This is a genomic window from Streptomyces sp. HNM0575, from assembly GCF_012726265.1.
GTDB lineage: Bacteria > Actinomycetota > Actinomycetes > Streptomycetales > Streptomycetaceae > Streptomyces.
Genome location: NZ_JAASAG010000007.1, coordinates 1 through 57,671, shown reverse-complemented (window position 1 = coordinate 57,671; position 57,671 = coordinate 1). Strand labels below are relative to the sequence as shown.

At 72.8% G+C, this 57,671-nt stretch carries 45 protein-coding genes, 1 pseudogene and 2 riboswitches (1 of these 48 running past the window's edge); of the genes and pseudogenes, 37 read left to right on the top strand and 9 right to left on the bottom strand.

Features of this window, described 5'->3' with window-relative positions:
- Positions 1-540, top strand: partial view of a DUF3043 domain-containing protein gene (locus HCC61_RS17730; RefSeq protein ID WP_169136470.1) — the 3' portion only. 60 nt of this gene lie to the left of the window's left edge; 540 of the gene's 600 nt are visible here — the last part of the coding sequence; its start codon lies off the left edge, out of view; the stop codon is at positions 538-540.
- Between the two features lie 124 nt (positions 541-664).
- Positions 665-1,390, top strand: coding sequence for a methyltransferase domain-containing protein (locus HCC61_RS17725; protein WP_346777257.1), 726 nt, complete (start codon positions 665-667; stop codon positions 1,388-1,390).
- Positions 1,391-1,459: 69 nt separating this feature from the next.
- Here the strand turns inward: HCC61_RS17725 and HCC61_RS17720 are convergent, their stop codons facing one another.
- Complete coding sequence (locus HCC61_RS17720; protein ID WP_169136469.1) at positions 1,460-1,687, bottom strand: hypothetical protein; 228 nt, start codon at positions 1,685-1,687, stop codon at positions 1,460-1,462.
- 93 nt (positions 1,688-1,780) lie between these two features.
- On the opposite strand from HCC61_RS17720, the gene HCC61_RS17715 reads away from it, so the two are divergent.
- From HCC61_RS17715 to HCC61_RS17660, 11 genes are all read left to right on the top strand, one after another.
- On the top strand, positions 1,781-3,148 hold the full coding sequence (locus HCC61_RS17715; protein ID WP_346777256.1) for a bifunctional adenosylcobinamide kinase/adenosylcobinamide-phosphate guanylyltransferase: 1,368 nt from the start codon (positions 1,781-1,783) through the stop codon (positions 3,146-3,148).
- A 107-nt stretch (positions 3,149-3,255) separates the two neighbouring features.
- Positions 3,256-4,398, top strand: a complete 1,143-nt coding sequence (locus HCC61_RS17710) for a nicotinate-nucleotide--dimethylbenzimidazole phosphoribosyltransferase (protein WP_169136468.1) — start codon at positions 3,256-3,258, stop codon at positions 4,396-4,398.
- A gap of 592 nt (positions 4,399-4,990) precedes the next feature.
- On the top strand, positions 4,991-5,761 hold the full coding sequence (locus HCC61_RS17705) for an adenosylcobinamide-GDP ribazoletransferase (RefSeq protein WP_346777278.1): 771 nt from the start codon (positions 4,991-4,993) through the stop codon (positions 5,759-5,761).
- 254 nt (positions 5,762-6,015) lie between these two features.
- Positions 6,016-7,608 (top strand): leucyl aminopeptidase, encoded by a 1,593-nt coding sequence (locus HCC61_RS17700; RefSeq protein ID WP_169136466.1) that lies wholly within the window; start codon positions 6,016-6,018, stop codon positions 7,606-7,608.
- Between the two features lie 472 nt (positions 7,609-8,080).
- Positions 8,081-9,469, top strand: coding sequence for a dihydrolipoyl dehydrogenase (gene lpdA / locus HCC61_RS17695; RefSeq protein WP_169136465.1), 1,389 nt, complete (start codon positions 8,081-8,083; stop codon positions 9,467-9,469).
- Positions 9,470-9,583: 114 nt separating this feature from the next.
- The gene (gene sucB, locus HCC61_RS17690; RefSeq protein WP_169136464.1) at positions 9,584-11,374 is read left to right on the top strand and encodes a 2-oxoglutarate dehydrogenase, E2 component, dihydrolipoamide succinyltransferase; all 1,791 of its coding nucleotides are present in this window, start codon (positions 9,584-9,586) and stop codon (positions 11,372-11,374) included.
- A gap of 160 nt (positions 11,375-11,534) precedes the next feature.
- On the top strand, positions 11,535-12,587 hold the full coding sequence (locus tag HCC61_RS17685) for an ArsR family transcriptional regulator (protein ID WP_169136463.1): 1,053 nt from the start codon (positions 11,535-11,537) through the stop codon (positions 12,585-12,587).
- A gap of 628 nt (positions 12,588-13,215) precedes the next feature.
- On the top strand, positions 13,216-13,842 hold the full coding sequence (locus HCC61_RS17675; protein WP_169136462.1) for a DUF6461 domain-containing protein: 627 nt from the start codon (positions 13,216-13,218) through the stop codon (positions 13,840-13,842).
- A 109-nt stretch (positions 13,843-13,951) separates the two neighbouring features.
- Positions 13,952-14,485 (top strand): AAA family ATPase, encoded by a 534-nt coding sequence (locus HCC61_RS17670; protein ID WP_169136461.1) that lies wholly within the window; start codon positions 13,952-13,954, stop codon positions 14,483-14,485.
- A 107-nt stretch (positions 14,486-14,592) separates the two neighbouring features.
- Positions 14,593-15,282 carry a GntR family transcriptional regulator gene (locus tag HCC61_RS17665; protein WP_169136460.1) on the top strand — a complete coding sequence of 230 codons (690 nt, stop codon included), beginning with the start codon at positions 14,593-14,595 and terminating at the stop codon, positions 15,280-15,282.
- A gap of 325 nt (positions 15,283-15,607) precedes the next feature.
- Complete coding sequence (locus HCC61_RS17660; RefSeq protein ID WP_169136459.1) at positions 15,608-16,729, top strand: NAD(P)/FAD-dependent oxidoreductase; 1,122 nt, start codon at positions 15,608-15,610, stop codon at positions 16,727-16,729.
- 72 nt (positions 16,730-16,801) lie between these two features.
- Here HCC61_RS17660 and HCC61_RS17655 read toward each other — a convergent pair whose 3' ends face one another.
- Positions 16,802-17,653 carry a PaaX family transcriptional regulator C-terminal domain-containing protein gene (locus tag HCC61_RS17655; protein WP_346777255.1) on the bottom strand — a complete coding sequence of 284 codons (852 nt, stop codon included), beginning with the start codon at positions 17,651-17,653 and terminating at the stop codon, positions 16,802-16,804.
- Between the two features lie 251 nt (positions 17,654-17,904).
- Between HCC61_RS17655 and HCC61_RS17650 the strand changes: the two genes are divergently transcribed.
- Entirely contained in the window at positions 17,905-18,795 is an 891-nt protein-coding gene (locus HCC61_RS17650; protein ID WP_169136954.1) for an amidohydrolase family protein, read from the top strand.
- 38 nt (positions 18,796-18,833) lie between these two features.
- On the opposite strand, the gene HCC61_RS31525 is transcribed toward HCC61_RS17650, so the two are convergent.
- The gene (locus HCC61_RS31525) at positions 18,834-19,337 is read right to left on the bottom strand and encodes a hypothetical protein (RefSeq protein WP_206322732.1); all 504 of its coding nucleotides are present in this window, start codon (positions 19,335-19,337) and stop codon (positions 18,834-18,836) included.
- Between HCC61_RS31525 and HCC61_RS17645 the strand changes: the two genes are divergently transcribed.
- From HCC61_RS17645 to HCC61_RS17625, 5 genes are all read left to right on the top strand, one after another.
- Positions 19,252-20,301 carry an MFS transporter gene (locus HCC61_RS17645; protein WP_206322643.1) on the top strand — a complete coding sequence of 350 codons (1,050 nt, stop codon included), beginning with the start codon at positions 19,252-19,254 and terminating at the stop codon, positions 20,299-20,301. The genes HCC61_RS31525 and HCC61_RS17645 overlap by 86 nt on opposite strands.
- 2 nt (positions 20,302-20,303) lie before the next feature.
- Entirely contained in the window at positions 20,304-21,809 is a 1,506-nt protein-coding gene (locus HCC61_RS17640) for a long-chain fatty acid--CoA ligase (RefSeq protein WP_206322642.1), read from the top strand.
- A gap of 9 nt (positions 21,810-21,818) precedes the next feature.
- The gene (locus tag HCC61_RS17635; protein WP_169136458.1) at positions 21,819-22,685 is read left to right on the top strand and encodes an amidohydrolase family protein; all 867 of its coding nucleotides are present in this window, start codon (positions 21,819-21,821) and stop codon (positions 22,683-22,685) included.
- 453 nt (positions 22,686-23,138) lie between these two features.
- Positions 23,139-25,943 (top strand): pyruvate dehydrogenase (acetyl-transferring), homodimeric type, encoded by a 2,805-nt coding sequence (gene aceE / locus HCC61_RS17630; RefSeq protein ID WP_169136457.1) that lies wholly within the window; start codon positions 23,139-23,141, stop codon positions 25,941-25,943.
- A gap of 250 nt (positions 25,944-26,193) precedes the next feature.
- Positions 26,194-27,402 carry a WYL domain-containing protein gene (locus tag HCC61_RS17625; protein ID WP_169136456.1) on the top strand — a complete coding sequence of 403 codons (1,209 nt, stop codon included), beginning with the start codon at positions 26,194-26,196 and terminating at the stop codon, positions 27,400-27,402.
- Between the two features lie 34 nt (positions 27,403-27,436).
- On the opposite strand, the gene HCC61_RS17620 is transcribed toward HCC61_RS17625, so the two are convergent.
- Positions 27,437-28,390 carry an SDR family oxidoreductase gene (locus HCC61_RS17620; RefSeq protein WP_169136455.1) on the bottom strand — a complete coding sequence of 318 codons (954 nt, stop codon included), beginning with the start codon at positions 28,388-28,390 and terminating at the stop codon, positions 27,437-27,439.
- A gap of 231 nt (positions 28,391-28,621) precedes the next feature.
- Between HCC61_RS17620 and HCC61_RS17615 the strand changes: the two genes are divergently transcribed.
- The 3 genes from HCC61_RS17615 to HCC61_RS17605 all read left to right on the top strand — a co-directional run bounded on the left by HCC61_RS17615 (position 28,622) and on the right by HCC61_RS17605 (position 32,119).
- Positions 28,622-29,140, top strand: a complete 519-nt coding sequence (locus tag HCC61_RS17615; protein WP_169136950.1) for a DUF4240 domain-containing protein — start codon at positions 28,622-28,624, stop codon at positions 29,138-29,140.
- A gap of 167 nt (positions 29,141-29,307) precedes the next feature.
- Positions 29,308-30,249: a TIGR01777 family oxidoreductase gene (locus HCC61_RS17610; protein WP_169136454.1), complete on the top strand. Its 942-nt coding sequence runs from the start codon at positions 29,308-29,310 to the stop codon at positions 30,247-30,249.
- 325 nt (positions 30,250-30,574) lie between these two features.
- Complete coding sequence (locus HCC61_RS17605) at positions 30,575-32,119, top strand: FAD-dependent oxidoreductase (RefSeq protein ID WP_346777254.1); 1,545 nt, start codon at positions 30,575-30,577, stop codon at positions 32,117-32,119.
- Here the strand turns inward: HCC61_RS17605 and HCC61_RS17600 are convergent, their stop codons facing one another.
- The gene (locus tag HCC61_RS17600; RefSeq protein WP_169136948.1) at positions 32,120-33,193 is read right to left on the bottom strand and encodes a pirin family protein; all 1,074 of its coding nucleotides are present in this window, start codon (positions 33,191-33,193) and stop codon (positions 32,120-32,122) included.
- Positions 33,194-33,311: 118 nt separating this feature from the next.
- Positions 33,312-33,641 (bottom strand): GNAT family N-acetyltransferase, encoded by a 330-nt coding sequence (locus HCC61_RS17595; protein WP_346777253.1) that lies wholly within the window; start codon positions 33,639-33,641, stop codon positions 33,312-33,314.
- Positions 33,642-34,111: 470 nt separating this feature from the next.
- On the opposite strand from HCC61_RS17595, the gene HCC61_RS17590 reads away from it, so the two are divergent.
- On the top strand, positions 34,112-34,405 hold the full coding sequence (locus HCC61_RS17590) for a hypothetical protein (protein ID WP_169136451.1): 294 nt from the start codon (positions 34,112-34,114) through the stop codon (positions 34,403-34,405).
- A 120-nt stretch (positions 34,406-34,525) separates the two neighbouring features.
- Here the strand turns inward: HCC61_RS17590 and HCC61_RS17585 are convergent, their stop codons facing one another.
- Positions 34,526-34,972 carry a DUF1992 domain-containing protein gene (locus tag HCC61_RS17585; protein WP_169136450.1) on the bottom strand — a complete coding sequence of 149 codons (447 nt, stop codon included), beginning with the start codon at positions 34,970-34,972 and terminating at the stop codon, positions 34,526-34,528.
- A gap of 298 nt (positions 34,973-35,270) precedes the next feature.
- On the opposite strand from HCC61_RS17585, the gene HCC61_RS17580 reads away from it, so the two are divergent.
- The 8 genes and pseudogenes from HCC61_RS17580 (at position 35,271) to HCC61_RS17540 (ending at position 46,509) form a co-directional block, all read left to right on the top strand.
- Complete coding sequence (locus HCC61_RS17580) at positions 35,271-36,254, top strand: Lrp/AsnC family transcriptional regulator (protein WP_169136947.1); 984 nt, start codon at positions 35,271-35,273, stop codon at positions 36,252-36,254.
- 262 nt (positions 36,255-36,516) lie between these two features.
- Positions 36,517-37,476 (top strand): polysaccharide deacetylase, encoded by a 960-nt coding sequence (locus HCC61_RS17575; protein WP_346777277.1) that lies wholly within the window; start codon positions 36,517-36,519, stop codon positions 37,474-37,476.
- The gene (locus tag HCC61_RS17570) at positions 37,476-38,864 is read left to right on the top strand and encodes an MFS transporter (protein ID WP_169136448.1); all 1,389 of its coding nucleotides are present in this window, start codon (positions 37,476-37,478) and stop codon (positions 38,862-38,864) included. Before HCC61_RS17575 ends, HCC61_RS17570 begins: the two co-directional genes overlap by 1 nt.
- A gap of 242 nt (positions 38,865-39,106) precedes the next feature.
- Positions 39,107-39,946 (top strand): annotated as a pseudogene (locus HCC61_RS31520) (SDR family oxidoreductase); the annotation flags it as partial.
- A gap of 224 nt (positions 39,947-40,170) precedes the next feature.
- Positions 40,171-43,176: a M20/M25/M40 family metallo-hydrolase gene (locus HCC61_RS30790; protein WP_240969087.1), complete on the top strand. Its 3,006-nt coding sequence runs from the start codon at positions 40,171-40,173 to the stop codon at positions 43,174-43,176.
- A gap of 208 nt (positions 43,177-43,384) precedes the next feature.
- Positions 43,385-43,915 carry a TerD family protein gene (locus tag HCC61_RS17550; protein ID WP_169136447.1) on the top strand — a complete coding sequence of 177 codons (531 nt, stop codon included), beginning with the start codon at positions 43,385-43,387 and terminating at the stop codon, positions 43,913-43,915.
- Positions 43,916-44,004: 89 nt separating this feature from the next.
- Positions 44,005-45,900 carry a Na+/H+ antiporter NhaA gene (nhaA, locus tag HCC61_RS17545; protein ID WP_169136446.1) on the top strand — a complete coding sequence of 632 codons (1,896 nt, stop codon included), beginning with the start codon at positions 44,005-44,007 and terminating at the stop codon, positions 45,898-45,900.
- Between the two features lie 156 nt (positions 45,901-46,056).
- A complete protein-coding gene (locus HCC61_RS17540) occupies positions 46,057-46,509 on the top strand; it encodes a VOC family protein (protein ID WP_169136445.1) in 453 nt (150 codons plus the stop codon).
- Here the strand turns inward: HCC61_RS17540 and HCC61_RS17535 are convergent.
- The gene (locus tag HCC61_RS17535; RefSeq protein WP_169136444.1) at positions 46,506-47,180 is read right to left on the bottom strand and encodes a histidine phosphatase family protein; all 675 of its coding nucleotides are present in this window, start codon (positions 47,178-47,180) and stop codon (positions 46,506-46,508) included. The two genes, HCC61_RS17540 and HCC61_RS17535, sit on opposite strands and share 4 nt — an antisense overlap.
- Before the next feature lie 114 nt (positions 47,181-47,294).
- Positions 47,295-47,454: riboswitch (cobalamin riboswitch) on the top strand.
- A gap of 37 nt (positions 47,455-47,491) precedes the next feature.
- On the opposite strand from HCC61_RS17535, the gene HCC61_RS17530 reads away from it, so the two are divergent.
- Both HCC61_RS17530 and HCC61_RS17525 read left to right on the top strand, forming a co-directional pair.
- Entirely contained in the window at positions 47,492-47,725 is a 234-nt protein-coding gene (locus HCC61_RS17530; RefSeq protein ID WP_169136443.1) for a CbtB-domain containing protein, read from the top strand.
- A gap of 14 nt (positions 47,726-47,739) precedes the next feature.
- A complete protein-coding gene (locus HCC61_RS17525) occupies positions 47,740-48,534 on the top strand; it encodes a CbtA family protein (protein WP_169136442.1) in 795 nt (264 codons plus the stop codon).
- 239 nt (positions 48,535-48,773) lie between these two features.
- Here HCC61_RS17525 and metE read toward each other — a convergent pair whose 3' ends face one another.
- Positions 48,774-51,185 (bottom strand): 5-methyltetrahydropteroyltriglutamate--homocysteine S-methyltransferase, encoded by a 2,412-nt coding sequence (gene metE, locus HCC61_RS17520; RefSeq protein ID WP_169136441.1) that lies wholly within the window; start codon positions 51,183-51,185, stop codon positions 48,774-48,776.
- Positions 51,186-51,392: 207 nt separating this feature from the next.
- Positions 51,393-51,546, bottom strand: a riboswitch (cobalamin riboswitch).
- Positions 51,547-52,045: 499 nt separating this feature from the next.
- On the opposite strand from metE, the gene HCC61_RS17515 reads away from it, so the two are divergent.
- The 4 genes from HCC61_RS17515 to HCC61_RS17500 all read left to right on the top strand — a co-directional run.
- Positions 52,046-53,494 (top strand): cytochrome P450, encoded by a 1,449-nt coding sequence (locus HCC61_RS17515; protein WP_169136440.1) that lies wholly within the window; start codon positions 52,046-52,048, stop codon positions 53,492-53,494.
- Between the two features lie 231 nt (positions 53,495-53,725).
- Positions 53,726-54,013 (top strand): DUF1360 domain-containing protein, encoded by a 288-nt coding sequence (locus tag HCC61_RS17510; RefSeq protein WP_169136439.1) that lies wholly within the window; start codon positions 53,726-53,728, stop codon positions 54,011-54,013.
- Between the two features lie 309 nt (positions 54,014-54,322).
- The gene (locus tag HCC61_RS17505; protein ID WP_169136438.1) at positions 54,323-54,484 is read left to right on the top strand and encodes a hypothetical protein; all 162 of its coding nucleotides are present in this window, start codon (positions 54,323-54,325) and stop codon (positions 54,482-54,484) included.
- Positions 54,485-55,423: 939 nt separating this feature from the next.
- Positions 55,424-57,671: Ig-like domain repeat protein (locus HCC61_RS17500; protein WP_169136437.1), on the top strand; the 2,248-nt coding region annotated here is incomplete at its 3' end.

Here is a 57,671-nt window from a genome sequence, read left to right as displayed (position 1 = left end):
GAGCCCCAGCAGACCCGTGATCCGCAGGCCCCGAAGGGCAGGCCCACGCCCAAGCGCAGCGAGGCGCAGTCGCAGCGCCGCACGCTCGCCAAGGCGCCGGCCAACCGCAAGGAGGCCGCCAAGCGGCAGCGCGAGGCGCGCCGCAGCGACATGGCGCGGCAGCGTCAGGCGCTGGCCAGTGGGGACGAGCGTTATCTGCCCGCGCGCGACAAGGGCCCCGTGCGGCGCTTCACCCGCGACTACGTCGACTCGCGCTGGTCCGTCGCGGAGTTCTTCCTGCCCGCGGCGGTGATCATCCTGGTGCTGAGCATGATGCCGTCGGTCCAGCTGAAGAACATCTCGCTGCTGCTCTGGCTCCTCGTGATCGTGATGATCGTGCTGGACTCCATCGGCCTGGGCTTCCGGCTCCGCAGGGACCTCCAGTCGCGCTTCCCCGACGAGAACAGGCGAGGCGCTCTCGCCTACGGACTGATGCGTACGCTCCAGCTGCGCAGGATGCGCCTGCCCAAGCCGCAGGTCGCGCGCGGCGAGAGGCCCTGAACGGGCCGGGGGCGGGGTCCGCGGGAAGCTCGCAGCCGGCCCGGACTCCGGGCCGTGCGACCGTGCCCGGACCGGCCGGGCCGGGACTGCCCGCACATTCCGTGGATTCGCCGTGGATCCGCCCGTGGACCTGAGTGACCCCGGGCGGCTCGGGCAGCGGCTGCTCGCCCGTCAGCTCGACGAACAGACATCGGCCTGCTTCGAGGAGGGGCGGCGGCTCCGCGTGCTCGACGCGGGGCTCGGGCGCGGCGTGCAGGCCCTGCGGCTGGCACGCGCGGGCCACCGCGTCACCGGGCTGCACTCCGATCCCGACCTGCGCGCGCTCTTCGAGAAGGACCTCGCAGAGGAACCCGAGGAGATACGCGGACGCATACATGTCGTCTCCGGCGGCAGCGAGGACACGGGCGCCCACTTCCTGCCCGGCACCTTCGACGTCGTGCTCTGCCACAGCGGGCTCACCCGGGCCCGCGACCCCGGCACCGTACTGCCGGGTCTCGCCCGCGTACTGGACCGCGGCGGGCTGCTCTCACTGCTGATACGGAACGACGCGGCACTGGCGATGCACCCCGGCCGCAGCGGCGACTGGGACGCCGCCATGGCCGCGCTGGACTTCTCCGTACGCACGGGAAGCGCGGGCGGCTCGCTGCGGCTGGAGACGCTGACCAGGAGCTTCGCGGGCATCGGCACACCGCTGCGGCAGTGGTACGGGGTCGGGATATTCGGCGGCGAGGATCTCCCCGCGGAGGAGGAGAAGGCGGAGCGGATGCTCGCCGCGGAGGAGCGGGCGGGGCGGGAGGAGCCGTACCGGTCGGTGGGGGCGATGCTGCACGTCTGCGGCGTACGGGCCTGACGGTCCGCCGCTGCGGGGGCGCGGACCGGACCTCCCCGCCCGCGCGACCCCGCGGGACCCGGGCGCCGCCTAGACGTTCTCCCCCTCATAGCTCTCGGGTGCGTGCAGGCTCATCGGCCCGTACACCTTGCTGCCGTCGTCCAGCAGCGTCACCTGGTCGGTGCCGCCGTCCAGCAGCTCCTTCCAGACCTCGCCGATCCAGGACTCGGCGTCGCCCTGCGTGGGGAACTCCTCGGGCGCCACGGCAGGTTCGGTCTCCGAGCCGTCGGCCTTCTCGAACCGCCACGTCCACGCCATGTATGCCTCCAGAGATCGACAGTTGCTGCCCGCAGACTAATCCCGGGTGATCCTGAGTGGGCGGGCGCCGACCGCTCACGAGACGATCGGGGTGTGGAACTCACACTCCTCGGCACAGGCGCCCCCACCGGACTCCCCCGTCCCGACTGCCCCTGTGCCGTGTGCGCCGCCTGTGTCACGGGCCGTACGAACGCGCGCGCCGCCACCGCCGTCCTCGTCGACAGCACCGTGCTGCTGGATCTCACTCCCGGTCCCGCGTTCGCCGCCGCCCGCGCGGGGCGTTCGCTGCACGGCGTACGGCAGGTGCTGCTCTCGCACCCGCACGACGGGCCCGCCATGGAGCTTCCAGCGGGGCTGCCGGCACCGCTCCGGGTCTCCGAGCGGCAGGATCTCGCGCTGATCAGCGGTCACCGCATACGCGCCGTCGCCCTCGACTCACCGGGCACCGGCTATCAAGTGACCGGGCCGGGCGGCGAGCGGCTTCTCTACCTGCCGCCCGGGGCCGCGCCCGCGGGCCTGGAAGAGGTGCGGGATACGCCCTCCGCTTCCGGCTCCGGGCCGGGATCCGGTCCTGGATCCGGTCCGGGATCCGTATCCGGGACCGGATCCGGTGCGGGGCCCGGTTCTGGTTCCGTATCCGGTGCGGGATCCGGTTCCGTGTCCGGGCCGGTCTCCGGCGACTACGGGGCGAACGGGCCGTACGACATGGTGCTCCTCGACGTGCTCGGCCGCCCCGAGGCGCTCGCCCGCCTCCGTGCCGCCGGAGCGGTCGGCCCCGCGACCGACGTCGTCGCCGTACACATCGACCACGACGTGCCGCCCGGCCCCGAGCTGCACCGGCGGCTCGCCGCGGCGGGAGCGCACACGGAGCCCGACGGTACGACCCTCGCCGTCGGCGACTATCCGGACGTCCCGGAGATCCCCCGGCGCACTCTCGTGCTCGGCGGAGCGCGTTCCGGCAAGTCGGCGGAGGCGGAGCAGCGGCTGGCGACCTTCCCGGGCGTCGTCTACGTGGCCACGAGCGGAAGCCGCGAGGGCGACCCGGAGTGGGCGGCGCGCGTCGGCGCGCACAAGGAGCGGCGCCCGGCGTCGTGGCGTACGGAAGAGACCTGCGACCTGGTCCCGCTGCTGGAGGCGCCGGGCCCGCCGCTGCTCATCGACTGCCTCGCGCTGTGGCTGACGGACGCGATGGACTCCGTCGGGGCCTGGGACGGCTCACGATGGGCCTCGGTCGGCGCGCGGATGCTGCGGGAGCGGGTCTCGGCGCTGGTGGACGCGCTGCGCCGTACCCGGCGCACCGTGGTGGCGGTGAGCAACGAGGTCGGCTCGGGCATCGTCCCGGAGACCGCGTCGGGCCGCCGCTTCCGCGACGAACTGGGCCGTCTGAACGCGGAGTTCGCGGCCGAGTGCGAGCACGTGCTGCTGGTCACGGCCGGTGTCGCGCAGCCGCTGCGGGGGTGACGCGGAGCGTCCGTCGCGGCGGCCGGAGCCGTAGGGCGCCGCAGCGCGCGGGACCTCGCAGCAGGGCCCGCCGTATGCCGCGTACTCGTCCCGTACGCTTCGCCAACATGACTGACCGCACCCTGGACCTGGACGACTTCTCCGACCTCATCGAGCGCCCGCACGGCGGTCTGCGCCGGGACGCCGAGGAGCGGAGGGCGCGGACCGGCCTGCCGCCGGAAGCGCTGGGCAGGCTCGACGAGTTGGGCGAGTGGCTGACGGCGGCTCAGGGGCGGCTGCCCGTCGCACCGGTACGGCAGCCCCGGCTCGTCGTCTTCGCGGGCGACCACGGGGTGGCCTCGCTGGAGGTCTCCGCCCGCCCGGCGGGCACCGCGCACACGCTCGTACGGGAGACGCTGGAGGGCACCACACCTGCGGCGATCCTCGCGCGCCGTCTCCAAGTCCCGGTCAGGGTCGTGGACATGGGGCTCGACTGCGATCCGTCGGAGTTCCCGGACGAGTTGACGCGGCACCGCGTGCGGCGCTCCTCGGGCCGCCTCGACAGGGAGGACTCGCTGACGGCGGAGGAGGCGGAAGCGGCGTTCCGCGCGGGCATGGCCGTCGCGGACGAGGAGGCCGACGCAGGCACCGACCTCGTCGTACTGGGCGATCTGTCCGTCGGCGGCACCACCGCGGCGGGCACGCTGATCGCCGCGCTGTGCGGCACCGACGCCTCGGTGGTCACCGGCAGGGGCGGCGGCGAGATCGACGACCTGACGTGGATGCGCAAGTGCGCGGCGATCAGGGACGGGCTGCGCCGCGCCCGTGCCGCGCTGGGCGATCAGCTGGAGCTGCTGGCGGCGGTGGGGGGCGCGGACCTCACGGCGGCGACCGGGTTCCTGCTCCAGTCCGCGGTGCGGCGTACGCCCGTGATCCTCGACGGCGTCGTCTCGGCGGCGTGCGCGCTCGTCGCGCAGCGGGTCGCCTTCCGTGCGCCCGACTGGTGGGTGGCCGGGCACGCGGGCAGCGAGCCCGCGCAGGCCAAGGCGCTCGACCGCATGTCGCTCGACCCGCTGCTGGAGCAGCGCGTCGAGGTCGGCGGCGGTACGGGAGCACTGCTCGCCCTGCCGCTGGTGCAGGCGGCGGCGGAGCTCGCGGCGGAGCTGCCCGTACGGGAGGACGAGGCGGCGGACGGCGAGAGCGGCGAGGACGAGGACGGTTCCGGCGGCGAGGACGGGGCGGCCAACTCGCCCGCGCTTGACGCGACTTGATACCCGGCCATGCGGGTGCGGGTGCCGGTGCCCGGGGCGGGATCGCCGCCACCGCCGGTCCGCCCGTTTCCGTGTTTCCGTGCCTCGCTGTTTCCGTGCCTCGCTTTCACCGCGCGGCCAGGCAGTTCGCAGCGGGCGGCGCACGGCCGGTGCCGGTGCGGAGCGTGAAGCGCTAGCCTGCGCCCCGATGAACTCCACTCCACCGGAAGGGCCCCGACAGCCCGACGGCCCCGACGAGTCCGGCCGGGCCGCGGGGCCGGCGCGTTCGCACCGCGAGACCGAGGGCACGCGGGACGCGGCGCCGCGCGGGTCGCGCGGTCCGCGTGGGTCGGGCGAGTTGGGCGACTCCAGTGGCTCGGGCGAGGAGCCCGGGCCCAAGGAGTTCGGAGCATCCACGTCCGGCCCGTCCGCCAAGGCCGACACCGACGAATCCGGCGAGCCGTCCGGCACCGCCGAGCCCGCCGACACGGCCGAGTCCTCCGAGTCTGCCAAGTCCTCCGAGTCCTCCGAGTCCTCGAAGTCCTCGAAGTCCTCGAAGTCTTCGAAAACCCCCAACTCCCCCGGGTCCAACGGCTCTTCGGCCGAGGACGGCATCCGGTTCGCGCTCGGCACGCTCACCGTCCTCCCCGTCGACGTCCCGCGCTGGGACCGCGAGTCCGCCCGCCGCGGCATGGAGTGGGCCCCCCTGGCGGGCCTGCTCGTCGGGCTGGCGGCCGCCGCCGCGGGCCTGCTGGCGCTGCTGCTCGGCACGTCCGCGCTGCTCGCCGCGGTCGTCTCGGTGGCCGTGCCCGCCGTGCTGACGCGGGCGCTGCACCTGGACGGTCTCGCCGACGTCGCCGACGGTCTGGGCAGCGCCAAGCCGGCCGGCGAGGCCCTGCGGATCATGAAGCGGTCGGACATCGGCCCGTTCGGCGTGCTCACGCTCGTACTGACGCTCCTGGCGCAGGTCGCCGTCGTCAACGAGCTGTACAGCGAAGGGGGTTGGCCGCACGGCGCGCTCGCCGTCGTCGTCGCCGCCGTCACCGCGCGTACGGCGATCACGCTCGCGGCGCGCTCGGACGTCGCGGCCGCCCGCACCGAGGGGCTGGGCGCCCTGGTCGCGGGCACGGTTCCCGTACGTACGGCGGCGATCGTCGCCGCCGGTGTCGCCGTGGTGAGCGCGCTCGCCGGGGCGCTCGTCAACTGGTGGAACCCGGTCTTCGGCGCCGTCTCGTACCTCTTCGCCGTGGTGCTCGGACTCGCCGCCGCCGAACTGCTGTCGCAGCACTGCCGCCGCCGCTTCGGCGGCGTCACCGGTGACGTCTTCGGCGCGCTCGCGGAGTGCGCGGCGACCGCGGCCCTGGTGGTGCTGGCCTTCGGCTGAGGCCAAGTCCGCTACGGGACCCCTCCGCGCGGGCCGCTCCCCCGCCGCGTCCACGCCCCGCGGCACCCCGTCGCGCGCCGTCCCGCCGCGTCATCGCCCGTGCCCCGGCCCGGCGTTGGGGGGCGGCGGTGAGCGTATGGTCTCCGCATACCACGTTCTGCGCGGGCATACGATGCCCGATGTGCCGGAAGCCGCTCACCCGAATCCGGCGGTCCGCGTTCCGGTGTCCGAATAGGAAGAAGGTCCCTCTCACCGTGTCTGCTCTGACTCTCAGCACCTCGTCCGCCACGGCCCAGCGCGCGGACGTCGTCGTGATCGGCGTCGCCAAGGGCGCCAAGGGCCCCGTGGTCGCTCCCGGCGGCGAAGCCGTGGACAAGGCGTACGGCGGGAAGCTGGCCGCGACCCTTGACGCGCTCGGCGCGGGCGGCAGCGAGGGCGAGACCACGAAGATCCCGGCGCCGTCCGCCGGGATCAAGGCGCCGGTGGTGCTGGTCGTGGGCCTGGGCGAGGCACCCGGGAAGCACGAGTCCTACGACACGGAGACGCTGCGCCGCGCCGCGGGCACCGCCGCCCGCGCGCTGGCCGGCACGAAGAAGGCCGCGTTCGCGCTGCCGGTCGACGACGCGACGGCGGTGGCGGCCGTGACGGAGGGGGCGCTGCTCGGCGCGTACTCCTTCACCTCGTACCGCAGTTCCGAGGAGGACGGCGTCGGCACCGGCGGCGGCAGGAAGACCGCTAAGCGCGGCGGCAAGGACGCGGACAAGTCCAAGGCGAAGGACGGCTCGCGGGCGCCGCTCGCCGAGGTCACGGTCGTCGGCGCGAAGCCGCGGGACAAGGAGCACAAGGCCGCGGCGGACCGTGCCGAGGTCCTCGCCGCCGAGGTCGCACGCGCCCGCGACCTGATCAACACCCCTTCCAACGACCTGACTCCGGCCGTCTTCGCCGACCGCGCGCGCGACGCCGCGAAGCAGCACAGCCTGGACATCGAGGTCTTGGACGAGGCTGCGCTCGCCAAGGGCGGCTACGGCGGCATCCTCGGCGTCGGCCAGGGCTCGGAGAACCCGCCCCGGCTGGTGCGGATCGCGCACACTCACCCCAAGGCGAAGAAGACCGTCGCGCTCGTCGGCAAGGGCATCACGTACGACTCGGGCGGCATCTCGCTGAAGCCCGTGGGCCACAACGAGACGATGAAGTGCGACATGAGCGGTGCCGCCGCCGTGCTGGCCGCGGTCGTCTCGGCCGGCCGTCTCGGTCTGCGGGTCAACGTGACGGGCTGGCTGGCCCTCGCGGAGAACATGCCCTCCGGGAAGGCCACACGTCCGGGTGACGTGCTCAGCATGTACAGCGGCAAGACCGTCGAGGTCCTCAACACCGACGCCGAGGGGCGGCTGGTGCTCGCGGACGCCCTGACCCGCGCGGGCGAGGAGTCCCCCGACGCGATCGTCGACGTGGCCACCCTCACCGGCGCGATGGTGCTGGCGCTCGGGAACCGCACCTTCGGAGTCCTCAGCAACGACGACGACTTCCGTACGACCGTGCACGAACTGGCCGAGGAGGCGGGCGAGGCGTCCTGGCCGATGCCCATGCCGACGCATCTGCGCAAGGGCATGGATTCGCCCGTCGCCGACATCTCCAACATCGGCGAGCGGCCGGGCGGCGGGCTCGTGGCGGGCCTGTTCCTCAAGGAGTTCGTCGACGATGACGTTCTCTGGGCGCATCTCGACATCGCGGGACCGGCGTTCAACGAGTCGGGTCCCTTCGGCTACACCCCCAAGGGCGGCACCGGCTCCGGGGTGCGCACCCTGGTGCGTCTCGCGGAGCGCGCGGCGGCGGGCGAGCTTCCCTGAGCACTCAGCGTTCCTGAGCACTCAGCGTTCCTGATCCGCCCGCTTCCCTGACCGATCCGCATTCCTGAGCCGCCCGCGACCCCGGGCCCCCGCGTCCGGGCGGCTCGGGAGCTCCGGGCCCGGGCGCTCCGGGCGCTCCGCGCGGGCCCGGCCGGGCCCGCGCACGCGTCGTCGCACCGCACGGCGCCGCCCCGTGAGCAGCGTCACACTTTCCGTCCCTCATGAGAGGTACGTCAGCCAGTCTCCCGACGGTACGGCCGAGTTCACCGAAAGCGATCGTGGCCGTACCGCCGGGTACTCGGCCCCGCGTCCCGCTGTCCGCCGACAAGTGCGAAGATGGGTCCCCGGCAGGACAGGGCCCCAGCACGGCTTCACCGAGCCGAGTCCAGGGCCAGCAGAACAGCGGCCGCAACACAGCCGCCCGGTCTTACAGCAGACCGGCACCGGCGTACCCATGCATGGAGGACGTGACGTGGCGAACGACGCCAGCACCGTTTTCGACCTAGTGATCCTCGGCGGCGGTAGCGGCGGGTATGCCGCTGCCCTGCGCGGGGCGCAGCTGGGTCTGGACGTCGCCCTGATCGAGAAGGACAAGCTGGGCGGCACCTGTCTGCACCGGGGCTGCATCCCCACCAAGGCTCTGCTGCACGCCGGCGAGCTGGCCGACCAGGCCCGCGAGGGCGAGAAGTTCGGCGTGAAGAGCACCTTCGAGGGCATCGACATGGCCGGGGTGCACAAGTACAAGGACGGCGTGGTCTCGGGGCTGTACAAGGGGCTTCAGGGTCTCGTCGCCTCGCGCAAGATCACGTACGTCGAGGGCGAGGGCCGGCTGTCCTCCCCCACCTCCGTCGACGTCAACGGCCAGCGCTACGAGGGCCGGCACATCCTGCTCGCCACGGGCTCGGTGCCCAAGACGCTGCCCGGCCTGGAGATCGACGGGAACCGCATCATCTCCTCCGACCACGGTCTCGTCCTGGACCGGGTCCCGAAGTCCGCCATCATCCTGGGCGGCGGCGTCATCGGCGTCGAATTCGCCTCCGCCTGGAAGTCGTTCGGCACGGACGTCACCATCGTCGAGGGCCTTCCGCACCTCGTCCCTGCCGAGGACGAGAACAGCTCGAAGCTGCTGGAGCGCGCCTTCCGCAAGCGCGGCATCGGCTTCTCGTTGGGCTCCTTCTTCGAGAAGGCCGAGTACACCAACGACAGCGTCAAGGTCACCCTCGCCAACGGCAAGGAGTACGAGGCGGAGGTGCTGCTCGTCGCCATCGGCCGCGGCCCCGTCTCCCAGGGCCTCGGTTACGAGGAGGCCGGCGTCGCCATGGACCGCGGCTTCGTCCTCGCCGACGAGTACTGCCGTACGAACGTGCCGACGATCTCCGCGGTCGGCGACCTCATCCCCACGCTCCAGCTCGCACACGTCGGCTTCGCCGAGGGCATCCTCGTCGCGGAGCGGCTCGCCGGGCTGAACCCGGTCCCGGTGGACTACGACGGCGTGCCGCGCGTGACGTACTGCCACCCGGAGGTCGCCTCCGTCGGCGTCACCGAGGAGCAGGCCAAGGAGGTCTACGGGGCCGACAAGGTCGTCACCCTCAAGTACAACCTGGCCGGCAACGGCAGGAGCAAGATCCTCAACACCACGGGCGAGATCAAGCTGGTCCAGGTCCGCGATGGTGCCGTGGTCGGCGTCCACATGGTCGGTGACCGGATGGGCGAGCAGGTGGGCGAGGCTCAGCTCATCTACAACTGGGAAGCGCTGCCGGCCGAGGTCGCGCAGCTCATCCACGCACACCCGACGCAGAGCGAGGCGCTCGGCGAGGCCCACTTGGCCCTCGCGGGCAAGCCGCTGCATTCCCACGACTGACCTTGGGGCCTCCCCGCGACGGCGCCGCAGCCGGGGTCACCACCCGCGGCGCCCCAGGGGAAGAGTCCGGGCGCTACCCGCATCCGCACCATTCCGTTAGGAGCAACCGAAACCATGGCGGTTTCCGTAACCCTGCCGGCGCTCGGCGAGAGCGTCACCGAGGGCACCGTCACCCGCTGGCTGAAAGCCGAGGGTGAGCAAGTGGAGGCCGACGAGCCGCTGCTCGAGGTCTCCACAGACAAGGTCGACACCGAGATCCCGGCCCCCGCCGCCGGCACGCTCTCCTCCATCAAGGTCGCCGAGGACGAGACCGTCGAGGTCGGCGCCGAGCTGGCCGTCATCGACGACGGGGGCGCACCGGCCGCGGCCGCCGAGGCACCGGCCGCACAGCCCCAGCCGGCAGCGGAGCCCGAGCCCGCGCAGGCGCAGCCACAACCGCAGCCGGAGCCCGCGGCGGCCGCGGCTCCCGCGGGCGGCGGTGGCGGCGGCTCGGCGGAGGGCACGGACGTCGTCCTTCCCGCGCTGGGCGAGTCCGTCACCGAGGGCACCGTGACGCGCTGGCTGAAGCAGGTCGGCGAGGAGGTCCAGGCGGACGAGCCGCTCCTCGAGGTCTCCACGGACAAGGTCGACACCGAGATTCCGGCCCCCGCCGCGGGCACCCTGCTGGAGATCGTGGTCAACGAGGACGAGACGGCCGAGGTCGGTTCGAAGCTGGCCGTGATCGGTGCGGCAGGTGCCGCCCCCGCGGCTGCTCCCACGCCGGCGCCCGCACAGCCCGAGCCCCAGCAGGCTCCCGCGCCGCAGCCTCAGCCCACGCCGCAGCCCGCCCCACAGCCGGCGCCGGCGGCCAAGCCCGCCGAGCCCGCCCCGGCTCCGCAGGCGGCACCGGCCCCCGCACCGGCGGCTCCCGCACCGTCCGCCCCCGCGGCTCCGGCTGCCCCGGCGGCTGCCGCGGTGAGCGAGTCCGACGGCGCATACGTCACCCCGCTCGTACGCAAGCTCGCCACCGAGCAGGGCGTGGACCTGAGCACCGTGAAGGGCACCGGCGTCGGCGGCCGTATCCGCAAGCAGGACGTCACCGCCGCGGCCGAGGCTGCCAGGTCCGCCGCACAGGCCGCCCCTGCCGCCGCGGCCGGCGCCCCCGCCGCGACGGGCCCCAAGTCGCCGAAGCTGGAGCCCTCTCCGCTGCGCGGCCAGACCGTCAAGATGCCGCGCATCCGCAAGGTCATCGCCGAGAACATGATGAAGGCGCTGCACAACCAGGCGCAGTTGTCGACGGTGGTCGAGGTCGACGTCACGCGCGTGATGCGGCTGCGGGCCCGCGCGAAGGACTCCTTCGCGGCGCGCGAGGGCGTCAAGCTCTCCCCCATGCCGTTCTTCGTGCAGGCCGCGGCGGAGGCGCTCAAGGCGCACCCGTCCGTCAACGCGCGGCTCAACGACGACGGCACGATCACCTACCACGACGTCGAGAACATCGGCATCGCGGTGGACTCCGAGAAGGGCCTGATGGTCCCGGTCATCAAGGAGGCCGGGAACCTCAACCTCGCGGGGCTCGCCCGTAAGACGGCCGAGCTGGCGAAGAAGGTGCGCGAGGGCGGTCTGGGCCCGGACGACATGTCCGGCGGCACGTTCACGATCAGCAACACCGGTTCGCGCGGTGCGCTGTTCGACACGGTGATCGTGAACTACCCGCAGGTCGCGGAGCTGGGCATCGGCGCCACCGTGCGCCGTCCGATGGTCATCGAGCACCCGGAGCTGGGCCAGACCATCGCCATCCGCGACATGGTGTATCTGACGCTCTCCTACGACCACCAGCTGGTCGACGGCGCGGACGCCGCCCGCTACCTCAGCGACGTCAAGGCCCGCCTGGAAGCAGGGGAGTTCGAGGGCGAACTGGGTCTCTGACCCGCCCGGCGAAGGCCTCGGCGAAGGTCTCACAGCGGCCCCGCACGGACAGCCACGGCTGCTCCGCGCGGGGCCGCCGCCGTATGCGGGGACCGTGCGACGCGGGCCGCCGGGCCGCGCGTACGATCGGAGCCCCGGCACAGCCCCCGGAGAGCACCGCATGCTGCGCATCCACTTCACCGGCACGGATCTCGCGCGTACACAGGTAGCGGAGAACCCCGATCCGCTGTGGGAGACGGTCTTCAGCCTGCACATGCTGCGCGCACGGTACGGGCGGCTCCCCTTCGCCGAGTGGCGGCGGCGCGTACGGGGCGAACTGCGCCGCCACGCCCGCACGGACGAGGTGCGGCAACTGCTGCCGCTCGTGCCCGACGCCAGCTACTTCCCCGACTTCCTCACGCCGCCCGAGGGTCTGCTGGGCCTGGAGGAGGGCATCGAGGCCGTCGTCGCCACACCGCGCGAGCGCATCTCCCACGAACTGGGCATCCTGCACGAGCGGGTGGGCGCCCCGGGGTGGGCGCAGGACCTCACCGACCGTTCTCCGCACGCGCGCAGACGGCTCGGGGAGATGATCTCCGGCTATCACGAGCGGGCGCTGACGCCGTACTGGCCGGCGATACGGCGGCGGGCCGCGGCCGACCGCGCGGTGCGCACACGGGCGCTGCACACGGGCGGAGTGGGCGGTGCGCAGGGCCTGTTGGCGAGCTTCCGTCCCGCGATGCGCTGGAGACCGCCCGTACTGGAGATTCCCTCGCACCCCGTGGACCGGGATCTGCACCTGCGCGGGCGTGGCCTTCTGCTGGTGCCGTCGCAGTTCCTGTGGAACCGCCCTGTGCCGCTGGCGGATCCCGAACTGCCGCCCACGGTGCTCTATCCGCTGGACCACGACCCGCACTGGATGTCCGCGGGCGCGGGAATGTCCGCGGGCGCGGGCGGCGCAGAGGAGGCGTCCCCCTCGGCGGACGCGCTCGACCGGCTGCTGGGCGCGACGCGCGCGGCGGTGCTGCGGGCGGCGGCGAACATCCCCAACACCAGCGAACTCGCCCGCCGCGTCGGCATCTCGCCCTCCGCGGCGAGCCAGCACACCGCCGTGCTCCGCGACGCGGGCCTCATCGTCAGCCACCGGCACGCCAACAGCGTCTTCCACCAACTCAGCCCGGCGGGCGGGGCGTTGCTGCGGCAGCAGCGGGCGGAGGACGCGGAGCGCGGGTGAGCGGGGGCCCTTGGGGGCGAGGGCCGCGGGGCACGGGAGCCGCGGGCGCGAGGGCCGCAGGCGCGAGGGCCGCGGGCGCGAGGTGCGCGGTTGCGGGAGCCACGGGCACAGGCGCGGGAGCCGCGTACGTCCCTGGCGCGAACTCCCGTCCGTACGTTCAGCAAGGCCCCCGCCTGCGGTTGCGGGCAGGCGGGGGCACTGTTCGGCGGCCGCACCGGTGTTAGCTGCCGTTCCCGGTCTGCGGCCGTCCGCGCAGAGGCAGGCGCGGAACGCGTCCGCACCCTCCTTGCTGTCCCCCGGTGCCCGGACGGAGGTGCGCCCGGCACGCCAAGGACTGTGACCCAGAAAACCGGCCGCTGCCACGGTGTTGAAGGCAGACGCTCAACATGCAGGTCACAGCGGCGAGTTCGGGCCGGGCCGCCCGGCTCGCGCGGTCATGGCCGCGATCTTGTCAGTGCCTCCTGCAAGCATGCGAGTGCATGGGACGAGTCGAGATGAGACGAGACGGGTCGAGACGCGTCGAGACGCGTCGCATCGCATCGGCAGGAGATGCGCCCGTCGCGTCGCGTCGTGTCGGTACGAGCGACTCGCGTCGGGAGACGAGAAGTACGAGGAGGGCTGAGAAGGCATGGTGAGCGATCCCCTGGAAGACCTCCGCTGGCTGGACGCCGCTGAAGGGCGCTGCCCGCTGGGCGGGATCTTCAGCGTCTCCTTCTTCCACGGCCTCGGCCCCGCCGAGGTGCTGCGCCGCTTCGGCGCCGCCCCCTCCGGCGAACCCGACGGCGGCCACGGGCCTCACGGCCGCCCGCCGACCCTCGGGACGCTCTGCGAACGGGCGGGCGACGGCGGCGGGTTCGTCGGTGCGATGCGGACAGGCGAGTGGACCGCGGCCGTGGAGCTGTGCGGCTGGGAGGCCACGCTCCCGGACGTCGCCGAACGGCTCTCCGCGGACTGCGAGATGGTCGCCGTCACGCGCCACGACTACGCGGAGCACTGCTTCGTGTACGCGGTGGGCGGCAGCGTCGTCACATGCTTCGACTCGCACGTTCCCGGCTACCGGCAGGGCAGCGCGCCTGACGGGCTGAACGCCGTGATGCGCGAGACCGGCCTCGACCCCGGCAGCGAGGAGATGTGCCTCGACGACCCCGTCGCGACGTCGTTCGCACTGGCCGCGGCGATAACCGGGGTGGTGTTCACCCGTGACGTGCTCGAACGGCCACTGCTCACGGGAGCGGTCCGCCAGCCACTGGTCTAGGACCCGGGCGCAGGCCCGTGCTGCGGAACGCGCCCGCACGGGGCCCGGCTGCTCTTCGAAGGTGACGGCGGCCTCGCGGCGCTTCCGCGTCCAGAGGCATGCTGCTGTCGTGGAGAACGCTGAGGCACTGCTCATCGGAGGCCGTTCCGGCGTCGGCAAGTCGACCGTGGCGCTGGAGGTTTCGGCGCGGCTCCGTGCCGCCGGGGTCCGGCACGCCCTCATCGAAGGGGACCTGATGGGGCACGTGCATCCCGCCCCGGCCGGGGACCCGCACCGTACGGGGATCGTCGAGCGCAACCTCACAGCCGTGTGGGCCAACTACGCGGAGCTCGGCTGCACTCGCCTGATCTACACCAACACCCTCAGCGTCATGCCGGAGACCGGACCCGTCTTCCAGCGCGCGATGGGCGCCGGCGTACGCATCGTCCGCGTGTTACTTACGGCGTCCGCGGGCACGGCCCGCGCCCGGCTGATGGAGCGCGAACGCGGATCGGAGCTGGCGGACGGGCTGCGGAGCAGCCTCCGCAAGGGGCCGCTCCTGGACGAGCGCGCACCCGCGGGCACCGTGCGGGTCGTGACCGACGGGCGCTCCGTCGTCGATGTCGCGCATGACGTCGTGGCCGCCGTCGGCTGGGCTCCGTGAGGAACCCCTCACGGATCGTGGCTCCCCGCGGAGGCGTCCGTAACCTGCGGGGCCGTATCGTTCGAGGCACCGGCCCCGCGAACGTGCCAAGGAAGGAAGCCGCGCCCGTGACCTCGACCCCGTCCCCGTCCCGGCCGCTCGCCGCCCACTCGCTGCGTGAGCAGATCCGCGAGCACATCGTGGACGGCATCGTCAACGGCCGGTGGAAGCCCGGCGAGCGGATCGTGGAGCGGCGGATCGCCGTGGAGCTGGAGGTCAGCCAGACGCCCGTGAGGGAGGCGCTGCGGGAGCTGGAGACGCTGCGCCTGATCGAGTCGGCCACCAACAAGGGCGTAAGGGTGCGGGAGTTGTCGGCGGCCGATCTGGAGGAGATCTATCCGGTGCGTGCCGGGCTGGAGCAGATCGCCGCCGAGCTGTCCGCTCCGCGCCTCGCGGGCGACGCGTCCGCGCTGCGTCCGCATGTGGCGGCGCTGTACGAGGCGGACCGCACCGGAGACGGCGAGGCGCAGGTGCGGCACACGGTCGCCTTCCACCGGGAGCTGGTGCGGGCCTCGGGCAACAGCGTGCTGCTGCACACCTGGGAGTCACTGGGCATCGAGGTGTGGACGGCGCTGTCGATCCGCTGGCTGGGGACCGTGCAGCAGTCGTACGCGGAGGAGCACGAGGCGGTCATGGAGGCCTTCGGCCGGCGCGACCCGCGCATCGCGGAGCTGGTCAAGGCGCATGTGCTGGGCTGCGCGCCGGCACCGCGGGCGGACGGCGCCGCGGACCGCCCGGCGGGCTCCGGCGCGGCCTAGCCCCCGGCTCCCGGCCCCCGCCGGCTGCGGCGCCTGAGCTGCTCGGGCGTTCAGCACCCAGCGCTCAGCGCATCTTTCCGACAGCACCGCCGAGCCGGTCGAGACCGAGGTCGAGGCCGAGGCCGAGGCGGATGTCGAGGCGGATGCCTCGCTATAGTCACGAGGTCGCGAAAAACGATGTCCGCGGGTCCGCCCGCCGGACATCGCTCGTACATCGATGCAGATGGTTCTGGTCGGTGAGCGTCTCCTTGCCGAGACCGGGCATCCCGTCCGCTTTCGGCGCTGACCATCGCCGGCGCGTGCCGGCGCGACAGAGGAGCGCAGCATGCGGAAGACCATCGCCGTCGTCGGAGCGGGACTGGGCGGGCTGACGCTCGCGCGGGTGCTTCAGGCCCACGGCGTCGCCGCGACGATCTACGAGGCCGAGGCTTCGGCGACGACCCGTGCGCAAGGCGGCCTGCTCGACATTCACGTGGAAACCGGGCAGGTCGCGCTGCGCGCAGCCGGTCTGTACGACGAGTTCCTCACTCTGGTCCGGCCTGGCGAGGACGCCAAGCGCGTGGTCGACCGCCACGGCACGATCCTGTTCGACATGCCCGCGGACCCCGGTTCGGCCCGTCCGGAGGTGGATCGTGGCGAACTGCGGCGCCTGCTCATCGACTCGCTGGCGCCCGGGACGATCAGGTGGGGTCACAGGCTCGCCTCGGTCCGGCACCGCGTGGAGGGCGGCTACGACCTCACGTTCGCGGAAGGTTCCGCCGCGCACGCCGACATCGTCATCGGCGCGGACGGTGCCTGGTCGAAGGTGCGTCCGCTGCTCACCCCCGCCGAGCCTGTCTACAGCGGGACCTGCTTCATCGAGATCGCCCTCGGCTCGGGCGCCCAGGACCATCGGGCGAGCGTGACCGCGATCGGCAGCGGCACGCTGATGGCGGTCGCGCCGGGCAAAGGGATCATCGCCCATCGCTACGCCGACGGGCACGTGCGCGGATACGTGGCGCTGAACAAGCCCGAGGAGTGGGTGAGTTCGATCGACTTCGGCGATCCGTCCGCGGGCCTGCGTCGACTTGCCGAGGAGTTCGACGGCTGGTCGCCGCTGCTCACCGCCTTCGTGACACAGAGCGACGCGGAGCCGTGGCTTCGGCCCGTCTACGCCCTTCCCGCCGGGCTCAGTTGGGACAGGACACCCGGTGTGACGCTCGTCGGCGACGCCGCGCATCTGATGTCGCCCTTCGCCGGCGAGGGTGCGAACCTCGCCATGTACGACGGCGCGGACCTGGCGGGCGAGCTGGTCGAGCGACCCGATATCGAGGTCGCGCTCAGCGCCTACGAGGAGCGGCTGTTCCCGCGCGGTGGCGACGCCGCCGCCCGCTCGGCGCGGAACCTCGGGATCTTCTTCGGCCGGGAAGCACCGCAGAGCGTGGTCACTCTTTTCGATCGCTCCTGATACCTCGGCCTCAGTCCGGCGGGACCAGGGGACCAGGGAATCAGCCAGGTCAGGTCGGGCACCTGTGGCCGCTCAGGTCAGCGGCAGGACGTCCAGCGCCTCGTCCGCGAGGCGGGCCGCGGCCGGTTCGTAACCGCGGGCCAGGGTGCGGAAGCAGGTCTCCGCGCGGATCGCGGGCCAGTCTCTCGGCAGGTGTTCGGCCGGCAGGTGCGGGTCCTGCCGTACGAGGCGGAGCCAGTCGGTGTGGAGCGTCAGCTGCCGCGTCAGGTCGTCGGGCGCGGACGGAAGCGGGGCGCCGGGCGCGGTGTCCCAGCGGTGGAGGAAGGCGCGGTAGCCCTCGGCGATCGACGCGGTGTCGAAGGCCTTGCGCACGAGGTCGGCGGCTTCGGTGGGCTTGAGCGCCTGCGCCTTCAGCACGGTGACGTGCTCGTCCAGGCCGAGCGGCGCGACGACGGCCGCCGCGTCCTTCTCGCCCGGCGCGATCCACAGCCCGCTCTGCAACCGGCCGAAGCCTTCCCAGACCAGGCGGGAGCGGAGGTCGTGGCGTTCGCGGCGGCGGCTGTCGGGCAGGGAGAAGCCGACGAGGGTCCAGGTGCCGTCGCGGTCGCGGTTGACGGCGCCGGTCTCCCAGATACGGCGGTGCCCGTCCTGGAGCACGTCCTCGGCGTGCCGAGTGAGCCCGAAGTACACCTTGCGGCCCTGCCGCCGGCGTACGAGCAGCTTCCGCTTGGCCATGCGGGCGAGGGTCGAGCGCACGGTCTCCTCGCCGACGCCGGCGCGGGCGAGGACGTCGATGATGCTGCCGGAGTAGACGCCCGTGCCGCGGCCCAGCACGTGGATGCCGAAGAAGCTGAACATGAGCGACTGCGGGCGCACCGCGGGTCCGGGTGCGCGCTCCCCTGGGCCGTCGCTGCTGGGCGTCACGCGGACGAGCGTAGCCCCGACGACCGATGTTGTGCACATTGTTGACGGGCGTCTCGGAACGGCCGTACTTTCCTGGCGTACGGACGCAGCGGCCGAGAGAGGTACGTGCTCATGGACCTGTCCGTAACGGCATCCCCCGTCCCCGGCTCCGTCACCGACTCCGTCACCGGTTCCGTCCACGGCGGCGGACGGCCGGGGACGAAGCGCATGGAGCATCCGTGACCGGCGCTGCGGGACCCCGCGAACTCTCCATCGACGTCGACGCGTTGACGGCGATCGACGTGCACACCCACGCCGAGGTCTCCGCCGACGGGCACGGCTCGCTGAGCCCGGAACTCCTCGGCGCCTCCGCCGAGTTCTTCAAGTCGCACACCGAACGGCAGCCCACCATCGGGCAGATGGCGGCCCACTACCGCGAACGGCACATGGCCGCAGTCGTCTTCACCGTCGACGCTGAGCACGCCACCGGGCACCCCCGCATCTCCAACGAGGAGATCGCCGAGACCTGCGCACTCCACGCGGACGTGCTGATCCCCTTCGCGAGCGTCGACCCGTGGAAGGGAAGGGCGGGGGTGCGCGAGGCGCGCCGGCTCGTACGCGAACACGGCGTGCGGGGCTTCAAGTTCCACCCGAGCATCCAGGCCTTCTCCCCGGACGACCGCATGGCGTATCCGCTCTACGAGGCGATCGAGGAGCTGGGGGTGCCAGCCGTCTTCCACACGGGCCAGACCGGCATCGGCGCCGGCGTGCCGGGCGGCGGCGGGATACGGCTGAAGTACAGCAATCCGATGCTCGTCGACGAAGTGGCCGTGGACTTCCCCGAGTTGCGCATCATCCTCGCCCACCCGTCCTTCCCGTGGCAGGACGAGGCGCTGGCCGTCGCGACGCACAAGCCGTACGTGCACATCGACCTCTCCGGCTGGTCCCCGAAGTACTTCCCGCCCCAGCTGGTGAAGTACGCCAACAGCCTGCTCAAGGACAAGGTCCTCTTCGGCTCGGACTACCCGGTCATCACTCCCGACCGCTGGCTCTCCGACTTCGAAGGGCTCGACATCAAGCCCGAGGTGCGTCCGAGGATCCTCAAGGAGAACGCGGCGCGGCTGCTCGGCCTCACGAAGCCGGCGCCCCCCGGCACCCCGTAACCCACCTTCATGGGAGGCCAGTCATGGCCGGCACCGCATCAGCGCGCAGCGAGGGCGAACTCCCCGGCGGCGGTGCCCAGTTGCGCCGCGCGGTGACCGCGGGCTTCGTCGGCAGCGTCATCGAGTACTACGACTTCCTCCTCTACGCCACCGCCTCCGCCCTCGTCTTCGGCAAGGTCTTCTTCACCGGCCTCGATCCTCTCGCCGGTACCGTCGCCAGCTTCGGCACGTTCGCCGCGGGCTATCTGGCACGTCCCCTCGGCGGCGTGGTCTTCGGGCACTTCGGCGACCGGCTCGGCCGCAAGCGGATGCTGGTGACGACGATGACGCTGATGGGCACGGTCAGCTTCCTCATCGGCGTGCTCCCGACGTACGCGCAGATCGGCAGCTGGGCGGCGGTCATGCTGGTGCTGCTGCGCCTTCGCGGTCGGCGGCGAGTGGGGCGGCGCGGTGCTGATGTCCGCCGAGCACGCGAGGTCGCGGCGCGGGCTGTGGGCGAGCTTCACCAACGCGGGGGCGCCCTTCGGCATGGTGCTGTCCACCGCGGCACTGACCGGGACGGGCGCGGCGGTCGGCGAGGAGGCGTTCCTGGCGTGGGGCTGGCGCGTCCCGTTCCTGCTGAGCGTGGTGCTGCTGGCGGTGGGCCTGTTCGTACGGCTGCGGGTCCAGGAGACGCCGGTCTTCGCGGCGGCCCGCGCGGGGAGCGGCGCCGGGCGCGGCACGGAAGGCGGTGAGGGCGCCGAGGCCGGTAAGGCCGCCGAGGCCGGTGAGGGCAGGGAAGCCGGTGAGATCCGTGCGGACGGTGCGGACGGTGCGGACGGTGCCAGGCTCCCCCTGCTCGACGTGCTGCGGCACCACCCGCGCAGTCTGCTGCTCGCCGTCGCGGTCGGCCTCGCGGCCTTCGTGGCGCAGGGCACGCTGACGACGTACCTCATCGCGCACGGCGTGCAGGCCGGTCACCCGCGGCAGACCGTGCTGAACGCCCTGACGCTCTCCTCAGCGCTCGCCGTGCCCGGGATCATCGGCTTCTCCGCGCTGTCGGACCGGCTCGGCCGGCGGCCCGTCGTGCTCGCCGGCGCGGTCGCCATGGGCGTCTTCGCCTTCGCGCTCTTCCCGATGACCGACGCCGGGAGCCCGCTGCTGCTGACCGTGGCGCTGGTGCTCGGCCAGTCCGTCTTCCACCCGATGATGTACGGGCCGCTCGCGGCGCTCTACGCCGAGCTGTTCAGCACCCGCAGCCGCTACACCGGCGCCTCACTGGGCTACCAGCTCGCCGGGCTGGGCGCGGGGCTGGCCCCGCTGCTCTTCGCGGAGATCCAGCGCGCGTCCGGCGGCGGCGCCACGCTCTCCGTGTCGTCCGTGGTGGCGGGGTTCTGCGCGCTGACCGTGGTGAGCGTCCTGCTGCTCGGCGAGACCCGTGACACGGACCTCTACGGAGCGCAGCCGTCCCCGCGGCCGGGGAGATTGGCCGCCGGCTCCGACTCCCCTCCCCTGGCGAGGAGTTGAGGATGATCCAGAACGAGGGCATCGGCTCGTGGCCGCTGCGCCGGGCCCAACTCTCGCCCGGTGCTACGGCGTTCGTGTACGAGGGTGCCGAGCTGACGTACTCGCAGGTCCACGAGCGCAGCACCCGGCTGGCGTCCCGGCTGCGGGAGGCGGGCGTGGGGCACGGCGACCGCGTGGCGTATCTCGGCCCGAATCACCCGGCGTTCGCGGAGACGATGTTCGCCACGCACATGCTCGGCGGAGTCTTCGTACCGCTCAACTTCCGGCTGACCGCGTCCGAACTCGACTACGTACTCGGCCACTCGGGAGCGTCGGTGCTCGTGTACGGCGCGGAGTGCGCCGCAGTGGCCGGCGAACTCACCACGAGGCCGCCCGCGATCGTCCCGCCGGAGGAGTACGAACCCCTGCTCACGGCCGGCGACCCCACTCCCCTCGACACCCCTGTCGCCCGCGACGCCCCGGCCTTCATCCTCTACACCTCGGGTACCACGGGCCGGCCCAAGGGCGCGGTGCTCACCCACGCCAACATCGTCTGGAACACGCTCAATCTGATGGTCGGCCTCGACATCGCCTCGGACGAGGTGACGCTGATCAGCGCCCCGCTCTTCCATGTCGCCGCCCTGAACCAGACCCTCCTGCCGACGTTCCTCAAGGGCGGCCGCAGCGTGATCATGCCGTCATGGGACGTGGACGCCTGCTACGACCTGATAGCCGAGCACCGCGTCACGTGGATGTTCGGGGTGACGACGATGTTCGCCGCGTTCGCCCGCTCCCCGCGCTGGGCCGGCGCCGACCTGTCGTCGCTGCGCAATCTGATGTCCGGGGGCGCGCCGATCCCGGAGGCGCTGATCCGTACGTACCAGGAGCGCGGACTGGTCTTCTGCCAGGGCTACGGGCTGACGGAGACCGCGCCGGGTGCGACGTTCCTGGAGGCCGCTGAGAGCGTTGAGCGGGCGGGCTCCGCGGGCCTGCCGGTCTTCTTCGCCGACGTACGCCTCGCGGGGGCCGACGGTGCGGACGCCGCCCCGGGCGAGCGCGGCGAGGTCCTCGTCAAAGGCCCGAACGTCACCCCCGGATACTGGAACGATCCGCAGGCGACGGAGGCGGCCTTCACGGAGGACGGGTGGTTCCGCTCCGGCGACGTCGCGACCCGCGACGAGGACGGCTACTTCACCATCGTCGACAGGGTCAAGGACATGTACATCTCGGGCGGGGAGAACGTCTATCCGGCCGAGATCGAGGCCGTTCTCTTCGAACATCCGGCGATCGCGGGCTGCGCGGTCGTGGGAGTGCCGCACGAGGAGTGGGGGCAGGTGGGGCGGGCCTTCTACACGCCGCGCCCGGGCGAGCGGGTCTCCCCCGGCGACCTGCGCTCCTTCCTCGCCGGGCGCCTCGCCAAGTACAAGGTCCCCCTCCACTACGACGAGTTGGACGCGCTGCCGCGCACGGGCTCCGGCAAGGTGCAGAAGCAGAAGCTGCGCGGAATGCCGCTCCGCTCCGGCGGTTAGCCTGTGCATATGCCGGACGAGGTCGGGGAGTTCCGCCGCTCACTGGGGCTGGACTCGCTCATCGACGTACACACGCACTTCATGCCGCAACGCGTACTGGCGAAGGTGTGGGCCTACTTCGACGCGGGCGGGCCGCTGGTCGGACAGCCCTGGCCGATCGCGTACCGGCACGAGGAGGAGCAACGCCTGCGGCTGCTGCGGGAGTTCGGGGTGAAGGCCTTCACGTCGATGCTCTACCCGCACAAGCCGGGCATGGCCCGCTGGCTCAACGACTGGGCCGCCGACTTCGCCGCACGCACACCGGACTGCCTGCACACGGCGACGTTCTTCGCGGAGCCGAGCGCCGCCGACGACGTGCGGCGCGCGCTGGACCAGGGCGCGCGCGTCTTCAAGAGCCACCTCCAGGTCGGCGCGTACGACCCCAACGACCCGACGCTGAAGGAAGTCTGGGCGCTGCTGTCCGACGCGGACGTCCCGGTGGTGACGCACTGCGGGTCGGGCCCCGCGCCGGGCCCCTTCACCGGCCCCGGACCGATCGCCACGCTCCTCGACCGGCACCCCCGACTGCCCCTGGTCGTCGCGCACTTGGGCATGCCGGAGTACGAGGACTTCCTCGCCCTGGCGGAACGGTACGAGCGGGTCATGCTCGACACGACCATGGCGTTCACGTCCTTCGTCGAGGCGGCGGCGCCCTTCCCGCGCCGCGCCCTTCCACGCCTGGCGGACCTCGGCGACCGCGTGCTGCTCGGCACGGACTTCCCGAACATCCCGTACACGTACGGGGAGGCGCTGCGGGCACTGGAGTCCACGGGCCTGGGCCCGGAATGGCTCCGCGCGGTCTGCCACGACAACGCGGCGAGAATCTTCGCCCTCTGACGCGGGGCTCCGGCGCCGCCAGGCTCTGACGCGGGGCTCCGGCGCCGCCGGGCTCTGACGTGGGGCTCCGGCGTCGGGCATTGCCATCGGGCTCCGCACGGCCAGGGCGCGAGCCGCAGTCGCGCGCGGCCGGCGCCGCCCCGCGCCGCCCGGGGCCGCGCCGCCGGGCCTCGCGCCGCCGGGTGGCGCACCCCTCGGAGCAGTACGGGTGGGTGGGTGGGCTCGGCACCGCGTGCCGACTTTCGCGGCACGGAATGCCAATTCCACCAAACCCTTTGATCGATCATCGATCGCAGGCGTACAGTCCGAAACCGCTGGGCCGAACCCTGTCCTGCCAACCAGGGAAAGACCCGCGGAGCCCCCGCTCCCGGCCCGGGAGACCCCCGGCCCGTCACCGCCCCGTCACCCCGTGCGCGCCCCCGCGCGCTCCGTCCCGTCCGGAAGGTGGCCACCATGCCCCGCCCCGTACGCAACCGTCCGAGCGAGCTCGACCAGCTCCTGGACCGCGACCCGCAGGAGACCGCCGAGTGGCGGGAGTCGCTGGACGCCGTCGTCGCGCACGCCGGTCCCGAGCGCGCCGCGTACCTGATGCGCCGCGTGCTGGAGCACGCCACGCACGCCTCGCAGACCTCGCACGACACGCACACCTCGCACACCTCGCACGGCGGGACGCAGCCGATCAGGCCGCTGGAGACGGACTACGTCAACACCGTCCCGACCGCCGCCGAGCCGGACTTCCCCGGTGATCTGGAGCTGGAGTCCCGCATCACCGCCTGGAACCGCTGGAACGCGGCGGCGATGGTCACCCGCGGCAGCCGCTTCGGGCTCGGCGGGCACATCGCGACGTTCGCGAGCGCCGCCTGGCTGTACGAGACCGGCTTCCAGCACTTCTTCCGCGGCAAGGAAGGCGCCCCGGGCTCACCCGCCGCGGGCTCGGGCGACCAGCTCTACATCCAGGGCCACGCCTCCCCCGGCATATACGCCCGCGCCTTCCTCGACGGGCGTCTCACCGAGGCCGATCTGGACCGCTTCCGCCAGGAGACCGCCTCGCCCGGGGAGGGCCGCGGCCTGCCCTCGTACCCGCATCCCCGCCGGCTGCCCTGGCTGTGGGAGTTCCCCACCGTCTCCATGGGCATCGGCCCGATCAACGCCGTGTACCAGGCGCGCTTCAACCGCTATCTCACGCACCGCGGCATCAAGGACACCTCGGCCTCCCATGTGTGGGCCTTCCTCGGCGACGGCGAGATGGACGAGCCGGAGTCGACGGCCGCCCTCGCGCTGGCGGGACGTGAACGGCTGGACAATCTCACCTTCGTCGTCAACTGCAACCTCCAGCGCCTCGACGGGCCCGTACGCGCCAACTTCAAGATCGTGCAGGAGCTGGAGGCCCAGTTCCGCGCGGCGGGCTGGAACGTCGTGAAGTCGCTGTGGGGCACCGACTGGGACGAGCTGTTCCAGCTCGACACCACCGGCGCCCTGGTGCGGCGGCTGCGGGAGGTGCCGGACGCCCAGTTCCAGACGTACGCCACCCGCGACGCCGCGTACATCCGCGAGCACTTCTTCGGCGCCGACCCGCAACTCGCCGAGATGGCACGGCTGTTGAGCGACGAGAAGATCGGCGCCTGTTTCCGCACCTCGCGTGCGGGCCATGAGCCGCGCAAGGTCTACGCCGCGTACAGGGCGGCCGTCGAGCACGAGGGCGCGCCGACCGTGATCCTCGCGCAGACCGTGAAGGGCTGGACGCTGGGACCGGGCTTCGAGTCCCGCAACGCCAACCACCAGATGAAGAAGCTGACGGGCAAGGAGTTCCGCGCGATGCGCGACCTGCTCGAACTCCCCATCCCCGACAGCCGGTTGAACGACGAGCTGGTGCCGTACGCGCACCCGGGCGAGGACTCCCCCGAGGTGCGCTACCTCCAGGAGCGCCGGGCCGCGCTCGGCGGGCCCGCTCCCGCGCGCAAGGTGCACCCGGTGGCCCTGCCCGAGCCGTCGGCGAAGCCGTTCGAGACCCTGAAGAAGGGCTCCGGAAGCCAGGAGATCGCCACGACCATGGCGTTCGTACGGCTGGTGAAGGACCTGATGAAGGAGAAGGAGACCGGCAGGCGCTGGGTGCCGGTGGTGCCGGACGAGGCACGCACCTTCGGCATGGAGTCCCTCTTCCCGTCAGCCGGCATCTACTCGCCGCTGGGCCAGAACTACGACCCGGTCGACCGCGACCAACTCCTCTACTACAAGGAGTCGTCGGACGGCCAGATCCTCAACGAGGGCATCACGGAGGCGGGTTCGCTTGCGGACTTCACCGCGGCCGCGACCTCTTACGCGACGCACGGCGAGCCGATGATCCCCTTCTACATCTTCTACTCGATGTTCGGCTTCCAGCGCACGGGCGACCAGTTCTGGTCGCTGGCCGACCAGTTGGGCCGGGGCTTCGTCATCGGCGCGACCGCCGGCCGTACGACGATGACGGGGGAAGGGCTCCAGCACGCCGACGGTCACTCGCCGCTGCTGGCGTCCACCAACCCGGCCGTCGTCACCTACGACCCGGCGTTCGCCTACGAGGTGGGCGCCATCGTCAAGGACGGACTGCGCCGCATGTACGGGCCCGACCCGGCCCGTAACGAGGACGTCTTCTACTACCTCACGGTCTACAACGAGCCGAAGGCGCAGCCCGCGCAGCCCCCGGGCGAGCACGTGGAGGAGGGCATCCTCAAGGGCCTCTACCGCTTCAGCGAGGGCGCCGTCGAGAGCACCGAGGGCGCCGAGGGGGGCGCCGAGGGCACAGCGGCCGAACCGGGCTCGCCCCGGCTCCAGTTGCTCGCCAGCGGTACGGCGATCCACTGGGCGCTGGAGGCGCAGCGGCTCCTCGCCGAGGAGTGGGAGGTGATCGCGGACGTGTGGTCGGCGACGTCGTGGAGCGAGCTGCGGCGCGACGCGCTGGAGTGCGACGCCGCGCAGCTGCGCGGCGAGGAGCGCATCCCTTATGTGACGCGTGTGCTGGCGGACGCCCCGGGCCCGGTGCTCGCGGTCAGCGACTGGATGCGTGCCGTACCGGACCAGATCAGCCAGTGGGTGCCGCAGGACTGGACGTCGCTCGGCACGGACGGCTTCGGGCTTTCCGGCACCCGTGAGGCGGTGCGCCGCCACTTCGGGGTGGACGCCGAGTCGGTCGTCGTGGCGGCGCTGGCGCAGCTGGCGCGCCGGGGCGAGGTCAAGCAGGAGACGGTGCGGCGGGCCGCGGAACGCTACGGCCTGGCGTGAGCACCGGCCCTGACGGACCGGGCTCGTACGGTCCCGGTTGGCGGACCGGGCTCGTACGGTCCCGGCTGACGGGCCGGGCTCAAGGACCGGGCTCAAGGACCGGGCTGAGCGGGCGCGTTCAAGGACCGGCCCGGCGGGCTCACTGCCTCGCCGGGCCTGCGGCAGGTCCCCGCCGCCCTGCGGCCTCCGGCTGCGGGGACCTGCCGCCCCAGCGGTTCACCGGCGTACCCGCGCGGCGCAGAATGCTGCCATGCGTGCGGCCCGGCTGATCAAGATGGTGCTTCTGCTCCAGACTCGGCGTGCCATGACCGGCGCCGAACTCGCCGCGGAGCTGGAGGTCTCCGAACGTACGGTCTCCCGCGACGTGCTCGCGCTGTCCGAGGCCGGTGTCCCCGTGTACGCGGACCGGGGGCGCAGCGGCGGCTACCGGCTCGTCGGCGGCTACCGCACGCGCCTGACCGGCATCGGGCGCAGCGAGGCCGAGGCGCTGTTCCTGTCCGGAGTGCCGTGCGCGCTGCGGGACATGGGCCTGGCGGACGCGGCGTCCGCGGCACGGCTGAAGGTGTCGGCCGCGCTGCTTCCCGAGCTGAGCGACGCGCACCTTTCGGCGGCGCAGCGCTTCCATCTCGACGCTCCGGGCTGGTGGAAGCCGCCCGAGGAGCCGCCGAAGCAGCTGCCCGCGCTCGCGGAGGCGGTATGGGACGACCGCGTGGTGCGGATGTGCTATCGGCGCCGGGGGGACGAGGTTGGGGGTACCTCCCGGGCCGCAAGGCCCAGGGGGAGGGAGCTGGAGCCGTACGGGCTCGTGCTCAAGGCGGGCGTCTGGTACTTGGCGGCCCGGGTTGCCGGGGGCGGCGACCTCCGCGTGTACCGCGTGGACAGGGTCATGGGCGTGGAGGAGACGGGCCAACGCTTCGTACGGGACGAGGAGTTCGACCTCCCCGGCTTCTGGGACGAGCGCTCCTCGGCGTTCGCGCGGTCGATCCTCCGGGACGAGGTGGTGCTGCGGCTGTCGGCGGCCGGGGCGCGGAGGCTGCGCCACGTCACCGACCGCAGGGCAGCGGAGGAGGCTCTGGCGGCGGCGGGGCACGCACCGCACTCGCCACCGCAGGCGCACGGGGGCAGCGGGACGCACCGCCACGAGCCGGGCCACGGGACGGCCCACGAACCAGGTCACGAACCCGCGCACGAAACAGGTCATGTGCCGGTCCCCCGCACCGGCGCCGAGGCGGACGCCGACCCCGGCGCGGACTCTTACGCCGGTGCCCGTTCCCACCCCGGCCGCAGCGTCACGGTCACCCTCGCCGTGGAGTCACTGGAGGTCGCACACAGCCAACTCCTCGCGCTGGGCGGCGAGTGCGAAGTGCTGGAGCCGCCCGAACTGCGCGCCCGCTTCCGGGAGACGGCCGTCCGCATGGCGGCCCTGTACGAGGAACGGGCGGCCTCCCACGGACCGTGATCCGCGCCGCCCGTCATACGTGGGGGCAGCGGAGTCAGCGGTAGCCGGTGACGTCGGCGGGCCTGCCCGCCTGCTCGACCTCCGCGATGTAGCGCCAGGCGTCGGGCGCTGAGCCGTCCACGTCGGTGAAGCCGTACTCCTGGGCGAGACCGCCGCTGGAGAGCGAACACCTCCCCCTGGGCCTGCGGCCCGGGCGGTACCCCCAGAAACGCGCCACGTCGGGGGCGCAGGCCAGCGCCGCCACGGCCCGCCCGACGAAGACCGGCGACTCGGAGATCGCGAAGTGCGGGTTCTGCTCGCAGCCGTCGCGCCAGTTCTCCTCCGTCACCTTGAACGCCGTGTCGAGCATGAACTCCGAGCGCAGCCAGCCCGGTGTGAGGCAGACGGCGGTCGCTCCGTACTCCGGCAGCTCCTCGGACAGGCCCAGCGTCATCCTGATGGGGGCGCTCTTGGCGAGGTCGTAGTAGAAGGGCTTGCGGTAGCGGGTGTTGAACTCCGCGGTGCCGTCGGTGACTTCGACGACGAGGCCGCCGCGCCGGCGGATGAGCAGCGGGATCGCATAGCGGCTCGTGACGATGTGGGACTCCATGCCGAGCCGCAGAACGCGCAGGCCCTCCTGGAGGTCGTGCTCCCACATCCTCTTGTCCCACTGGACGTGGCGGTCGCCGCCCCAGAGGTCGTTGACGAGGACGTCCAGGCGGCCCTGCTCCTCGTCGATGCGCTCCACCAGCGCCCGCACCTGCCCGGGCTCCAGATGGTCGGTGGGCACCGCGACGCCCGTTCCGCCGGCCTCGTCGACCAGCTCCGCCGTGCCCTCGACGGTCTCGGTCGCGCGGCCCACCTCGCTGACGTGCTCGCGGGTGGTGCGGCCCGTCGCGTAGACGGTCGCGCCCGCTCTTCCCAGCTCCACGGCCATCGCCCGGCCCGCTCCGCGCGTGGCGCCCGCGACCAGCGCGACCTTGCCCGCCAGGGCCCGTGCCGTACTCACCGTTCGTCCTCCCTCGTGCCTCGGCGACCGCTGCGCACAGCACGCTCGCACGGAAACCGGACATCCCCTGTCGGGCTTTCCGGCTCTCTCCGCGGCACCTCATTACGGGCGTCACATGGGATGGTCACAACAACCGCACATTGAGACCTTGACGCGCCCCGGTAACGACAAGGCGGCATCAGGGGGAGTCCGCGTGCGTCTGGCGGGTAAGAGGCGGATGCTGTGTTCGTGATGGACGAGACCGAGTTCTGGGCGCTGATCGATTCGACCCGCGAGGACGCCGAGGGCGACCCCGAGGAGCAGGCAGACCTGCTCATCGAGAGGCTGACGCGGCTCGATCCGGACGCCGTGATGTTCTTCGCCCGGCACTTCGAGTCGCGCTACAACCGCGCCAGCCAGTGGGACTTGTGGGCCGCCGCCTGGATCCTGCTGGACGGAGTGAGCGACGACGCCTTCGACGCCTTCCGCTGCTGGCTCATCGGCCAGGGGCGGCACGTCTTCGAGAGCGCCGCGCACGACGCGGACTCCCTCGCCGACGTGCTGGAGGGCTTCGACGAGGAACTGGACGGCGACGCGGAGGACCTCGGCTACGCCGCCGACGAGGCGTACGAGCAGTTGACGGGCATCGTCATGCCCGACCTCGGCCTGCCCGAGCCGCCCGAGGATCCGACCGGCGTCTCCCTCAACCTGGAGGACGACACCGCCCTCGCCGAACGCCTGCCCAAGCTCTGGGACCGCTTCCGCGGCTAGGCCGCGCGCACCGGTATGTCCCTGGCGTGGACGGGGGCCGGGAGCGCAAGCCGGAGGGGGCGGATGTCCCCGTGACCGCGCCGCGGAACCCCCGGAGGAGCCCCGTCTCAACATCCGTGCGGTGCGCGGCGCTTCAGCGCAGCGGGCGCAGACGGCAGGATGACCTCATGCGTATCGCGGTCACCGGTTCCACCGGCCTCATCGGCACGGCTCTCTGCCGCTCGCTCCGTGCGGACGGGCACGACATCGTCCGGCTGCGGCGGCGTTCCTCACAGGACGCACGGCGCTACGAGAACGCGGGGCGCGCCACGGCACCCGGCGGCCCCCCGCCGTCGGAGGTCATGTGGGACCCCAAGGGGCACTGGGTGGAGGCCGGCGGCCTCGCCGGCTGCGACGCCGTCGTCCACCTCGCGGGCGCGGGAGTCGGCGACCGGCGCTGGACTCCGGCGTACAAGAAGGAGATCCGCGACAGCCGGGTGCTGGGGACAGCCACCGTCGCCGACGCGCTGGCCTCGCTCGACGACCCGCCGCGCACGCTGATCGTCGGCACCGCCGTCGGCTACTACGGCGACACCGGCGACCGTGCCGTCGACGAGAGCGCGCCGCCCGGCGACGACTTCCTCGCGAACGTCTGCGTCGAGTGGGAGGAGGCGGCCGCGGCGGCGCAGGAGGCCGGGATCCGCACCGTCTTCGCCCGTACCGGTCTGGTCGTGGCCCGCGAGGGCGGCGCGTGGGGGCCGCTGTTCCGCATCTTCAAGGCGGGCGTCGGGGGCCGCATGGGAAGCGGCCGCCAGTTCTGGAGCCATATCGCGCTGCACGACCACATCGCCGCGCTGCGTCATCTGCTGGACCGGGACGATCTGTCGGGCCCGTTCAACCTGACCGCGCCCGAGCCCGTCACCAACCGTGAGGCCACGGCCGCGATGGGACGCGTACTGCACCGCCCGGCCGTGCTGCCGGTGCCGGCGCCGGTGCTGCGGGCCGCTCTGGGCGACTTCTCCAAGGACGTGCTGGGCAGCCAGCGCGTGGTGCCGAAGCGGCTGCTCGATTCGGGGTTCGGCTTCGCGTTTCCCGGCATCGAAGACGCGGTACGCGCCGCACTGCGCTGACGGCACGGCCTGCGCGTCCGCCCGAGCCCGTCCCGGGGCGCCGCGCCGCCGCCGAACGGGCCGCGGACCGTGCCGGTGGCCTGATGGAAGCGGTGTGCGACCGCTGTGCGCCCGTGCTCTGCCCGTGTGCCACTGACCGCGACGGGGCGGCTGCGTAGAGTCCGGATACTCACGGTTCACCAGCGCCGGTCCGGGCAGTACGCAAGCAGACGCAGGCACTGCGCAGATGGTCCGCCCCGAGCACTGCGGACGTGCTGCGAAGGCTCTGCGCGCACAGCACGGAAGCAGGACGGCCCCGCACCGCGCGCCGACCACGGGAGGCAACGTGCGCTCCAGCGAGACAGCACCCTCCGGCCGCACACGGACCCCCGACGCCGATGTCGTCGTCATCGGGGCGGGCCTCGCGGGCCTCGCGGCCGCGAACCATCTCTCGGACGCGGGACTGCACGTCACGGTGCTGGAGACGGCCTCCCGGGTGGGCGGCCGGATGAGCACGGAGAGCGTCGACGGCTATCTGCTGGACCGCTGCGGGCGGTTGCTGTGCCCGGACTGGCCGGAGTTCCGGCGGCTGCCCGCGCTCGCCGCGCTGGAGCTGCGCCCCTTCGCTCCGGGCGCCCTGCTGCGCGCCGGCGGGCGTACGCACCGGATAGGCGATCTGCGCCGCACCGTGGGGCGTCTCCCGCTGGGCCTCGCGCCGAGACGCGGTGACGTGCCGCAGGACGTGCCGAGGACGGCGGTGCAACGCGCGGAGACCGAGGACGGCGCGCGTACCGGGCGCACCGCACGCACCGAGCGCACCGGCCGCATCGAGCGCACCGAGCGGCGCACCAGGGGCGCACTCACCACCGCACGCGCCCTCACCGGCGCCCGCAGCCGCGCCAGTTGGGGCATGTCCCGCCAGGGCCACGGCAGGGCCGGCGCCCTCGACCACGCACGGCTGCGCGGCGCCCTCGCACGCTTCGCAGCGGTCCCCTCCGACCGGCTGCTCTCCCGTACCGAACTCCCCGCCGCCCAGGCCCTGTCGGCGCGCGGCCTGCCCACCCGCACCGTCGGGTCGCTGGTGCGCCCGCTGCTGTCCGCGCTGCTCTCCGATCCCGCACTGACGACTTCCAGCCGGGTCGCCGACCTGACGCTGCGCGGTTTCGTACGGGGCGGCTGCTGCCTTCCCGCGGGCGGCATGGCGACCGTTCCGGAGCTGCTGGCGGCGGCGCTGCCCGAGGGGACCATACGTACGGACGTCACGGCCCTGTCCGTCACCACGAACTCCGTGACCACCCGCGACCACGGCACCCTCGCGTGCCGTGCCGTCGTCGTCGCCACCAACGCCGCCGACGCGGGCGAGCTGCTGCCCGGGCTGCGGGTGCCGGACTTCCACCCTGTGACCGTGCTGCACCACGCCGTCGACGGGACGTCGCCGCTGCCGCCCTCGCTGCTCGTCGACGGCGACGCGGCGAGGCACGGGCCGGTGTCGCACTCGTGGGCGGCCTCGGCGGTCGATCCGGTACGTGCGCGTCCCGGACGCGCGAGCCTGGTGACCTCGGTGGTGCTGGGCGCGGCGGCCGCGGAGCCCGTGGCGGCGCTGGACGCGGCGGCCCGTACGCAACTGGCCTCGCTGCACGGCGTACCGTCCGGGCGCTGGAGCCTGCTCGCCGCGCACCACGATCCGCAGGCGGTTCCGGCCATGCCGCCGCCGCACGATCTGCGCCGCCCGGTGCGGGTGCTCTCCGGTCTCTACGTGTGCGGGGAGCACCGCGACACCAGTACGGCGCAGGGCGCGCTCGTCTCGGGACGGCGGGCGGCGCACGAGGTGCTGCGCGACTTCGGGCTGCCGGTGCCGGAAGGGGACCGGCCGTTCAGCACCGCGGCGTGATCAACCGTCGGTCCCGCCGCGGTCGGTGCCGCCGCCTTCGGTCCCGCCACCGGTCCCGCGGCCGTCGCTCCCGCCGTCCAGCGGCGTATCGCCGGCGGTGCGGTGGGGCAGCGGCCGTGCACGGGGTGCGCTGGTGCCGAGCCGCCCGTTCTGGAAGTCCTCGACCGCCTGGATGATCTCCGCCTTGGTGTTCATCACGAACGGGCCGTAGCGGGCGACCGGTTCGCGGATAGGCAGTCCGCCCAGCAGCAGTACCTCCCAGCCGCCGCGGCTGCCGTTGTAGTCCTGGCCGTCGGCGGCCTGCAAGGTCAGCGCCTCGCCGGGCCCGAGTACCGCGAGCTGCCCCTCGGCCAGCGGCCGCCGCTCGGTGCCGACGGTGCCGCGCCCGGCCAGCACGTACACCAGCGCGTTGAAGTCCTCGGGCCACGGCAGGGCGAGCCGCGCACCGGGACTGACGGTGGCGTGCACGTACGTGATGGGGGTGCGGGTCACGCCGGGGCCCTGGTGTCCGGCGAGATCGCCCGCGATGAGCCGCAGCAGGCTGCCGCCGTCCTCGCTGGAGAGCAGAACCGTCTGCCCGGCGGTGATGTCCTGGTACTGGGCCGGGGTCCACTTCAGCGCCTTGGGCAGGTTGACCCAGAGCTGGACTCCGTGGAACAGGCCGCCCTTGGCGACGAAGTCCTGCGGCGGCAGCTCGGAGTGGAGCACTCCGGCGCCCGCGGTCATCCACTGGGTGGCGCCCTCGGTGATCAGACCGCCGCCGCCAGTGGAGTCGGTGTGCTCGAAGGCGCCGTCGAGCATGTACGTCACCGTCTCGAAACCGCGGTGCGGGTGCCACGGTGCGCCCTTGGCCTCGCCCGGTCCGTACTCGACGGCTCCGAGGTGGTCCAGCAGCAGGAACGGATCCGTGGCCGTGAGGTCCATCCCCGGGAAGGGGCGCCGGACTTCGAAGCCTTCGCCTTCGAACTGGCGGCGCGCGGTGACGGTCTTGGCGACGCCCCGCCACCGGGTGCCCTCCGCGGCGGGCGACGGGATGCGGGGCAGGGCGAGGGTGTCCGCCGTGACGGCCGGCATGGTGACCTCCTGAGTGCCGGTGAAGCAGTACACACGGAGAATGTAGTTCGGCTTTCAATTATTCCGCCGCGAGCCAGGGCCGTCACGGACGTTCGAAGCGGGGCCGCACCGGGACCCGTCAGGAGGCCGCGGTGACCTCGTCGCGGTGGTCCTCGTCGACGAGATCCAGATACTCCTGGTGCCGGCGGATGTACTCGGCGATGTACGGGCACGACGGCGTCACCTGCGCCCCCTCGGCCCGCAGTCGGTCCAGCGCACCCGCGGCCAGACGGCCCGCCACTCCCCGCCCCTGGTAGGCGGAGTCGACCTCGGTGTGCGTGAGGTCCACCCGGCCCCGGTGGCGCTCGTACGCGGCGAACCCGGCGGGCCTGCCGTCGACCGTCACCTCGAAACGGCCGCGGTCGGGATGCTCGGTGACGCGGATGTCCCCGGCGTGCTCATCGCTCACGGGGGTCCTCCTCTCATACGGACTGGCTCTCATACGGACTGGACGGCCGGACGGTGTGTGCCGGACAGCGGGTGACCGGACCAGGACGTGACCGGACCGGGACATGACCGGACCGGGCGGCCGGAGTGGGGAGTACCCCGGCGGGAGCGCGTGACTCCCGGGGCGAACGGACCGGCGCGGCGGCGGGCGGATACGGATGCCCTCGGGCACCGTCGCACGGGACGGGCGGGACATCAGCGGGCGCAGTGGACGCAGTGGACGCAGTGAGCGCAGTGGGCCCGAGGGCACGGACCGGCCCCGCGAACAAATCGAACACCTCTCCCAACTTCCCTTCCCACCAGGGACGTTGGCGGCGCCGATGTCAGTGCCGGGCGGTATTCTGGGAACCAGAACGCAGCGCTCGTACAGGCTCGTTCACACATCCGCACGTCAACACGTGACCAGCGTCCCGACGTTCACGGAGGTCGCCGATGACCGCAGCCACAGCCAGCCACCGGACGACGCCCGCACTGCCCCTCGCCTTCCCCGCTCCGCCCGCCGGCGCGCTCCCCAAGAAACGGCTCCCGGCCGGCCGCCCGCGGGAGTGGTACGTCTCGCACAACCGGCAGTTGAAGGCGATGCGCATAGCCATCGCCCTGCTCGACTCCGGCGTCTACACACCGGGCCAGGCCCGCGACGAGACGATCCGCCGCACGGCCGCCCGTATCGGCGTGCACCCGCCGTCCGGTGCGACGTGCAGGCTGGTGCGTTCACTGCTGCCGTGACATGACGTCCGTGCGGGCGGCCCGCAACTCCCGCGCGCCGCCCGCACGTTCGCTGTGCCGGTAGTTCGCCCTGCCCGTACGTTCACCGTGCCCGTACGTTCGCCGTGCCCGTACGTTCGCCTAGTCCTGCTCGCGCTCGCGCCTCCGGTCGCGCTCGCGCGCACCGCCCTGCTCCCGGCCCTCGCGCCACTCGGCGACGATCCGGTCCACGTCGTACGGCGTCAGGTTGTGCGGCGGCCCCGACAGGGGGCGTCGTACGGCCTCACGGATCTTGTCGTTGATCGCGCCGACGATCCGCCGCACCTCCTTCTCCGTGCGTGCGCGCGAGGCGGCCTCCAGCGCGTCCTGGGCCTCCTTGCGGAGCGCGAGGGAGGCGGGCAGATGGGAGACGCCCTCGTCGCGCAGCTTCCGCTTCAGCCACCAGTTCTCGTCGTACGGCGCGTTCGCGTCCGGGAGGGGCTTCCCCGCGCCCGGGAGGTCCGCGAAGTCGCCGCGCTCCTCGGCCTCGCGGATCTGCCTGTCGACCCAGGTCTCGAAGGTGACGCCCGGCGGCTTCCGTTCGGTCATAGGGTCATTGTCCCGCGGCGGGGGCGGTCCCGGCAGTGCCCGTGGACGGGACCGGGGCGGCCCTGCCCCGCACGCCCCGGCGGGCGCCGTCTCCGGAATCTCCGAATTTCTTCCGCCGGAATCCCGCACGCCGTAACGGACGTCACACGGACCCGGAGGCTGGCTTTTCCCGGCCTCCACGAAGGCGGATGCGGCCGATCACCGGCTCCGGCCGCTCTCCGGTGAGGGATTCCGGCATTGACGCTCCCCGGGCCCCTGCCTAACGTCCGGCCTCATGACTCCCCGAGCCGACGCCGGCATGATCGATGCGCTGGATCGCCGCATCATCGCGGCGCTCCAGCTCAACGGCCGTGCTCCCTGGGCCGGGATAGCCCGCTGGGCGGGGACGAGCGAATCCACCGCCCAGCGCCGCTTCAACGCCCTGCGGGAGCGCAGGCTGCTGCATGTGGTCGGCGCCGTCGAGCTGGACCGCACGGGCGGCGGCTCGTCGATGCTCGTACGCATGCAGGCCCGCCCCGGAAAGGGCCTGGAGCTGGCGGAGCTGCTGGCCGAGTGCCCCGAGGTGCGGTTCCTCGCCCTCGTCACGGGCACCGCCGACCTGATCGTCGACTTCGTCGCCCGCGACAACGAGGAGCTGCTGCGCCTCCTCTACACGGATCTGCCGGGCGCACATCTGATCTCGGGCACGGAGCACGTCGCGGTCATCCGCACCTTCTCCTCCGCGGCGATGTGGGACACGGGGCTGCTGCCCGAGGAGGCGGTGGCGGATCTGCGGCCGGCGCGAACGCCCTCGTGCGAGCGCGTGGACTGGGACAAGGCACCGCAGCCGCTCACCGGACTCGAACGCGCCGTCGTCGGTCAACTCGCCACCGACGGGCGGCTTCCGGTCACCACCATCGCCCGGAACCTCGACCGCAGCGAATCCAGCGTCGCGCGTGCCCTGGAGCGCATGGTCGCCCGCGGCAGCCTGCACTTCCGCACCCTCGCGGAGCCCGCGCTGCTCGGCTACGAGGCGGAGTTCATGCTCTGGCTCTCCATCGACCCGGGACGCCTGGAGGCCGCCGGACGGCAGCTGGCCAAGCACCCCGGGACGAAGTTCCTCGCGGCGGCCACCGGCAGATTCAATCTGGTCGGCCACATGGTGCTGCCGCGCCGCACCGATCTCTTCCGCTACACCGACGAGGTCATCGGCGCGCTGCCGGGCCTCAACGGCTCGGACGTGACGCTCCATCTCGTGACCCTCAAGGGCGCGTGGACCCGCATGGACCAGTTCGACGCCTAGCCGGTCGCGGGCGCCGGTGCCGGCGCCCGCACCGCCCCGCCCAGTCCCCCCTCCGTTCCCCTCCGTTTCCCTTCTTTTCCCTTCGTCCTCCTTCGTCTCCCTTCGTTTCGCCGTAGGCCCGAATCCCCTGTGAGGCACCTCCTTGTCCGCTCAAGTCCCCGCCGGATCCCCGCCGGACGCTCCTGAACCCACCGCCGGAACCGCGGCCCCCGAGACCGCCCCCGGGACCGGCGCCGCCCCCTCCTGGCAGTGGCCCGAAGCGGTGTGGCGCGGCCACGTCGAGGCCGTGCGCGCCGGCCGTTCGCTGCTGCCGCCGCGCTGGCCCGGCGGCGCACGCGTCGCCGTCGCGCTCTCCTTCGACTCCGACCACGAGACGATCCCGCTGCGCGACGGCGAGACCAGTCCCGGCCTGCTCGCACAGGGCGAGTACGGGGCACGCAAGGGCGCAGGACGCGTGCTGGAGCTGCTGGAGCGCTTCGGCGCCCCCGCGACGTTCTTCATGCCCGCCGTCTCCGCCCTCCTCCACCCCGACGAGGCCCGCCGCTATGTGCAGGAGGGCCACGAGGTCGGCGTGCACGGCTGGATACACGAGCGGAACACCCTGCTCGGCGCCGACGACGAGAGGACCCTCATCCGCCGCGCGCTGGAGACCCTCACCGACATCACCGGGCGGACGCCCGCCGGAATCCGCACGCCCTCATGGGACTTCTCCGACTCCACGCTGGAGACGATCCTCGAACTCGGCTTCCGCTACGACTCGTCGCTGATGGCCGACGACGAGCCGTACGAGGTGCTGGCGGGCGGCAGGGCCACGGGTCTGGTGGAGATCCCCGTGGACTGGATCCGCGACGACGCCCCGTACTTCACCATGGACCGCTTCGGCGCGCTGCGCCCCTACACCCGCCCCCGCGACGTGCTGGAGATCTGGAAGGACGAGTTCGACGCGGCGTACCGCGACGGCGGCGTCTTCCAGCTCACCCTCCACCCGCACGTCATCGGGCACCGCTCCCGCCTGGTCGTGCTGCGGGAACTGCTCGACCACATCGGCGCACACCGCGACGTGTGGTTCGCGACCCACGACCAGCTGGCCGGCGCCGCCCGCGACCGGCTCAACGAACCCGGCCCGGCGCCGGAGCCCGGACCCCAGGCAGGCCCCCGGCCCGGCGCGGGCTCCACCTCCGCTTCCGCCTCCGCCTCCAACGCACCGACGGAGCAGCCCTGATGAGCACCGACACCTCTTCCCCGTCCCCCACCGGCCCCGGCGGCTCAGGCGGCTCAGGCGGCTCAGGCGAGTCCGGCGGCCCAGGCGAGTCCGGCGGCACCGGCGGCACCGCGCAGTCCGGCGCCCGCCTCACCCGCGCCCAGCGCAAGGCGATCCTGGCGGGCACCATCGGCAACACCGTCGAGTGGGTCGACTGGGCGCTCTACTCGATCTTCGTGAAGGTCATCTCGGAGGTGTTCTTCCCGAAGGCCGAGGGCGCCGTGGCGCTGCTCTCCACGCTCGCCGTCTTCGCCGTGGGCTTCGTCGTACGGCCCGTTGGCGCCGCCGTGCTCGGCGCGTACGCGGACCGCTTCGGCCGCAAGAAGGGCCTCACGCTCACCGTCGGGCTGATGGCGGGCGCGTCCTTCGTGATCGCGCTGACACCGGGCTACGGGGCGATAGGCGTAGCCGCGCCCGTCGCGCTGCTGATCGCGCGGCTGGTCCAGGGCTTCTCGGCGGGCGGCGAGTTCGGCTCCTCGTCGGCCTTCCTCGTGGAGTCGGCGGCGGCCGGGCGCCGCGCGTTCGCCGGCTCGTGGCAGCAGGTCTCCGTCGGCGCGGGCACGCTCATCGCGTCGCTGCTGGGCACCGTGCTGACGTCCACGCTCAGCGACGGTGCGCTGCACTCGTGGGGCTGGCGCGCCGCGTTCGTCGCCGGCGGGCTGCTGGGACTGGTCGGGCTGTGGCTGCGGGTCTCCGTGGAGGACACGGCGTCCTTCAACGAGGCCGCGGACAGCGGGCGTTCGCGGCGCAATCCGCTCGGCGCGATGTTCCGCGAGCATCCGGGCGCCGCGCTGCGCGTCGTCGGCATCACCGTCGCGGGCACCCTCACCTACTACGTGTGGATCACCTACCTGCCGACGTACGCGAACCTCGCGACCGGAATCCCCATGGACAAGGCGCTGCTGTCGCAGACCATCTGCCTGGCGATCTTCATCGCGCTGCTGCCGTTCATCGGGAAGCTCTCGGACCGCGTCGGGCGCAAGCCCACGATGGCCGGGTTCGCCGGGGGCTTCGTCGTGCTGTCGTGGCCGCTGCTGCACATGCTGAGCAACAGCTTCGCGAGCCTGTTCTTCGTGCAGCTGACGGGCATGCTGCTGATCCTCGGCTACTCCGCGAACTGCGCGGTGATCATGGCCGAGCAGTTCCCGCCGGAGGTGCGCGCCACGGGCATCGCCCTGCCGTACGCGCTGGCCGTCGCCCTCTTCGGCGGCACGGCCCCGTACGTGACGACCTGGCTCAACGACGCGGGTCACGGAGGGATGGTCTGGCTCTACGTCTCGGCCGCGGCGCTGATCTCCCTCGTCGTCTATCTGACGATGCCGGAGACGAAGAACAAGGAGTTCGACTGATGGCGGGGACCCCGGGCGCGCGGCCCGAACGGGCGCCGGAACGGGACGCGCGTGAGCGCGCGGAACCGGAGCGCGACGCGGCGCAGCGGGACGCGCGTGAGCGCGCGGAGGCGGGACGTACGGAGGCAGGACGCGACGCGGCGCAGCACACGGAACCGCAGCACACGGAACCGGAACGCGCGGAACCGGGACGCAACGCGGCGGAGCGCGCGGAGGCGGAGGCGGCTCCGAGGCACGTCGTCGTGACGGGTGCGGCCGGAGGCATCGGCCGCGCCGTCGCGGAGGAATTCGCCGCTGACGAGGGCACGGTGCTCACCCTGGTGGACATCGACCGCGACGGGCTCGCGGCGGCGGCCGAGGCGCTGGACGCCGGGCACATCACCGCGGATCTCTCCTCGCCGGAGGGCCCGTGCGAGGCCGTGGACCGTGCCTGGGACTCGCGGGGCGCCGTCGACGTCCTCGTCAACGCCGCGGGCATCTACCCGTCGCTCGACATGATCGACGTGAGCTGCGACGCGAGCGAAGACGCCGCCGGCGAGCCGGGCGGCGATACGAACGGCGGCGTGCCCGGCGGCGCCGGCTCCCGCGCGGCGGGATCCGCACGGCCCGGCGGCGTGGAGCTGTGGGACCGGATCTTCGCCCTCAACTCGCGGGCTCCCGCGCTCGCCACGGCCGCGCTCGCCCGCCGTGCGGTGGCGGCCTCCCGTACGGCCTCGGTGGTCAACATCTCCTCCGGCGCGGCCCTGCGCGCCCGTCCCGGCGGCGGCCCGTACGCCTCGTCCAAGGCGGCGCTGGAGATGGCGACACGGGCCGCGGCCCTCGAACTCGGCCCGCACGGGATCCGCGTCAACGCCGTCAGCCCCGGCTTCGTACCGGTCGCGAGCGACTGCAATCCGGTCGCGCCTGAGTACGCGGCGGCAGTGTCCGACAATCCCCTCGGACGGCCCGGCACTCCGCGCGACGTCGCACGCGCGGTGCGCTGGATCGCGGGAGAGGACGCCGCGTGGATCACCGGGGAGATCCTGCGCGTCGACGGCGGCTCGGCCGCGGGCGCGGGCCGACTGCCGCGGCTGTGGCCTCCGGCCGGTCACCCGGCACACGCCGGCGCACCGCCCGTCGGCTCAACACAGGCTGATGTACGGCCTGTTGACGTACGGCCCGTCGACGTACGGCCTGTTGACGTGGAGCCCGTCGACGAGGCGCCGGCTCACGCGCCGCACGGGCGGTACGCGGCGACGCCGGGCGAGCACCGGCCGGGAAGCGGGCGGCAGTCACCGAGCGAGCACCAGCCGGAAGGAAGCAGCACATGAGGGGCCACGCGTACACGGTCGTCGGCGGTGGCGCCATAGGCGGCACCATCGCGCACAGCCTCGCCCGCGCGGGGCATCCCGTCACCGTCGTCGACTCCGACGCCGAGCACGTGGCGGCGATCAGGGAGCGCGGCCTGACGGTCGAGCACGGGAACGGCGGCTTCACGGCCGTACGCGTGCCCGCCGTCACGCCCGCGGAGTTCGAAACGGAACACGGCGGACCGCACCCCGGGCAGCTCACGCGCGTGCTGCTCGCCGTCAAGGCGCAGGCCACCGAGGGCGCGGTGCGCTGGATCGCGCCGAGGCTCGCGCCCGACGGCTATGCCGTCTCCGTGCAGAACGGCTTCAACGAGGCACTGATCGCACGGCACTTGGGCGCGGAACGCACCGTCGCCGCGTTCGTGAACATCTTCGCGGACGTGACCGGGCCGGGGGTCGTACGCGACGGCGGCCCCGGCGCGTTCGTCGTGGGCGAGCCCGACGGCGCACCCGTCTCGGAGCGCGTACGCCGCCTGGTCGGCGACCTCCAGGCCTGGGGACCCGCCCACGCCACCGACAACGTCGAGGGCTACCTGTGGGCCAAGGCCGGTTTCGGCGCGATGCTCGCCGCGACCTCCCTCGCGGACGACGCGATGGCCGACCTGATCGACCGTCACCGCGAGGCGATGTACGCGCTGGTGCACGAGATCTTCGCCGTCGCCGGGACCCTGGGCATACGGCTCGAACCGTTCGACGCCTTCGAGGCGCAGGCCTTCCGCGAGGGCACCCCTGCGGGCGTACGGGAGGCGGCCACCGACCGGCTCACGGCCTGGCTGCGCACCCAGCCGAAGGACCGCAGCGGCATCTGGCGCGACATCGTGGTGCGCCGCCGCCCCGTCGAGGTGACCACGCACTACGCGACGGTCTTCGCGGAAGCGGAACACGCGGGCATCGCAACGCCCGTGCTGCGTGCGGTCATCGACGGCCTCCGGGAGCTGGAGGCGGACCCCGGGGGGATGTCGGAGTCCCGCCTGTACGAACTGGACCGCCTGACGACGGAAGCGGGCCTACGGCCCGCGGGTGCGACGGGGCCCGCCGGTACGGCGGGGGTCTCCCATGCTGGGACGGCCGGGTCGGCCGCGACGGCTGAGCCCGCCGCGACAGCGGAGCCCAGCAGGACCGCGGAGGCCACCGGGACGGCCGAGCCCGCTGGGACGGCGGGGATCTCCCACGCCGGAACGGCCGAGACGGCCGAGACGGCGGGGCCCTCCCGCACCGGGTCGGCCAGGTCTCCCAGGTCGGCCGCCGCGACAGCGGCGCCCGCCGAGTTCGCCGTGCCCGCCGCGGCGGCGGAGGCCGACGGAAAGGCAGGGATCTCCCGCACAGAGACGGCCGGGTCCGCCGCGACAACGGAGCCCAGCAGGACCGCGGAGCCCAACGGGTCGGCGGAGGCCGACGGGAAGGCGGGGCCCTCCCACGCCGGGACGGCGGGGCCCTCCCACACCGGGTCGGCCGAGCCCGCCGCGACGGCGGGGGTCTCCCACACCGGGTCGGCCGGGTCCGCCGCGACGGCTAAGCCCGCCGCGACAACGGAGCCCAGCAGGACCGCGGAGCCCAACGGGTCGGCGGAGGCCGACGGGAAGGCAGGGATCTCCCACACCGGGTCGGCCGAGCCCCCCGGGACGGCGGGGGTCTCCCACGCCGGGACGGCCGAGCGCGCCGGATCGGCCAGGTCTGCCAGGTCGGCCGAGTCCGCCGCGACAGCGGCGACAGCGGCGACAGCGGCGCCCGCTCCGCCCGGCGGCCTCCCCTCCGGTGCCCGGCTCAGCGGCGGCGAGGCCCGTTCCGTGCACGCGTGGCTGGAGGAGCGCCGCGAGGAGATGGTCCGCGACCTCGCCGCGTACACCGCGCAGGGCAGCTCCAGCGACGACCGCGAGGAGCTGAACTCCTGCCTGGAGTGGCTGCGAGGCTGGCTGGACGAGTCGCTCGGCGCACCGGGAGACACCGGGATCACCGAGGAGCGGCTGGTGCGCGGGGACGCCGGCGCCGTCGCCGGCGACGTGGTCGTACGCCGCTACCCGGCCTCCCGTACGGCACCGGGGAACGGCGAGGCCCGTCCCGTACTGCTGCTCGCCCACTACGACACGGTGTGGCCCACCGGCACCCTGGCGGAGTGGCCGTTCCGGCGCGAGGAGGACCGGATACACGGGCCGGGCGTCTTCGACATGAAGGCCGGGCTGGTGCAGGCGGTGTGGGCGCTGCGCGCGCTGGACGCGCTCGGACTGCCGCGCCCCGCCTGCACGTTGATGCTCAACGGTGACGAGGAGACCGGCAGCCTCGCCTCCAGCGACGCGATCGTCGCCGAGGCCGCCGGTTCGCGCGCAGCGCTGGTCTTCGAGGCGGCAGCGGACGGCGCGGTCAAGACGGCCCGCAAGGGCGTCGGCCTGTTCCGGCTCACCGTCGACGGCGTGGAGGCGCACGCGGGCCTCGACCCGGCCGCGGGTGCCAGCGCCGTCGAGGAGGCCGCACACCAGGTGCTGCAACTGAGCGCCCTGTCCGACCTCTCGGCCGGAACAACCGTCAACGTCGGCGTCCTGCACGGCGGTACGCGCAGCAACGTCACCGCCGGGCGCGCGGTCGCCGACTTCGACGTACGCGTCGCCTCCACCGCGGAGCAGAAGCGCGTCGAGGCCGCCCTCACGACGGTGTCTCCCGTGAACCCCCGTACGAAGGTGACGGTCACCGGCGAGTGGAACCGTCCCGTCTTCGAGCGCACCCCCGGGGTGGCCCGCCTCTACGGCCTTGCCCGTGCCTGCGCCGAGCCCCTCGGGCTCGCTCTGCGGGAGACCTCGGTGGGCGGCGCGAGCGACGGCAACTTCGTGCTCGCGGCGGGCGTTCCGGTGCTCGACGGCCTCGGCGCGGTCGGCGCCGGCGCGCACGCCCGTACGGAACACACGACGGTCACCGGCATGACGGAGCGCGCGGCGCTGGCGGCGGGAGTGCTGGCCGCGTTCGCGGGGTGACCCTCGCGGCTCCGGGACGGGCGACGGTCCGGACCCTCCCCGAGCGCCGGGACGGTCGCCCCCCGGGTGCCGCTCCGGCATGTGCGTGGTAGCGGAGAAGCCGCGCCCGGCACGTCAACCGCCCTTTTCCGGCAGTACAGTTGATCCAGTGTTTGATCCAGTGGGGGCGGTCGGTGTCCGCTGCGTTCCGGACCGGGAGGGGACGTCTGTGAGCAGTCTGAACAAGGGCCTCGAAAAGGTAGAGGTGACGCTGAAGTGGGACCCCGCTCCCATGGGCGCACCGGTGCACGACCTCGACCTGGTCGCTGCGACCTACACCTCGGACGATCCGTACGGGGAGCCGGAGTATCTCGTCCACTTCGACAGCCGGGCCCCCGACGGCACGATCACCCTCAACAGGGACAGCCGTACCGGCCAGGGCTTCGGTCCCGACGAGGCCATGACGCTGGAGCTGGAGCGGCTCGCGCCGTCATTCGTCCGCGTCGTGGTGGGCGTCGCGATCCAGCAGCAGTCGGGGCGCCTGACGTTCGGCGACGTCTCCAGCACCGAGGTCGAGATCTCCGAGGGGTACGACAAGCTGGCCGAGGACGACTTCTCGGGCGTGCCGGACTCGACGGCGGCGACGGTCGCCGAGTTCGTGCGGGCCGAGGGCGGGGCGTGGCACCTCGACGGCGGCGTCGTCGGCTTCGACACGGAGCCTGAGTCCTTCGCGCGGGAGATGGGCCGCAAGCAGTCCTGACCGGGCGTCACCACCGGGCGTCACCAGCGGGTCTCCGACGCACACCCCCGGTGCTGTGCCGGGGCCGGGCCACGGGACAGACTTGCGGAATGAGCGATTCCCGGGGGTCTTCCCACAGTGAGCCGACCGGTGGGACGACGCCCTGGGCGAGCCTCCACCAGCCGCTGCGCCGTTTCCTGCGCACCGAGACGGGCAGCGCGGCCGTGCTGCTGTCCGCGACGCTCGCCGCGCTGATCTGGGCGAACGTCGACTTCGGCTCGTACGAGCGGCTGTGGTCGACGAGGCTGTTCGTCGGCGTCTCGGACGACCGGATCTCGCTCGACCTGCACGACTGGGTCAACAGCGGGCTCATGACGTTCTTCTTCTTCGTGGTCGGGCTGGAGGCGCGACGCGAGTTCGACATGGGCGACCTGCGGGAGCGGCGCCGGGTCGCCCTGCCCGCGCTCGCGGGGATCGGCGGCATGCTCGTGCCCGTCGCGATCTATCTGGCGTTCAACGCGGGCCGCGACTCCGCGCAGGGCTGGGGCGCGGCGATGTCGACGGACACGGCCTTCGCGCTGGGCATGCTCGCCCTGGTGGGCCCGCGCTTCCCGCGCCGGCTGCGCGCTTTCATGCTCACCTTCACCGTCGTCGACGACGTGCTCGCGCTGGCCGTCATCGCCCTCGTGTACAGCGAAGACGTCGCCGCCGTACCGCTGTTGACGGCGGTCGGGCTGCTGCTGGTCGTGCTGCTGCTGCGGTACGCCACCGTCTCCTCCGGCTTCGCATACGCCGTGCTGGGCGTCGCCCTGTGGGTCGCGATGCTGGAATCCGGTGTGGACCCGGTCGTCACGGGCCTGGTGCTGGGACTGCTGACGTACGCGTATCCCGCCGCCCGCGGCGACCTGGAGCGGGCCAGCGGGCTCTTCCGCCTCTTCCGCGAGCAGCCGACGGGGGAGCTGGCCCGCACGGCGCGGGTCGGGCTCGCGGCGGCCATCTCGCCCAACGACCGGTTGCAGGACCTGTTCCACCCGTGGACGAGCTATGTGATCGTGCCGCTGTTCGCGCTCGCCAACACGGGCGTGCCGATCACCGGTGAGCTGCTCTCCCGTGCGTTCTCCTCGCCCGTCACGCTCGGCATCCTCGTCGGCTTCGTCGCGGGCAAGCCCGTGGGCATCGTCGGCGTCTCGTGGCTGGTGACGCGGCTGAGCGGCGGCAGGCTGCGTCCCCCGGTCGGCTGGGCGGCGGCCGCGGGCGGCGGGACGATCGCTGGCATCGGCTTCACCGTCTCGCTGCTGATCGCCGGACTCGCCTTCCGCGGGCCGCAGTTGGACGAGGCGAAGATCGGCGTGCTCAGCGCGGCGCTGTGCGCGTCCCTCGTCACCTGGGGCGTCTCGCGTGCGACGGCGATGCTGCCGCACCGCCTGAAGGGCCGGGCGCTGCTCGGCACCTCCGCTCCCCTCCTCGACCTGACCACCGAGGTCGACCACGAGCGCGACCATGTGCGCGGGCCGGAGGACGCCACGGTCACCCTCGTCGAGTACGGCGACCACGAATGCCCGTACTGCGCCGGAGCGGAACCCGTCATCCGGGCGCTGCTGAGCGGCAGGGACGACGTACGCCACGTGTGGCGCCACCTGCCGCTGCACGACGTGCACCCCAACGCGCAGCTGAGAGCGGAGGCGACCGAAGCGGCGGGCGTGCAGGGGGCGTTCTGGGAGATGCACGACTGGCTGCTGGCCAACCAGGAGGAGACCAGCGTGCCGTTGCTGATCCGCCAGGCGGAGGCGCTGGGCCTGGACACCGAACGCTTCCGCGCGGATCTGCGGGCCCGTACGGGAGCGGACCGCATCGCCGAGGACATCGAGTCGGCCGATGAGAGCGGGGTGTCGGGCACGCCCACCTTCTTCGTCAACGGCCGCCGCCACCAAGGCTCTTACGACAGCGCGGGACTGCACGCGGCGGTGCGCGCGGCACGGGTGCGGGCCGACATCGGCGGCGACTAGCGCGCGGCCGGGCCGTCGCGGGCCCGTCGCCCACCCGTCGCCGCTCCGCGTGTGCTGCGCCGGTGCGCGTGGGTCCGTCCATACGCTGCGGGAACACGACGACACCGACACCGGTCGGGCGCCGAAGCCGCGAGAGAAGCGAGAGAAGCGAGAGCCATGCGACGCGAAGATCTGCCCGCACCCGAGACGGGCATCCTCCTGACCCACTTCCTGACGGTGCGGGACGTGGCGCGCTCACGCGCCTTCTACTCGGAGATCCTCGGCGGCACGGTGGTGCTGGAGGAGAACCCGTGCATCGTCAGGCTCGCCAACGGCTGGATCATCATGAACCCCGGCGGCGGCCCCACCCCCGACAAGCCCGATGTGACGCTGCGTCCGCCGGAGGATCCGGGCACCACCTCCAGTTTCCTCAACATCCGCGTGGCCGACATCCAGGAGTGCCACCGCGAATGGAGCGCCAAGGGCGCCGAGTTCCTGACACCGCCCATCGACCGCAAGGCCGAACTGCGGTGCTACGTACGGGATCCCGACGGCTATCTCATCGAGGTGGGGCAGGCCACGGGGCTCCTGGAGGGCGTGTTCGCCGACCCGCCCGCGGGGTCGCGCTAGGAGGAGGCCTGGCGGGCTCCGCCCTCTTCCTCACCGTGATGGTCGCCGCCGGCCTCGCCGTGACCGTGACCGTCGCCGCAGTCGGCGAGGGCCCTGCCCGCGCGGAGGTTCCAGCGTCCCGCCCGGCCGCTCAACTCCGTTGCCGTGAGCGGCGCGACGTCCACCCGCCACAGGCCTCCGGCCGGCGCCCCCAGCGCGCACACCACCGCCGCGCGTACGACGTCGGGCTCCACGACCGCCACCACCCGGCCGTGCTCGCGGTCGGCCAAGTCCGCCAGCCACTCCCCCGCCCTGGCACACAGCGCCGCGACCGACTCGCCGCCGTGCGGGGCGCTTTCGGGGTCCGACAGCCACCGCGCGACGCCCTCCGGGTCCGCGGCGCCCACCTCCTCCAGCGTCCGCCCGCGCCAGCGGCCCGTCGCGCAGCCCGACAGCCGTACGTCCGTGAGCGAGGCGGCGCCGGAGAGGCCCAGCTCCTCGGCCGTGCGCACACAACGCGGCGACGGCGACAGGACTTTCGCACCGGCCGCCCGCAGCAGCGCCTCCCCCGCCGCCCTCGCCCGGCGCGCGTCCCGCAGTCCGGCGGCGCTCAGCGAACGCCCGTCGTCGAAGCGGAAAGCCTCCGAAGACTCGCTCCGTGCGGGCGAGATCAAAGTCACTCGCGTGGTCATCGCTCTCTCCTCGCACCGTGAACGGCCGTGCCCCGTAAGGGAATCGGCCCGAATCGGCCCTGTCGCTCCCCCTGTACGGGATGTGCCCGTGATGGGCGGCCTTGGCCGGGCAGGTGTTGTCGCGATACCTTCCGCACGTATCCATCGACGACGGCAGCGCGGAAGCCGGTGAGACTCCGGCGCGGTCGCGCCACTGTATGCCCCTTCCGGACTGCTGCCGCCGGCAGCGTACGGGCGGGGGCCAGCCAGACCCGCGGTGCCGTCACGAGCTCCATCGACAGGGACGCGAGTTCCCGACAGGAGGTCCTGCCATGGCACAGTCCATCGCTTCGCCCGGTTCCGCAACTCCCGCCTCCGGCGCCGCTGTTCCCGCGACGCTGCCGGTCAAGGCGATTCTTCCGTGGGCCGTCTTCTTCGGCCTGCTGATGCTCGTACTGCTGTACTTCGTCGGGGCGGAGCAGGGCGCCACGTCGCTCATCTCCGGCACGGGCGTGCACGAGTGGGTCCACGACGGACGCCACCTGCTCGGCTTCCCCTGCCACTGAGCGGGGAGGGCACGATGAACTCTGCAACAGTGAGGACTCTTCTCGTACGGGGCATGCTCGCCGGACTCGTGGCCGGACTGCTCGCCCTGGTGGCTGCCTCCTTCCTGGGTGAGCCGCAGGTCGACGCCGCCATCTCCTTCGAGCAGGCGCACTCGCACGAGCACGGCGAGGAGATCGTCAGCCGCACCATGCAGGCCACCGCGGGTCTCGCCACGGCCGTGCTGGTCTACGGCGTGGCCCTCGGCGGCATCGCGTCGCTGGCCTTCAGCTTCGCGCTGGGGCGCGTCGGCCGCTTCGGTCCGCGGGCGACGGCGGTGCTGCTGTCGGGTGCCGCGTTCGTGTGCGTGTACCTGGTGCCGTTCCTGAAGTACCCGGCCAACCCGCCGTCGGTGGGCGACCCGGCGAGCATCGACAGGCGCACGGCGCTGTACTTCCTGATGGTGCTGCTGAGCGTGCTGCTGGCGGTCGCCGCGACGATCCTCGGCAAGCGTCTCGCACCGCGTCTGGGCAACTGGTACGCGACGGTGTCGGCCGTGCTCGGCTTCGCCTTCGTCGTCGGGCTCGCCTACGCGTTCCTGCCGTCGGTCAACGAACTCCCGGAGCATTTCCCGGCGTTGCTGCTGTGGCGCTTCCGCGTCTCGGCGCTCGCCGTGCAGCTGGTGCTGTGGACCGCCTTCGGGCTGGTCTTCGGTCACCTGGCCGAGCGTGCGCTCGGGGCCCGTGCCGGAGCCCGGGCCGCGGAAGGCGCGGACGGCGCGGACGGCGAGAAGGGGCAGGCGTCGCCGTCGACGGCGCCCGCCGCGAACTGACGCCGCCGCGTCCGCGGGCGTCCGCGGGCGCGGCGCCTCCGGCCGGTGGCTGCGGCCGCTCCGGCCGCGCACGCCTCGTGACACTGCCGGGCACCCCTCGGGGCGCCCGGCAGCGGCGTCTTCGATCCGGTCCTCGGATCCAGGGACCGGCAGCAGCACTGGCGGCTCCCGCCGCCCCCGCGGCCCCCGTTCAGCTCCGCCGCCGTTCAGCTCCGCCGCCGTTCACCTCCGGCCGCCGTTCAGCTCCGGCCCGCGATCTCCTCCCGTACCGTGCGGGCCGCATCGGTCATGTGCTCAAGGGCCTGGCGGACCTCCGGCCAGCCGCGGGTCTTCAGGCCGCAGTCCGGATTGACCCACAGCCGCTCCGCGGGGACGGCGCCGAGCGCCTTGCGCAGCAGCGACGCGATCTCGTGGCTGTCCGGCACCCGCGGCGAGTGGATGTCGTACACGCCGGGGCCGACCTCGTTCGGGTAGCCGGCGGCGGCCAGTTCGTCCGCGACCTGCATGTGGGAGCGTGCCGCCTCAAGGCTGATGACGTCGGCGTCGAGATCCGCGATGGCGGAGACGATGTCGCCGAACTCGGCGTAGCACATGTGCGTGTGGATCTGGGTGTCCGCGCGCACGCCGCCCGTCGCCAGCCGGAAGGCCTCCGTCGCCCAGGCCAGGTACTCCGGGCGGCGGCCGGCCCGCAGCGGCAGCGTCTCGCGCAGCGCGGGCTCGTCGACCTGGATGGCGGCGGTGCCCGAAGCCTCCAGGTCGGCCACTTCGTCCCGCAGGGCGAGGGCGACCTGCCGTGCGGTCTCGGCACGCGGCTGGTCGTCCCGTACGAACGACCACGCCAGCATCGTGACCGGGCCGGTGAGCATCCCCTTCACGGGGCGGCCGGTCTGCGACTGGGCGTAGCGGGTCCACTCCACCGTCATCGGCGCGGGGCGTGAGACGTCGCCGGCGAGGATCGGTGGCCTGACGTAGCGGGTGCCGTAGGACTGCACCCAGCCGTGCTGCGTCGCGACGTATCCGGCGAGGCGCTCGGCGAAGTACTGCACCATGTCGTTGCGTTCGGGCTCGCCGTGCACCAGGACGTCCAGTCCGGCCTGCTCCTGGAAGGAGACGACGTCGCGGATCTCGGCGGCGATCCGCTCGGCGTATCCGTCGGCGTCGAGCCGCCCGGCCCTCAAGTCCGCGCGGGCGGCCCGTAGTTCACCGGTCTGCGGGAAGGAGCCGATGGTGGTCGTGGGCAACGGCGGCAGGTCCAGCCGGGCGCGCTGTGCCGGGGCGCGCTCCGCGTACGGCAGGCTGCGGCGGCCGTCGGCGTCGGTGACGGCCTCGCTGCGGGCGCGCACCGCCGGGTCGCGGGTGAGCGCCGCGGACGAACGGGAGGCGAGAGCCCCGGAGTTGGCGTCCAGCAGACCCGCGATGCCGTCGGTGCCCTCGCTCAGCCCCTGTGCCAGTGCGACGACCTCCTCGGTCTTCTGCCGTGCGAAGGCGAGCCAGCGCGCGATCTGCGGGTCGACGTCGCGCTCGACGGCGGCGTCGAGCGGCACGTGCAGCAGCGAGCAGGACGGCGCGACGTCGACCCGGTCGGCGAGGTCGAGCAGGGAGGTCAGCGTGGACAGCGACCGCCTCAGGTCGTTGATCCACACGTTGCGGCCGTCCACGACGCCCGCCACCAGCCGCTTGCCGGGCAGTCCGCCGGTACGCGCCAGCTCCGCGAGCCCGGTGAGGTCGGCGGCGGCCGGACCCGTGAAGTCCATCGCCAGGCCCTCGACCGGCGCCTTCGCCAGTACGGGCAGCGCCTCGCCGAGCCGGTCGAAGTAGGAGGCCGCCAACAGCTTCGGCCGGTCGGCGAGTTCGCCCAGTTCCCGGTAGGCGCGTGCCGCGGCGTCCAGCTCCGCCGCGCCGCGGTCCGCCGCCAGTGCGGGCTCGTCGAGCTGCACCCACCGGGCGCCCGCCGCGCGCAGGTCGGCGAGCACCTCCGCGTACACGGGCAGCAGCCGGTCCAGCAGCGTCAGCGGCTCGAAGTCCGCGGCGACGCCGGGTGCGGGCTTGGCGAGCAGCAGATATGTGACGGGCCCGACGAGGACGGGCCGGGCGTCATGACCCTCCGCAAGGGCCTCGGACAGTTCGCCGGCCTGCTTCGCCGGGTCGGCGGCGAAGACGGTGTCCGGCCCCAACTCCGGTACGAGGTAGTGGTAGTTGGTGTCGAACCACTTCGTCATCTCCAGAGGCGCCACGTCCTGGGTGCCGCGTGCCATGGCGAAGTAGCCGTCGAGCGGGTCCGCCTCTACGGCTGCGCGGTGCCGCTCGGGCACGGCGCCCACCATGACGGTGGTGTCCAGCACATGGTCGTAGAGGGAGAAGTCCCCGGTGGGAACCTCGTGCACGCCGGCTTCCGCGAGCTGCCGCCGGTTGTCCCGGCGCAGCCGCGCCGCGGTCTCCCGCAGGCCCTCTGCGGTGACCCGGCCCTTCCAGTAGCCCTCGACGGCCTTCTTCAGCTCGCGCCCCTGACCCTGCCGCGGATAGCCGTGGACGGTGGCCCGTGAGGTCTTCGAGGCGTCGGGCGTCTTAGCCTCGGGCGTCTTCGCGTCGGGCGTCTTCGCGTCGGGCGTCTTCGAAGCGTTCGTTGCCGGGTCTGCGGACTTCGCTGTCACTCAACTCTCCTTCGCGGGTCTCGCCGGTGACGACGGTGAGGCACGGAGCGAGCTGCTGACGAGGAGAGGCGACGCGGCGGCGGTCACGCACGCCGCGCGCTGCTCGCCGGTACCGCCGACCCGCCCTCGAGGTCACCGGGACCGATCCGCCGGCGACGGCATCCCCCGGGCCTTGCCGCCCGGGCGGTGCCCCCGGCGGGCAGTGGCAGGTCTTCGGGCTCATGGGCCCGCCGCGTCCGTGGTCCACGGAGGGCTCCTGCCGACCGTCGCTTCCCGGACCCGGCGGGGCCCGGTGCGTAGACGGCGTTCGTTCCCGCTCACCGCTGCGGGGCAGTTCCGGAGTCTCACCGGATTCCCTCTTGCGACGCGCCTGTCTGGCCGACAGGCCGAACCGACTGTCTCTCCAGCGTAGGGGCGTGCGAGCCGCCCGGACAAAGGCAGGCGGTGAGGCGTACTTCAGGGGGCTGCCGGTTCCGGGAGGCGCGGGGCGGCGGGTCGCGGCCCCGCGCGCGAGGGGGTCGGCGCCCGGCTGCCGGCTCCAGCCGTGAGAGCGCGCACGTCGCGTCCCGCGTTCCGCGCCGCGTGGGTCCGGGCGCTGCGCGCCCGGCGAGCACATGCCCCCGGCCTCCGCCGGGCCCCGGCCCGGCCCACGCCCGGCCCCGGGAGATCAGGCCGGTCGGCGGCCGCCGGGTGCCGGAGGCTCCCGCCGCGCAGGGCCGTCCGGGTCGTGGCGGTGTGGCGCGCGCACCGTCGTGGGGCGGGCCGTTCCAAGCTGCTGCCGCAGAGTCGCCGATCCGCCGGACGGCCGCGCAGGGCCCCGGCGGGGCGAACCCTTCCGCAAGCGACTGGAGAAGATGACCATGCCACCCCGTACCGAGTCCCAGGCCGCCACGGCGTCCCAGGCGTCCCCGGCATCCGAGCCCCCGGCATCCGAGGCCGCAGCGTCCGAGCCCGCAGTCACGACCGGCGCCCCGTACCGTGCCGCGCCACCGCCCGCTGACGCGGACGCGGACGCGTCCGGAGACTCCCCCGCCCTCCCGCCGGAGGCCAACCCCGCCGACCCCGGCTTCTGGCAGCTGCCGCACGACCAGCGGCACCAGGTCTTCGCGACGCTGCGCAAGCAGGAGGCGCCCGCGTACTTCGCGCACCCGCCGCACGCGCTGCGCAAGCGCCAGCAGCCGGGCTTCTACGCGCTCGTCAGACACGAGCACGTACAGGAGGCCAGCCGGAACGCGGCCGTGTTCGGGAGCGCGCCGGGCGTGACCACTCCGCATCCCGCGCCGTGGGTGAAGGCCGTCTTCGGCGACTCCATGGTCAACCTCGACGGCCCCGACCACGCACGGCTGCGGAAGATCATCTCGCGGGCGTTCAGCCCCCGGCTGCTGGCCGGTGCCGAGAAGGACGTCGAGGAGGTCGTCGCCCGGGTCGTCGCGGACGCCGTGCGGCAGCCGTCCCGCGAGTTCGTGACCGCCGTGGCCTCCCTCGTGCCATGCGAGGTCGTGTGCAACATGATGGGCATCCCCCGCAGCCACCGGCCCCGCATCCTCGCCCAGCTCAACGACGCCTCGGAGAACATCGGCGTACGCCGCGGCGCGGGCGCGAAGTTCCGCATCCCGGGCAAGGGGCTGCGCGCCCTGGCCCGTATGCACGTCATGATCGCGATGCTGGCGCGGGAGCGGCGGCGGAACCCCGCCGACGACCTCATCTCCGCGCTCGTCACCGCCGACGTGGACGGACAGTGCCTGGGCAACCGTCAACTGGGCGCGTTCTTCACGCTGTTGATGGTCGCGGGCGTGGAGACCACCCGTAACGCGATCTCGCACGGTCTCGCGCTGCTCGGTGAGCACCAGGAGCAACGGGAGCTGTGGGAGAGCGACTTCGAGAAGTACGCGGACACCGCGGTCGACGAGATCGTGCGGTACTCGACGCCCATCATCCAGTTCCGGCGCACGCTGCGCAGGGACCACGTCATGGGCGGACGTACGCTGCGCGAAGGCGAGACGGTCGCGCTCTACTACGCCTCCGCCAACCGCGACGAGGCCGTCTTCACCGATCCGGACGTCTTCGACATCACGCGGGACCCCAACCCCCATCTCGGCTACGGCGGCGGAGGACCCCACTACTGCCTCGGCGCGCATCTCGCACGCCAGGAACTCAAGGCGCTCTTCCGCCTGTTGCTCACCGACTCGGTCGGCATGCGGGCTGCCGGGCTGCCCGATCTCGTACCGTCCAGCTTCGACAACCGCGTGCGCTCGCTGAAGTTCGACACCGTACGGTCCCGCGGTGACGGAGCGGCGACCGCCGGATGAGCGGATGAGCCCCGCGGTGAGCGGCCCCGACGGGGCGGGGGCTCCGTGAGCGGTCCCCGGTAACGCGTCCGCGGTGAGCGGTCCCGACGGGGCGGGGATTCCGTGAACGCCCGCAGGGCGCGGCGGCGTTGTGGCACGGCGCGCAGGGTTATGACGCGCGCCGTTGCCGCGCGCCCGAAGACGGTTTCTGCGCGGCTGTCGTCGAAAGCCCGTCACTCTACGATGAATTGCATGAATACCGTGGTGTTCCTCCTCGCACTCGGCACCACTTGTCGTATAACCAGGTTCGTAACCAAGGACAGCCTCGCGGCGGGCTTCAGAACATGGATGGCGGCGCGGTTCGGGGACGATTCCAGGCCCGCGTATCTCGTCACTTGCAGCTGGTGCACCAGTATCTGGGTGGCCGCTGCCGTCGTCCCTGCCGCGTATCTCGCCGGCGGCACCCCCGCATTCCAGGTCGTCGCCCTGATCCTCACCGTGTCCTATCTCGCGGGACTCGCATCCAACTGGATCGACTGAAGCACCGGTGCCGGTTCCATGTGCGCGCCCCGAATTCCCCTCTCCGGTACGGCGGTTGCGTTGCGCCTCCGCTCGCCGCCGATGTGTCGGCCGTGCCCCGTCCCGGGCACACACGTTGTACGGAATCGCCGTGGCGGCCACGCCGCCACCGGCCCCGGTATCCCGCCGGATTCTGCGGCACCACACGAATTCACCGGAAACACCGCTGACTTGCCGGAGTGAACGGGCGAGCGGTGCGGAACCGCCGGGTCCGACGGGCTCGCGCGCGGGAAAGGGCCGCTGCTGCGGCCAGGAGCGAAGGAGGGCTCAATGGGATGCAATTGCGGCGGGCGAGGGCCCCGCCGGACAGTCACCGTCTACCGGCTGATCCTGCCGAACGGCGTCACCCGCGACTACGTCACCTTGCAGGAGGCCGACGCCGCCAACCGCAGGGAAGGAGGCAGGGGCACCGTCGTCGCGGTCAACCGGTAGGAGCGCACCGCAGACAGGGAACCCTCACGCGGGCCGGGCACCATGCCTGGTCCGCGTGAGGGTTCCGTCGTTTCGCCACGCGACGCATCACGGGCGCCGAGCGGTCGCAGCGACGGCACCGCAGCCGACGTGACCATCGGCCGGAATGATCAGACGAGCAACCAGGCGAAGCCTCCGGGCCGGCTTGCACACGGCCACCCGAGGGGGCGCCAGGTTGTGAATGCGCAGGCCCGAGTGCGAAGGCGCACGCCCCTTCTGGCGGATTTCCCACGGGGAAGTCAACGCCCCGTCCGCGTACGGAAATTGACCACGGATCGTGTCGCGAGGGTAAACGTCCGAAGGCCGGCGGGATTCTCCGTGCCGGACGGTCGCGACGGAATCCATGCCCGGTCCCCGCCTTCGGCCACTGCCTGCGGACGGTCAACTGGACTCCGTATCAAGGGAGTTGCTGTTCGGGCCTCTTTCCTCGGCGATGAGGGGCGCACGGAAACGCGCGGAGGGACCTTGCGTGGCACGACGGGGGCGCGAGCGGCGCCTCATCGATTTTCCCGGCGCGGCAGATCACTACGGGTTCCCTCGCATCACTCGTACCGGTGGAGAACGTACGCCGGGTAACCATGTTCCGTGACGCTCGAAACGGCCCCGCATCCGCGTTCTTTGAGACAAAAGCGCCGTGCGCGGCCGCGCCGTCCCACTGCTGGTTCATGCGCCCCCTCGCCCCCAATTGCGCTCGGCCGAACGGGGGTTATCGCGTCCGCTCGTCTAGCTCCACCGCGTATCGGCGACGCCTACTGAAGACGTCGAAGAGCTCGCCGCCTATTCCCTGGCGGAAGCGCAATCGGCTCATCAACAAGGCGATGTCGCACGGTCATTGACTCAGTCGAGCCACGGCAGCGGGCAGGCTCCCGCCTTCCGTCATGGACGATGAGAGGACTCAGCATGGCAACGACCACCACACTCAGCGCACCGACACCTGCAACTCCCGTATGCGGGGACGCCGTTTCGTTCACCGTCACGGTCACGGAATCGGACCCCCTCACCAACGGAGACCCGTCCGGCCCCGTCACCATCTTCATCACCGGCGACGGACCGCCCCTCACCGGGAACCTGACCGTGCCCGTGCCGGGCTCGGGCGTGGGCACGGTCACCCTGAGCACCGCCGCCGGTGACGTTCCCACGGGCTCCCACAGCGCCGTCGCCCTGTATCCGGGCGGCGGGAGTTCCGCCCCCTCCTTCTCCGACCCCCCGGTCGTCTTCACCGTCACCGCGGCCGCGACCACGACCACCATCAGCGCGACGCCCGACCCATCCGTCTGTGGCGACTCGGTCACCGTCTGCGCCACCGTCACCAACGACGACTTCCCGGGCAACACCCCTACAGGCAACGTCACCTTCAGCGGCACCGCGGGAGTCACCGGCACCTACCCCCTCGACGCCACCGGACAGGCCTGCGCACCGGCCAGCACCACCCTCGACAGCGGCACCATCACCGCCACCTACACCCCGACCGACGTCTGTTTCGCCGCGTCCACGGCGACGGACAGTCTCACCGTCAACCCGGCAGCCACCACCACCACGATCAGCGCGACACCCAACCCGGCCACGTGCGGCGAATCGGTCACCGTCTGCGCCACCGTCACCGGCGGACCCTCCACACCCACCGGCAACGTCACCTTCGGCGGCACGGCAGGACTCAGCGGCACGTACGCCGTCGACGCCACCGGACAAGCCTGCGCAACGGCCAGCACCACCCTCACCAGCGGCACCATCACCGCCACCTACACCCCTGACGACGCCTGCTTCGCGCCGTCCGCCGCCGCACCCCTCACCCTCACCGTGAACCCGGCGGCCACCACGACCACGATCGCGGCGACGCCCAACCCGGCTACGTGCGGCGAATCAGTCACCGTCTGCGCCACCGTCGCCAACACCGACGTGCCCGGCAACACACCGACAGGCAACGTCACCTTCGGCGGCTCGGCAGGACTCATCGGCACTTTCCCCGTCGACGCAACCGGACAGGCCTGCGCAACGGCCAGCACGACCCTCGACAGCGGCACCATCACCGCCACCTACAACCCCACCAACGCCTGCTTCACGACGTCCACCGCCACCCCGGTCACCCTCACCGTCGACCCCGCCGCCACGACCACGGCGATCAGCTTCACCCCGACCGGGCCCTACATCTGCGGTGACTCCATCACCGTGTGCGCGACCATCACCAACGACGACCTCCCCGCCAACACCCCAACAGGCAACGTCACCTTCAGCGGCACCGCAGGACTCATCGGCACCTACCCCGTCGACGCCACCGGACAGGCCTGCGCCCCCGCCAGCACCGACCTGACGACCGGCACCGTCATCGCGACGTACAGCAGCGGCGACCCCACCTGCTTCACCAGTTCCATCGGGACGGAGAACCTCACCGTCAACCCGGCGCCGACCACGACCACGATCAGCGCGACACCCAACCCGGCCACGTGCGGCGAATCGGTCACCGTCTGCGCCACCGTCACCGGCGGACCCTCCACACCCACCGGCAACGTCACCTTCGGCGGCTCCGCGGGAGTCATGGGCACGTACCCCGTCGACGCAACCGGACAGGCCTGCGCAACGGCCAGCACAACGCTCACCAGCGGCACGATCACCGCCACCTACAACCCGGACATCGCCACCTGCTTCGAGACGTCCACCGCCACCCCGGTCACCCTCACGGTGACCCCGGCCGCGACCACGACAACGGTCACCGCCACACCCGACCCCGCCATCTGCGGTGAGCCCGTCACCGTCTGCGCCACCGTCACCAACGACGACGTCCCCGCCAACACCCCAACAGGCAACGTCACGTTCGGCGGTACGGCAGGAGTCACCGGCACCTACCCCGTCGACGCCACCGGACAAGCCTGCGCACCCGCCGGCACCGACTTCACCAGCGGCACGATCACCGCCACCTACGACCCCACCGACACCTGCTTCACCGCATCCACGGCAACCGACACCCTCACCGTCAACTCGGCAGCGACCACCACGACGGTCACCGCCACGCCCGACCCCGCGATCTGCGGTGAGCCCGTCACCGTCTGCGCCACCGTCACCAACGACGACGTCCCCGCCAACACCCCAACAGGCAACGTCACCTTCAGCGGCACGGCAGGAGTCACCGGCACCTACCCCCTCGATGCCACCG

Bases quoted from the DNA above. Each gene is read 5' to 3' on its own strand.
- HCC61_RS17720 (WP_169136469.1), bottom strand. From the start codon at position 1,687: ATGGCGTGGACGTGGCGGTTCGAGAAGGCCGACGGCTCGGAGACCGAA.
- HCC61_RS17515 (WP_169136440.1), top strand. From the start codon at position 52,046: ATGCCACCCCGTACCGAGTCCCAGGCCGCCACGGCGTCCCAGGCGTCC.
- HCC61_RS17535 (WP_169136444.1), bottom strand. From the start codon at position 47,180: ATGACCACGCGAGTGACTTTGATCTCGCCCGCACGGAGCGAGTCTTCG.
- HCC61_RS17530 (WP_169136443.1), top strand. From the start codon at position 47,492: ATGGCACAGTCCATCGCTTCGCCCGGTTCCGCAACTCCCGCCTCCGGC.
- HCC61_RS17610 (WP_169136454.1), top strand. From the start codon at position 29,308: ATGCGTATCGCGGTCACCGGTTCCACCGGCCTCATCGGCACGGCTCTC.
- HCC61_RS17600 (WP_169136948.1), bottom strand. From the start codon at position 33,193: ATGCCGGCCGTCACGGCGGACACCCTCGCCCTGCCCCGCATCCCGTCG.
- HCC61_RS17510 (WP_169136439.1), top strand. From the start codon at position 53,726: ATGAATACCGTGGTGTTCCTCCTCGCACTCGGCACCACTTGTCGTATA.
- HCC61_RS17615 (WP_169136950.1), top strand. From the start codon at position 28,622: ATGGACGAGACCGAGTTCTGGGCGCTGATCGATTCGACCCGCGAGGAC.
- HCC61_RS17685 (WP_169136463.1), top strand. From the start codon at position 11,535: ATGCTGCGCATCCACTTCACCGGCACGGATCTCGCGCGTACACAGGTA.
- HCC61_RS17540 (WP_169136445.1), top strand. From the start codon at position 46,057: ATGCGACGCGAAGATCTGCCCGCACCCGAGACGGGCATCCTCCTGACC.
- HCC61_RS30790 (WP_240969087.1), top strand. From the start codon at position 40,171: ATGAGGGGCCACGCGTACACGGTCGTCGGCGGTGGCGCCATAGGCGGC.
- HCC61_RS17625 (WP_169136456.1), top strand. From the start codon at position 26,194: ATGCGTGCGGCCCGGCTGATCAAGATGGTGCTTCTGCTCCAGACTCGG.
- HCC61_RS17645 (WP_206322643.1), top strand. From the start codon at position 19,252: ATGTCCGCCGAGCACGCGAGGTCGCGGCGCGGGCTGTGGGCGAGCTTC.
- HCC61_RS17710 (WP_169136468.1), top strand. From the start codon at position 3,256: ATGACTGACCGCACCCTGGACCTGGACGACTTCTCCGACCTCATCGAG.
- nhaA (WP_169136446.1), top strand. From the start codon at position 44,005: ATGAGCGATTCCCGGGGGTCTTCCCACAGTGAGCCGACCGGTGGGACG.
- HCC61_RS17635 (WP_169136458.1), top strand. From the start codon at position 21,819: ATGCCGGACGAGGTCGGGGAGTTCCGCCGCTCACTGGGGCTGGACTCG.
- HCC61_RS17525 (WP_169136442.1), top strand. From the start codon at position 47,740: ATGAACTCTGCAACAGTGAGGACTCTTCTCGTACGGGGCATGCTCGCC.
- HCC61_RS17505 (WP_169136438.1), top strand. From the start codon at position 54,323: ATGGGATGCAATTGCGGCGGGCGAGGGCCCCGCCGGACAGTCACCGTC.
- HCC61_RS17590 (WP_169136451.1), top strand. From the start codon at position 34,112: ATGACCGCAGCCACAGCCAGCCACCGGACGACGCCCGCACTGCCCCTC.
- HCC61_RS17640 (WP_206322642.1), top strand. From the start codon at position 20,304: ATGATCCAGAACGAGGGCATCGGCTCGTGGCCGCTGCGCCGGGCCCAA.
- HCC61_RS17570 (WP_169136448.1), top strand. From the start codon at position 37,476: ATGAGCACCGACACCTCTTCCCCGTCCCCCACCGGCCCCGGCGGCTCA.
- aceE (WP_169136457.1), top strand. From the start codon at position 23,139: ATGCCCCGCCCCGTACGCAACCGTCCGAGCGAGCTCGACCAGCTCCTG.
- HCC61_RS17675 (WP_169136462.1), top strand. From the start codon at position 13,216: ATGGTGAGCGATCCCCTGGAAGACCTCCGCTGGCTGGACGCCGCTGAA.
- sucB (WP_169136464.1), top strand. From the start codon at position 9,584: ATGGCGGTTTCCGTAACCCTGCCGGCGCTCGGCGAGAGCGTCACCGAG.
- HCC61_RS17585 (WP_169136450.1), bottom strand. From the start codon at position 34,972: ATGACCGAACGGAAGCCGCCGGGCGTCACCTTCGAGACCTGGGTCGAC.
- HCC61_RS17660 (WP_169136459.1), top strand. From the start codon at position 15,608: ATGCGGAAGACCATCGCCGTCGTCGGAGCGGGACTGGGCGGGCTGACG.
- HCC61_RS17580 (WP_169136947.1), top strand. From the start codon at position 35,271: ATGATCGATGCGCTGGATCGCCGCATCATCGCGGCGCTCCAGCTCAAC.